Annotated in this window: 51 protein-coding genes, 1 tRNA gene and 1 pseudogene; 20 read left to right on the plus strand and 33 right to left on the minus strand. The window is 69.8% G+C overall.

The genetic code is table 11. The features are described from left to right. The 7 genes from dcd to sucC all read right to left on the minus strand — a co-directional run. On the minus strand, nucleotides 1–542 hold a 542-nt coding region (dcd, locus tag ACIRDX_RS05440; RefSeq protein ID WP_396624391.1), incomplete at its 3' end, for a dCTP deaminase. 84 nt (nucleotides 543–626) lie between these two features. Continuing rightward, entirely contained in the window at nucleotides 627–821 is a 195-nt protein-coding gene (locus ACIRDX_RS05445; RefSeq protein WP_396624392.1) for a DUF2905 domain-containing protein, read from the minus strand. Between the two features lie 15 nt (nucleotides 822–836). Beyond that, nucleotides 837–1,247 (minus strand): nucleoside-diphosphate kinase, encoded by a 411-nt coding sequence (gene ndk, locus ACIRDX_RS05450; protein WP_396624393.1) that lies wholly within the window; start codon nucleotides 1,245–1,247, stop codon nucleotides 837–839. A 144-nt stretch (nucleotides 1,248–1,391) separates the two neighbouring features. Next, nucleotides 1,392–2,438, minus strand: coding sequence for a 2-oxoacid:ferredoxin oxidoreductase subunit beta (locus ACIRDX_RS05455; RefSeq protein WP_396624394.1), 1,047 nt, complete (start codon nucleotides 2,436–2,438; stop codon nucleotides 1,392–1,394). A 2-nt stretch (nucleotides 2,439–2,440) separates the two neighbouring features. Beyond that, nucleotides 2,441–4,333, minus strand: coding sequence for a 2-oxoacid:acceptor oxidoreductase subunit alpha (locus ACIRDX_RS05460; RefSeq protein ID WP_396624395.1), 1,893 nt, complete (start codon nucleotides 4,331–4,333; stop codon nucleotides 2,441–2,443). 162 nt (nucleotides 4,334–4,495) lie between these two features. After that, nucleotides 4,496–5,362, minus strand: a complete 867-nt coding sequence (sucD, locus tag ACIRDX_RS05465; RefSeq protein WP_396624396.1) for a succinate--CoA ligase subunit alpha — start codon at nucleotides 5,360–5,362, stop codon at nucleotides 4,496–4,498. 18 nt (nucleotides 5,363–5,380) lie between these two features. Further along, on the minus strand, nucleotides 5,381–6,541 hold the full coding sequence (sucC, locus tag ACIRDX_RS05470; RefSeq protein ID WP_396624397.1) for an ADP-forming succinate--CoA ligase subunit beta: 1,161 nt from the start codon (nucleotides 6,539–6,541) through the stop codon (nucleotides 5,381–5,383). A gap of 304 nt (nucleotides 6,542–6,845) precedes the next feature. Here sucC and ACIRDX_RS05475 point away from each other — a divergent pair, with 304 nt between their 5' ends. The 3 genes from ACIRDX_RS05475 (at nucleotide 6,846) to ACIRDX_RS05485 (ending at nucleotide 10,284) form a co-directional block, all read left to right on the plus strand. After that, nucleotides 6,846–7,514 carry a succinate dehydrogenase cytochrome b subunit gene (locus tag ACIRDX_RS05475; RefSeq protein WP_396624398.1) on the plus strand — a complete coding sequence of 223 codons (669 nt, stop codon included), beginning with the start codon at nucleotides 6,846–6,848 and terminating at the stop codon, nucleotides 7,512–7,514. An 11-nt stretch (nucleotides 7,515–7,525) separates the two neighbouring features. Next, nucleotides 7,526–9,439: a fumarate reductase/succinate dehydrogenase flavoprotein subunit gene (locus ACIRDX_RS05480; RefSeq protein WP_396624439.1), complete on the plus strand. Its 1,914-nt coding sequence runs from the start codon at nucleotides 7,526–7,528 to the stop codon at nucleotides 9,437–9,439. 95 nt (nucleotides 9,440–9,534) lie between these two features. Further along, nucleotides 9,535–10,284: a succinate dehydrogenase/fumarate reductase iron-sulfur subunit gene (locus tag ACIRDX_RS05485; protein WP_396624440.1), complete on the plus strand. Its 750-nt coding sequence runs from the start codon at nucleotides 9,535–9,537 to the stop codon at nucleotides 10,282–10,284. 100 nt (nucleotides 10,285–10,384) lie between these two features. Here the strand turns inward: ACIRDX_RS05485 and mdh are convergent, their stop codons facing one another. The 3 genes from mdh to ACIRDX_RS05500 all read right to left on the minus strand — a co-directional run bounded on the left by mdh (nucleotide 10,385) and on the right by ACIRDX_RS05500 (nucleotide 13,499). Then, complete coding sequence (gene mdh, locus ACIRDX_RS05490) at nucleotides 10,385–11,311, minus strand: malate dehydrogenase (RefSeq protein WP_396624399.1); 927 nt, start codon at nucleotides 11,309–11,311, stop codon at nucleotides 10,385–10,387. A gap of 209 nt (nucleotides 11,312–11,520) precedes the next feature. Continuing rightward, nucleotides 11,521–12,768 (minus strand): NADP-dependent isocitrate dehydrogenase, encoded by a 1,248-nt coding sequence (gene icd / locus ACIRDX_RS05495; RefSeq protein WP_396624400.1) that lies wholly within the window; start codon nucleotides 12,766–12,768, stop codon nucleotides 11,521–11,523. A 191-nt stretch (nucleotides 12,769–12,959) separates the two neighbouring features. Next, nucleotides 12,960–13,499, minus strand: a complete 540-nt coding sequence (locus ACIRDX_RS05500) for a hypothetical protein (protein WP_396624401.1) — start codon at nucleotides 13,497–13,499, stop codon at nucleotides 12,960–12,962. A gap of 138 nt (nucleotides 13,500–13,637) precedes the next feature. On the opposite strand from ACIRDX_RS05500, the gene kdsB reads away from it, so the two are divergent. Genes kdsB through coaE form a run of 6 tightly spaced genes read left to right on the plus strand, consistent with a single transcriptional unit; the run spans nucleotide 13,638 to nucleotide 19,300 of the window. Continuing rightward, a complete protein-coding gene (gene kdsB / locus ACIRDX_RS05505) occupies nucleotides 13,638–14,366 on the plus strand; it encodes a 3-deoxy-manno-octulosonate cytidylyltransferase (RefSeq protein ID WP_396624441.1) in 729 nt (242 codons plus the stop codon). Nucleotides 14,367–14,374: 8 nt separating this feature from the next. Next, nucleotides 14,375–16,033, plus strand: a complete 1,659-nt coding sequence (locus tag ACIRDX_RS05510) for a CTP synthase (protein WP_396624402.1) — start codon at nucleotides 14,375–14,377, stop codon at nucleotides 16,031–16,033. Nucleotides 16,034–16,073: 40 nt separating this feature from the next. Then, entirely contained in the window at nucleotides 16,074–16,889 is an 816-nt protein-coding gene (gene kdsA / locus ACIRDX_RS05515; RefSeq protein WP_396624403.1) for a 3-deoxy-8-phosphooctulonate synthase, read from the plus strand. 5 nt (nucleotides 16,890–16,894) lie between these two features. Beyond that, nucleotides 16,895–17,461, plus strand: a complete 567-nt coding sequence (locus ACIRDX_RS05520; RefSeq protein ID WP_396624404.1) for a KdsC family phosphatase — start codon at nucleotides 16,895–16,897, stop codon at nucleotides 17,459–17,461. After that, the gene (locus ACIRDX_RS05525; protein WP_396624405.1) at nucleotides 17,458–18,684 is read left to right on the plus strand and encodes a tetratricopeptide repeat protein; all 1,227 of its coding nucleotides are present in this window, start codon (nucleotides 17,458–17,460) and stop codon (nucleotides 18,682–18,684) included. Before ACIRDX_RS05520 ends, ACIRDX_RS05525 begins: the two co-directional genes overlap by 4 nt. Continuing rightward, a complete protein-coding gene (gene coaE, locus ACIRDX_RS05530; protein WP_396624406.1) occupies nucleotides 18,677–19,300 on the plus strand; it encodes a dephospho-CoA kinase in 624 nt (207 codons plus the stop codon). Before ACIRDX_RS05525 ends, coaE begins: the two co-directional genes overlap by 8 nt. 84 nt (nucleotides 19,301–19,384) lie before the next feature. Here coaE and ACIRDX_RS05535 read toward each other — a convergent pair whose 3' ends face one another. The 14 genes from ACIRDX_RS05535 to pilM all read right to left on the minus strand — a co-directional run bounded on the left by ACIRDX_RS05535 (nucleotide 19,385) and on the right by pilM (nucleotide 33,618). Beyond that, the gene (locus ACIRDX_RS05535; RefSeq protein ID WP_396624407.1) at nucleotides 19,385–20,311 is read right to left on the minus strand and encodes a bifunctional 5,10-methylenetetrahydrofolate dehydrogenase/5,10-methenyltetrahydrofolate cyclohydrolase; all 927 of its coding nucleotides are present in this window, start codon (nucleotides 20,309–20,311) and stop codon (nucleotides 19,385–19,387) included. Nucleotides 20,312–20,365: 54 nt separating this feature from the next. Then, a complete protein-coding gene (locus ACIRDX_RS05540) occupies nucleotides 20,366–21,844 on the minus strand; it encodes an amino acid permease (RefSeq protein WP_396624408.1) in 1,479 nt (492 codons plus the stop codon). Nucleotides 21,845–21,982: 138 nt separating this feature from the next. Next, the gene (gene thiE / locus ACIRDX_RS05545) at nucleotides 21,983–22,654 is read right to left on the minus strand and encodes a thiamine phosphate synthase (RefSeq protein WP_396624409.1); all 672 of its coding nucleotides are present in this window, start codon (nucleotides 22,652–22,654) and stop codon (nucleotides 21,983–21,985) included. Nucleotides 22,655–22,663: 9 nt separating this feature from the next. Then, nucleotides 22,664–24,025 (minus strand): acetyl-CoA carboxylase biotin carboxylase subunit, encoded by a 1,362-nt coding sequence (gene accC, locus ACIRDX_RS05550; RefSeq protein ID WP_396624410.1) that lies wholly within the window; start codon nucleotides 24,023–24,025, stop codon nucleotides 22,664–22,666. Nucleotides 24,026–24,039: 14 nt separating this feature from the next. Continuing rightward, nucleotides 24,040–24,522 carry an acetyl-CoA carboxylase biotin carboxyl carrier protein gene (gene accB, locus ACIRDX_RS05555; RefSeq protein ID WP_396624411.1) on the minus strand — a complete coding sequence of 161 codons (483 nt, stop codon included), beginning with the start codon at nucleotides 24,520–24,522 and terminating at the stop codon, nucleotides 24,040–24,042. A 2-nt stretch (nucleotides 24,523–24,524) separates the two neighbouring features. Then, entirely contained in the window at nucleotides 24,525–25,685 is a 1,161-nt protein-coding gene (locus ACIRDX_RS05560) for a M24 family metallopeptidase (RefSeq protein WP_396624412.1), read from the minus strand. 27 nt (nucleotides 25,686–25,712) lie between these two features. Then, nucleotides 25,713–27,251 carry a tetratricopeptide repeat protein gene (locus ACIRDX_RS05565; protein WP_396624413.1) on the minus strand — a complete coding sequence of 513 codons (1,539 nt, stop codon included), beginning with the start codon at nucleotides 27,249–27,251 and terminating at the stop codon, nucleotides 25,713–25,715. 29 nt (nucleotides 27,252–27,280) lie between these two features. After that, nucleotides 27,281–28,063: a PKD domain-containing protein gene (locus ACIRDX_RS05570; protein WP_396624414.1), complete on the minus strand. Its 783-nt coding sequence runs from the start codon at nucleotides 28,061–28,063 to the stop codon at nucleotides 27,281–27,283. Between the two features lie 13 nt (nucleotides 28,064–28,076). Next, nucleotides 28,077–28,700, minus strand: coding sequence for a hypothetical protein (locus ACIRDX_RS05575; protein ID WP_396624415.1), 624 nt, complete (start codon nucleotides 28,698–28,700; stop codon nucleotides 28,077–28,079). Beyond that, complete coding sequence (gene pilQ / locus ACIRDX_RS05580; RefSeq protein WP_396624416.1) at nucleotides 28,697–30,766, minus strand: type IV pilus secretin PilQ; 2,070 nt, start codon at nucleotides 30,764–30,766, stop codon at nucleotides 28,697–28,699. The genes ACIRDX_RS05575 and pilQ overlap by 4 nt, the downstream gene beginning before the upstream one ends. Beyond that, complete coding sequence (locus tag ACIRDX_RS05585; protein WP_396624417.1) at nucleotides 30,763–31,272, minus strand: hypothetical protein; 510 nt, start codon at nucleotides 31,270–31,272, stop codon at nucleotides 30,763–30,765. Before ACIRDX_RS05585 ends, pilQ begins: the two co-directional genes overlap by 4 nt. Nucleotides 31,273–31,281: 9 nt before the next feature. Continuing rightward, nucleotides 31,282–31,917 (minus strand): type 4a pilus biogenesis protein PilO, encoded by a 636-nt coding sequence (locus ACIRDX_RS05590; protein WP_396624418.1) that lies wholly within the window; start codon nucleotides 31,915–31,917, stop codon nucleotides 31,282–31,284. A gap of 10 nt (nucleotides 31,918–31,927) precedes the next feature. Then, nucleotides 31,928–32,560: a PilN domain-containing protein gene (locus tag ACIRDX_RS05595; protein WP_396624419.1), complete on the minus strand. Its 633-nt coding sequence runs from the start codon at nucleotides 32,558–32,560 to the stop codon at nucleotides 31,928–31,930. Then, nucleotides 32,557–33,618, minus strand: coding sequence for a type IV pilus biogenesis protein PilM (gene pilM, locus ACIRDX_RS05600; protein ID WP_396624420.1), 1,062 nt, complete (start codon nucleotides 33,616–33,618; stop codon nucleotides 32,557–32,559). The genes ACIRDX_RS05595 and pilM overlap by 4 nt, the downstream gene beginning before the upstream one ends. Before the next feature lie 473 nt (nucleotides 33,619–34,091). Here pilM and rplM point away from each other — a divergent pair, with 473 nt between their 5' ends. The 7 genes from rplM to ACIRDX_RS05635 all read left to right on the plus strand — a co-directional run bounded on the left by rplM (nucleotide 34,092) and on the right by ACIRDX_RS05635 (nucleotide 39,381). Beyond that, the gene (gene rplM, locus ACIRDX_RS05605; RefSeq protein ID WP_396624421.1) at nucleotides 34,092–34,523 is read left to right on the plus strand and encodes a 50S ribosomal protein L13; all 432 of its coding nucleotides are present in this window, start codon (nucleotides 34,092–34,094) and stop codon (nucleotides 34,521–34,523) included. 5 nt (nucleotides 34,524–34,528) lie between these two features. After that, nucleotides 34,529–34,921 carry a 30S ribosomal protein S9 gene (rpsI, locus tag ACIRDX_RS05610; protein ID WP_396624422.1) on the plus strand — a complete coding sequence of 131 codons (393 nt, stop codon included), beginning with the start codon at nucleotides 34,529–34,531 and terminating at the stop codon, nucleotides 34,919–34,921. Between the two features lie 116 nt (nucleotides 34,922–35,037). Further along, nucleotides 35,038–35,865, plus strand: a complete 828-nt coding sequence (gene rpsB, locus ACIRDX_RS05615; protein WP_396624423.1) for a 30S ribosomal protein S2 — start codon at nucleotides 35,038–35,040, stop codon at nucleotides 35,863–35,865. Between the two features lie 123 nt (nucleotides 35,866–35,988). Further along, complete coding sequence (gene tsf, locus ACIRDX_RS05620) at nucleotides 35,989–36,849, plus strand: translation elongation factor Ts (RefSeq protein WP_396624424.1); 861 nt, start codon at nucleotides 35,989–35,991, stop codon at nucleotides 36,847–36,849. A 207-nt stretch (nucleotides 36,850–37,056) separates the two neighbouring features. Next, a complete protein-coding gene (pyrH, locus tag ACIRDX_RS05625) occupies nucleotides 37,057–37,776 on the plus strand; it encodes a UMP kinase (RefSeq protein ID WP_396624425.1) in 720 nt (239 codons plus the stop codon). Between the two features lie 22 nt (nucleotides 37,777–37,798). Continuing rightward, nucleotides 37,799–38,368, plus strand: a complete 570-nt coding sequence (frr, locus tag ACIRDX_RS05630; protein WP_396624426.1) for a ribosome recycling factor — start codon at nucleotides 37,799–37,801, stop codon at nucleotides 38,366–38,368. Beyond that, nucleotides 38,365–39,381 carry an asparaginase gene (locus ACIRDX_RS05635; RefSeq protein ID WP_396624427.1) on the plus strand — a complete coding sequence of 339 codons (1,017 nt, stop codon included), beginning with the start codon at nucleotides 38,365–38,367 and terminating at the stop codon, nucleotides 39,379–39,381. Before frr ends, ACIRDX_RS05635 begins: the two co-directional genes overlap by 4 nt. A gap of 155 nt (nucleotides 39,382–39,536) precedes the next feature. Here the strand turns inward: ACIRDX_RS05635 and ACIRDX_RS05640 are convergent, their stop codons facing one another. From ACIRDX_RS05640 to ACIRDX_RS05650, 3 genes are all read right to left on the minus strand, one after another. Beyond that, a complete protein-coding gene (locus ACIRDX_RS05640; protein WP_396624428.1) occupies nucleotides 39,537–40,622 on the minus strand; it encodes a 6-phosphofructokinase in 1,086 nt (361 codons plus the stop codon). Between the two features lie 226 nt (nucleotides 40,623–40,848). Then, entirely contained in the window at nucleotides 40,849–41,187 is a 339-nt protein-coding gene (locus ACIRDX_RS05645) for an ACT domain-containing protein (protein WP_396624429.1), read from the minus strand. A 130-nt stretch (nucleotides 41,188–41,317) separates the two neighbouring features. Continuing rightward, nucleotides 41,318–41,393 (minus strand) — tRNA-Ala (locus tag ACIRDX_RS05650). A gap of 271 nt (nucleotides 41,394–41,664) precedes the next feature. Here ACIRDX_RS05650 and ACIRDX_RS05655 point away from each other — a divergent pair. The 4 genes from ACIRDX_RS05655 (at nucleotide 41,665) to ACIRDX_RS05670 (ending at nucleotide 46,137) form a co-directional block, all read left to right on the plus strand. Next, complete coding sequence (locus ACIRDX_RS05655; RefSeq protein WP_396624430.1) at nucleotides 41,665–41,889, plus strand: zinc ribbon domain-containing protein; 225 nt, start codon at nucleotides 41,665–41,667, stop codon at nucleotides 41,887–41,889. 69 nt (nucleotides 41,890–41,958) lie between these two features. Further along, nucleotides 41,959–43,611 carry a PHP domain-containing protein gene (locus ACIRDX_RS05660; protein ID WP_396624431.1) on the plus strand — a complete coding sequence of 551 codons (1,653 nt, stop codon included), beginning with the start codon at nucleotides 41,959–41,961 and terminating at the stop codon, nucleotides 43,609–43,611. Between the two features lie 14 nt (nucleotides 43,612–43,625). Then, on the plus strand, nucleotides 43,626–44,285 hold the full coding sequence (lolA, locus tag ACIRDX_RS05665; protein ID WP_396624432.1) for an outer membrane lipoprotein chaperone LolA: 660 nt from the start codon (nucleotides 43,626–43,628) through the stop codon (nucleotides 44,283–44,285). Continuing rightward, nucleotides 44,266–46,137, plus strand: a complete 1,872-nt coding sequence (locus ACIRDX_RS05670) for a secretin N-terminal domain-containing protein (RefSeq protein ID WP_396624433.1) — start codon at nucleotides 44,266–44,268, stop codon at nucleotides 46,135–46,137. Before lolA ends, ACIRDX_RS05670 begins: the two co-directional genes overlap by 20 nt. Before the next feature lie 44 nt (nucleotides 46,138–46,181). Here ACIRDX_RS05670 and murA read toward each other — a convergent pair whose 3' ends face one another. From murA to ACIRDX_RS05700, 6 genes and pseudogenes are all read right to left on the minus strand, one after another. Continuing rightward, nucleotides 46,182–47,441: a UDP-N-acetylglucosamine 1-carboxyvinyltransferase gene (gene murA, locus ACIRDX_RS05675; protein ID WP_396624434.1), complete on the minus strand. Its 1,260-nt coding sequence runs from the start codon at nucleotides 47,439–47,441 to the stop codon at nucleotides 46,182–46,184. Between the two features lies 1 nt (nucleotide 47,442). After that, a complete protein-coding gene (murB, locus tag ACIRDX_RS05680) occupies nucleotides 47,443–48,417 on the minus strand; it encodes a UDP-N-acetylmuramate dehydrogenase (protein WP_396624435.1) in 975 nt (324 codons plus the stop codon). Beyond that, nucleotides 48,414–49,310: a biotin-dependent carboxyltransferase family protein gene (locus tag ACIRDX_RS05685; RefSeq protein WP_396624436.1), complete on the minus strand. Its 897-nt coding sequence runs from the start codon at nucleotides 49,308–49,310 to the stop codon at nucleotides 48,414–48,416. Before ACIRDX_RS05685 ends, murB begins: the two co-directional genes overlap by 4 nt. After that, entirely contained in the window at nucleotides 49,303–49,959 is a 657-nt protein-coding gene (pxpB, locus tag ACIRDX_RS05690) for a 5-oxoprolinase subunit PxpB (protein ID WP_396624437.1), read from the minus strand. Before pxpB ends, ACIRDX_RS05685 begins: the two co-directional genes overlap by 8 nt. Then, nucleotides 49,956–51,356, minus strand: coding sequence for a UDP-N-acetylmuramate:L-alanyl-gamma-D-glutamyl-meso-diaminopimelate ligase (gene mpl / locus ACIRDX_RS05695; protein WP_396624438.1), 1,401 nt, complete (start codon nucleotides 51,354–51,356; stop codon nucleotides 49,956–49,958). Before mpl ends, pxpB begins: the two co-directional genes overlap by 4 nt. 12 nt (nucleotides 51,357–51,368) lie before the next feature. Further along, a pseudogene (locus ACIRDX_RS05700) lies at nucleotides 51,369–51,699 on the minus strand (LD-carboxypeptidase); the annotation flags it as partial.

A 51,699-nucleotide genomic window follows, 5' to 3' on the forward strand; every position in this document is an offset into this window, starting at 1 on the left:
AGCGTGACGCCCGTCTGCTTCAGGTACTTGCCCTTCTTGTCGGCGTACGACACCTCGCACGGCTCGTCGCCCTGGAAGAACAGCACCTGGGCGATGCCCTCGTTGGCGTAGATGCGGGCCGGCAGCGGCGTGGTGTTGCTGATCTCGAGCGTCACGTAGCCCTCCCATTCCGGTTCGAAGGGCGTGACGTTGACGATGATGCCGCAGCGGGCATACGTGGACTTGCCGAGGCACACCGTGAGCACGTCGCGCGGGATGCGGAAGTACTCGATGGTCCGCGCCAGGGCGAACGAGTTGGGCGGGACGATGCAGACGTCCGTCTTCATGTCCACGAAGCTGCGTGGATCGAAGTTCTTCGGATCGATCACCGTGTTGTTGATGTTGGTGAAGATCTTGAACTCGTCCGCCACGCGGATGTCGTAGCCGTACGAGGAGAGGCCGTACGAAACGACTCCCTCGCGCACCTGCCTGTCCTCGAACGGCTCGATCATGCCGTGTTCGAGGGCCATGCGACGGATCCAGCGATCGGACTTGATGGACATGGGCGACACACCGTGGTCGTAGCGGCCGGACGTGTCCGGCCGAACCGCACCGACCGCCCGACGAGTCGGGCGGCTACGAACTTGTCATCTCCGGAACAACGACAGCAGCAGCGTGAGCACCACGCTGACGACGATGGACGTGACGACCGGAAAGTAGAACGTGCCCCGGCCCCGCTGCACCACGATGTCGCCAGGGAGCCGCCCGAGCGGCAACCCCAGCATCATCAGGGCCCCGATGCCCGCGACGATCAGGCCGACAACCACCAGCGTCCGTCCCATCGGGGGCTCCGGGTTCTAGAGCTCGAGGCCGCGGAAGAAGTAGCCCAGTTCGAAGGCCGCCGTCTCCGGGGCATCCGAGCCGTGCGTCGCGTTGTTGTCGATGGACGCGCCGAACTCCTTGCGGAGCGTGCCGTCCTCGGCGTTGGCCGGGTTGGTCGCCCCCATCAGGGTGCGCCACTTCTTGATGGCATCCGGCGCCTCGAGGCACAGGAGCACGCAGGGGCCCGACGACATGAAGTCGGTGAGCCCGCCGAAGAAGGGCTTCTCCTTGTGCACGGCATAGAAGCCCTCGGCTTCGCGCTTGGAGAGGTGCTGCAGCCGCATCGCGGCGATGCGGAAGCCCTCCTGCTCGATGCGGGCAAGGATGCGGCCGATGACGGCGTTCTTCACGGCGTCGGGTTTGATGATGGCGAAGGTGCGTTCCATAGGTCTCGTGTCGGGTACCGGGTACCGGGTACGGGGTACCGGGTACGGGGGCGAACATCGCCCGTGGCCCGTGGCCGCCGACCTTCAGGTCGATGGTCGGGCCGCGACGTTCAGCGTCAATCGTTACGCGTTAATCGTTAAGCGTTAACGATGCTTCTCCATGACCTCGTCGAGCACCGACTTCGGCGGCCGCGTGCGCGACTCGGGCAGCGTGGCCAGCGGCTCGTCCACCGTGTTGAGCAGCGTCAGGAAGTCGGTGGAATCGGGCTCGATGTAGATGATGCCGGTGGCGAACTCGCCGCGGCGCATGGTCTCGTGCAGCGTCCGCCGCGCCTCGAGCTTGTCGGTCGGGTTGTGCGACGACTCCAGCTTGCGCAGGATGAGCGTCGACCCGTCGTGCATCTTGACGGGGGTGGCACTGCCCTCCTCGTACTCGACCGAGATGTCCTCGAAGAACGGCACGAAGCTGATCTCGTTGACGACCTCGTCGTGGTCCTTGGCGTAGGCGTAGCTCTTGGTCGATCCCTCGTGGTCGTTGAAGGTGACGCACGGCGAGATGACGTCGATGAGGCAGGTGCCCTTGTGGGCGATGGCCGCCTTGAGGATCGAGAGGAGCTGCTTCTTGTCGCCCGAGAACGACCGCGCCACGAACGTCGCGCCGAGCTCGATGCCCAGGGCGCAGAGATCGATGGGCGGCAGGTCGTTGACGACGCCGTTCTTCAGCGTGCTGCCGAGGTCGGCGGTCGGCGAGAACTGTCCCTTCGTGAGGCCATAGCAGCCGTTGTCCTCGACGATGTAGATGAGCGGCAGGTTGCGGCGCATCAGGTGCACGAACTGGCCGACGCCGATCGCGCCCGTGTCGCCGTCGCCGCTCACGCCGATGCCGAGCATCGTCTTGTTGGCCATCAGCGCGCCGGTGGCCACCGACGGCATGCGGCCGTGCACGGAGTTGAAACCGTGCGCGGTGCCCATGAAGTACGCGGGGCTCTTGCTCGAGCAGCCGATGCCCGAGAGCTTGAGCACGCGCGTCGGGTCGACGCCCATCTCGTAGAAGGCGTCGATGATGCGCTCGCTGATGGCGTTGTGGCCGCACCCGGCGCACAGCGTCGTCTTCGCGCCACGGTAGACCGTGGACTCGAGGTTGATCCGGTTGACCTTCTTGGGCGGCGTCGGAACGGCAGGCGTGGACACGGCTAGACGGCCTCCTCGGCCCCGACGATGGCGTCCTCGGGCGACGTCTCGGGCGGCAGGGCCATGCGCGCCTCGTGGGCGCGGATTTCCTCGGTCACCGAACGGGCGTCGATGGGCAGCCCGTTGTAGTGGCGGACACTGGTCAGCTTGCTGATCTGCGAGCCGGAGAGTTCCTGGCGCAGCAGCCCGAACATCTGGCCGTCGCGGTTCTGCTCGACCACGTAGACCCGATCGTGGGCGTCGATGAACTCGCCGACATGGTGCGTGAGCGGGTACGCACGGATGCGGAGGTACGAGGTGTCGATACCGGTCTCGTCGCGCAGCTGGTCGCGGCTCTCGACGATGGCCCAGTGCGAGGTGCCGTACGCGATGATGCCGACACGGGCGCGGGGGTGCTGGTCGACCTCGGGCTGCGGGACGTGGGTGCGGGCCGTCTCGAACTTGCGCAGCAGGCGGTCGATGTTGTTCGTGTAGTCGTCTGGCTTCTCGCTGTACTGCGCCTTCGCGTTGTGGCCGGAGCCGCGGGTGAAGAACGACGGGCCGAACTGGCCGGGCAGCGTGCGATACGGGATCCCGTCGCCGTCGACGTCCTTGTAGCGGCCCCACTCGCCGATCGCCGCGAGCGTTTCTGGGGTGAGCACCTTGCCGCGGTCGAGCGGCGCCTCGGGATACGGGAACGGCTCGGCCATCCACGTGTTCATGCCGAGGTCGAGGTCGGTCAGGACGAAGATGGGGGTCTGGAACCGCTCGGTGAGGTCGAAGGCGTCGATCGCCATCGTGTAGGCCTCGGTGACCGAGGCCGGCAGGAGCAGGATGTGGCGCGTGTCGCCGTGCGAGAGGCCGGCGGCAAACGCCACGTCGCCTTGCGCCGTGCGCGTCGGCAGGCCCGTCGAGGGACCGACGCGTTGCACGTCGAAGATCACCGCCGGCAACTCCGCGTAGTACGCCAGGCCCGTGAACTCGGCCATCAGCGAGATGCCCGGGCCAGACGTCGACGTCATCGAACGGGCGCCGGCCCACGACGCGCCGACGACCATGCCGAGCGCGGCGATCTCGTCCTCGGCCTGCACGACCGCGAACGTGGCCTTCCCCGTCTCCGGGTCCATGCGGTACTTGCGCAGGTAGTCGATCAGCGTCTCGCAGAGCGAGGAGGAGGGCGTGATCGGGTACCAGGCCACCACGGTGACGCCGGCCATCAGGCAGCCGAGCGCCGAGGCCGCGTTGCCCTCGATCAGGATCCGGTCCTGCGTCTCTGCCATGCGCTCCACCTTGAGCGGCACGGGCCGATCGGCGAAGTTGGCCTCCGCGTAGGCAAAGCCGGCCTGCAGCGCGGCCAGGTTCAGCGCCAGCGCCTTGGCCTTCTTCTTCAGCTGTCGCGTCAGCGCCTTGTCCATCTCGGCCAGCTCGATGTCGAGCAGGCGCGACAGGATGCCGTCGTAGATCATGTTGCGCACGAGGCGGCGCAGCCTGGCATCCGGACAGACCTCGGCGACGATCTTGTCGAACGGCACCGGGTAGAACACGAGGTCGCTGCGTACCTGATCGAGCTTCAGCGGCTCGTCATAGATCACCGCGCATCCTGGCTCGAGGGCGAGCACATCTTCGCGGGCCGTCTCGGCATTCATCGCGACGAGGAGGTCGATCTCCTTCTTGCGGGCGATGTAGCCGTGCCGGTTGGCCCGGATGGTGTACCAGGTGGGCAGGCCGGCGATGTTGGACGGGAAGAGGTTCTTGCCCGACACCGGGACGCCCATCTGGAAGATGGAGCGGAGCAGGACGAGGTTGGCGGTCTGGCTGCCCGAGCCATTGACCGTGGCCACCTGGATGCTGAAGTCGTTGACGCGGGTGGGCGACGAGACGGCTGCTGGCGCGGCCAGCAGGTCGGAGGAAGCCATGCGTTCTGCCTCGAAGTGGGACGCCGACGCGGCCACGCGACCGGCGTGGCAGGTGCCCGTTCGGGCCATCATAACAAATGCCGCGATGCCGAATGCCGGGATGCCGAAACGGGATGCCCGACGCCGGCATTCCCGGCGCCCAGCATCCCGCATGTCCAAGGCCTAGAGACGGCTGGCGATCGCGGCGCCGATGTCGGCGGGGCTCTTCACCACGGTGACGCCGGCCGCGCCGAGCGCTTCCATCTTCTCGTCGGCCGTGCCCTTGCCGCCCGAGATGATGGCGCCCGCGTGGCCCATGCGGCGTCCCGGAGGCGCCGTCTGGCCGGCGATGAAGCCGACCACGGGCTTCTTGAAGTGGGCCTGGATCCAGGCGGCCGCTTCCTGCTCGGCCGACCCGCCGATCTCGCCGATCATCACCACGGCTTCGGTCTGGTCATCCTTGGCAAACAGCTCGAGGGCATCGATGAAGGTCGTGCCGATGAGCGGGTCACCGCCGATGCCGATGCAGGTGGTCTGCCCGAGGCCGAGCTTGGTCAACTGGTGGATGGCCTCGTAGGTCAGCGTGCCGCTCTTGGACACGATCCCGACGCGGCCCTCCGTGCAGATGTGACCCGGGATGATGCCGGCCTTGGCCTGCCCGGCGGTGATGAGGCCCGGGCAGTTGGGGCCGATGAGCCGGCTCTTCCTGCCCTTCATGTAGTGGAGCGCCTTCATCGTGTCGAGCACCGGGATGCCCTCGGTGATGCAGACGATGAGGTCGAGGCCCGCGTCGGCGCCCTCCATGATGGCGTCGGCCGCAAACGGCGGCGGCACGAAGATCACCGAGGCGTTGGCGCCGGTCGTGGCGACGGCGTCCGCCACGGTGTTGAAGACGGGGAAGCCCTCGTGCGTGGTGCCGCCCTTGCCGGGTGTGACGCCACCGACGACGGCGGTGCCATAGGCTGCAGCAGCCTTGGCGTGGAAGGTGCCCTCACGGCCCGTGAGGCCCTGGACGATGAGACGGGTCGACTTGTCGATCAGAACGGCCATGGTCGTGTCCGGGTTCCTCTAGCGCGCCAGGGCGACGACCGTGTCGGCCGCCTCGCCCATCGTGTCCGCGGTGGTGAAGTTGAGTCCGCTCTCGCGCAGCATGGCCTTGCCCTGCTCCACGTTGGTGCCTTCCATGCGGATGACGATCGGGACCGGCACGCCGAGGTCCTTGACGGCGGCGATGACGCCCTCGGCCAGGACGTCGCAGCGCAGGATGCCGCCGAAGATGTTGATCAGCACGGCCTTCACGTTCTTGTCCGACATCAGGATGCGGAAGGCGTTCTTGATCTGCTCGGCGTTGGCACCCCCGCCGACGTCGAGGAAGTTGGCCGGCTGCCCGCCCGCCAGCTTGATGATGTCCATCGTCGCCATGGCCAGGCCGGCGCCGTTGACCATGCAGCCGATGGTGCCGTCGAGGCGGATGTAGTTCAGCGAGAACTTGCTGGCCTCGATCTCGAGGGGATCCTCCTCGGCGAGGTCGCGCAGGTCGCGGAACTCCTGGTGGCGGTACATCGCGTTGTCGTCGAAGGTGACCTTCGCGTCGAGCGCGATGACGTCGCCGCCCTCGGTGACGATGAGCGGGTTGACCTCGATCAGCGAGGCGTCGGTGGCGACGAAGGCCTCGTAGATCTGCTGCATCACCTTGACGGCCTTGTTGACGTGCTCGGGGGCCAGGCCGATGCCGAAGGCCAGCTGGCGCGCCTGGAAGGCGGTGAGCCCGGTGATGGGGCTGATGGCCACCTTCTTGATGGCGTCGGGGTTCTTCTCGGCGACCTCCTCGATGTCCATGCCGCCTTCGGCGCTGGCCATCATCACCGGACAGCCGGCGGCGCGGTCGACGAGCAGCCCGAGGTAGAGCTCCTTGGCGATCTTGACGCCTTCCTCGACGAGGAGGCGCTCCACCTTGCGGCCCTCGGGACCGGTCTGGTGGGTCACGAGGGTCATGCCGAGGATCTGCCTGGCCATCTCCTCGGCCGCCGCGGCGTCCTTGACGACCTTCACGCCCCCACCCTTGCCGCGCCCACCCGCATGGATCTGCGCCTTGACGACGGTCACGCCTCCACCGAGGCGCCGGGCGATGGCGCCCGCTTCCTCGACCGAGAACGCGACTTCCCCGCGGGGCACCGGCACACCGTGCCGGGCCAGGATGGCCTTTGCCTGATACTCGTGAATCTTCACCGGAGTTCCTCGGACGTGGTGGACGCGGACGGCCCCTGGAGCGCGACCGGCGGGACCGATCTGGACCGCAAGGGCGTCCCTATCATTGATGGTGGGTTGCGGGCCGGTCAAGCCCGCCCGTGCCGAGGGCCGTTGCTCCCCATGACGACTAGCGATACCATTCCGTGGGTTCGGGCGGCCACGCAACACTCGGGGATGCCCATCCAGCAGCGTCGCACCGTTCGCCCGATGTCATCCGACAGTCCAGTGCCTTCCTCCACGCACCCGGACGCCTGCGCAGGCGTGGCGGGCTGCGGAGCGTGACATGTCCAGTCGCCCCACATTCTTCTCGTCCACGGTCGGCTCCAAGATTCTCATCGGCCTCACGGGCCTGCTGCTGTTCGGGTTCCTGATCGGGCACCTGGCCGGCAACCTGTCGCTCTTCGTCGGCGCCGAGGCCTTCAACGCCTACGCGCACAAGCTCGAAAGCCTGGGGCCGCTGCTCTACGCGGTGGAGGCGGGCCTGGCGGGCATCTTCCTGCTCCACATCGCCAAGACGCTGCTGAACTACCGCCGGAACGCGGCGGCGCGGCCGTCGGCCTACGCGGAGAAGAAGTGGGCGGGCCACACGAGCCGGAAGACGTGGTCGTCGACGACGATGGCGTTGACCGGCCTGTTCATCCTGTTCTTCGTGGTCACGCACATCCGGACCTTCAAGTTCGGCGCGTGGTACGTCGACCCGGCGACCGGCCACCGCGACCTGTACCGCCTGGTCGACGAGATCTACGCCACCCCCCTGTACGTGGGGTTCTACGTGGTGGCGATGGTCCTCATCGGCATGCACCTGAATCACGGCATCTCGAGCGCGGCGCAGTCGCTCGGGCTGTCGAACCAGCGCTACGGGAAGAACCTGGTGCTCGGCGGCCGCGTCCTCGCGGTGATCATCGCCGGCGGGTTCGCCGTGCTGCCGCTGTTCATGTTCTTCGCAAACTAGGTGGCTCCGTGATGACGCTCGACAGCAAGGTTCCTGGTGGTCCCATCGAAGGCAAGTGGGACCGGCACAAGTTCGAATCGAAGCTGGTGAACCCGGCCAATCGCCGGAAGCTCACCGTCATCTGCGTGGGCACCGGCCTGGCCGGGGCGTCCGCGTCGGCCGCCCTCGGTGAGCTCGGCTACAACGTCCTCACCTTCTGCATCCACGACAGCCCGCGGCGCGCGCACTCGATCGCCGCGCAGGGCGGCATCAACGCCGCCAAGAACTACCGCAACGACGGCGACAGCATCTACCGGCTGTTCTACGACACGGTCAAGGGCGGCGACTACCGCGCCCGCGAGGCCAACGTCTTCCGCCTCGCGCAGGTGAGCGTCGACATCATCGACCAGTGCGTGGCGCAGGGCGTGCCGTTCGCGCGCGAGTACGGCGGGCTGCTCGACAACCGGTCGTTCGGTGGCGCGCAGGTGTCGCGCACCTTCTACGCCCGCGGCCAGACGGGCCAGCAGCTGCTCATCGGCGCCTACCAGTCGATGATGCGGCAGGTCGATGCCGGCACCGTGACGCTGATGCCGCAGCGCGAGATGCTCGACGTGGTCCTGGTCGATGGCCAGGCCCGCGGCGTGATCATGCGCAACCTCGTCACCGGCGAACTCGAGAAGTACGCCGGCGATGCCGTCCTGCTCTGCACCGGCGGCTACGGCACGGTCTACTACCTGTCCACCAACGCGGTGAACAGCAACGTGACGGCCGCCTGGCGTGCACACAAGCGCGGCGCGCTGTTTGCCAACCCCTGCTTCACGCAGATCCACCCGACCTGCATCCCGGTGTCGGGCGACCACCAGAGCAAGCTCACGCTCATGAGCGAGAGCCTGCGCAACGATGGCCGGGTGTGGGTGCCCAAGGCCAAGGGCGACAAGCGTCCGCCGCAGCAGATCCCCGAGGCCGAGCGCGACTACTACCTGGAACGCCGCTACCCGAGCTTCGGCAACCTCGTGCCCCGCGACGTCGCCTCGCGCGCCTCCAAGCTGGTGTGCGACGAAGGCCGCGGCGCCGGCGAGAGCGGGTTGTCGGTCTACCTCGACTTCGCCGACTCGATCAACCGCCTCGGCAAGGACGTGATCGCGCAGCGCTACGGCAACCTGTTCGACATGTACCAGAAGATCACCGACGACAACCCGTACGAGGTGCCGATGCGGATCTACCCCGCCGTGCACTACACGATGGGTGGCCTGTGGGTGGACTACAACCTCATGTCGACCATCCCCGGGCTGCACGTGCTCGGCGAGGCGAACTTCTCCGACCACGGCGCCAACCGCCTCGGCGCCAGCGCGCTGATGCAGGGCCTGGCCGACGGCTACTTCGTCATCCCCTACACCCTGAGCCACTACCTCGCCGGGACGGCGCTGCCCAAGGTCACCACCGACCATGCGGCTTTCGCCGACGCGGCCCACAACGCGCAGTCGCAGATCTCGCGCCTGCTGTCGATCAAGGGCAGCAAGACGCCGCGTGAGCTGCATCGACAGCTCGGGCACGTGGTGTGGGACTACGTGGGCATGTCGCGGACGGCCGACGGCCTCAAGAAGGCGCTCACCGAGATCCCGAAGCTCCGCGACGAGTTCTGGCAGAACGTCTCGGTGCCGGGCGAGCCCAACAACATGAACAAGAACCTCGAGTACGCCGGCCGCGTCGCCGACTACCTCGAGTTCGCCGAGTTGCTGGCCCTCGACGCGCTGACCCGCGAAGAGTCGTGCGGCGGTCACTTCCGCGAGGAGTACCAGACGCCCGACAACGAGGCGCAGCGCAACGACGAGCACTTCGCCCATGCCGCGGCCTGGGAGTTCACCGGCGTCGGCAAGGCACCGGTGCGCCACCAGGAAGCGCTGACGTTCGAGTACGTCAAGCCGTCGCAGCGTTCGTACAAGTAGCCGGGTACCGGGTACCGGGTATCGGGTACGCGAGTCACTAGAGGCCTGCAGGCAGACACCTGCAGCCCGATCAGGTTGAGAGAACCATGGGTGCACTGAATCTGACACTGCGCGTCTGGCGCCAGGCCAACCCCGGGACGCCCGGGCGGCTCGTCGAGTACAAGGCGGACAACATCTCGCCGGACATGTCGTTCCTCGAGATGCTGGACGTGGTGAACGAGGGCATCATCAAGCGCGGCGAGGAGCCGATTGCCTTCGACTCCGACTGCCGCGAGGGCATCTGCGGCACGTGCGGGTGCATGGTCAACGGCGTGGCGCACGGGCCCGACCCGGGCACCACCGTGTGCCAGCTGCACATGCGGCGCTTCCGCAACGGCGACACGATCACGATCGAGCCCTGGCGGGCGGCCGCCTTCCCCGTCGTCAAGGACCTCGTCGTCGACCGCAGCGCCCTCGACCGCGTGGTGCGCGCCGGTGGCTACGTGTCGATGAACGTCGGCGCGGCGCCCGATGCCAACGCCATTCCGGTGCCCAAGACGCTGGCCGACCAGGCCTTCGACGCCGCGGCCTGCATCCAGTGCGGGGCCTGCGTCGCCGCCTGCAAGAACGCATCGGCGGCGCTGTTCACCTCGGCCAAGCTCGCGCACCTCAACCTGCTGCCGCAGGGCCAGGCCGAGAAGACGCGCCGCACCTTGCGCATGGTCGAGCAGATGGACGTCGAGGGCTTCGGGGCGTGCTCCAACGAGGGCGAGTGCGAAGCGGTGTGCCCGAAGGAAATCAAGATCACCAACATCGCGAAGATGAATCGCGACTACTTCAAGGCGTCGCTCGTCGGCGCGAGGTAGAAGAAGCTCAGGGCTGGAAAGACAAAGGGGCGGCGCCGGGTGACCGGCACCGCCCCTTCCCTGTTCCAGGTCGCCCGCAGGCCGCAGCCTGCCGCCTCCCCTACACGCCGATGACGGTCGTGAGTTCCTTCACGGCGGCGGCCGACTTGGCCAGCGCGGCCTTCTCGTCGTCGTGCAGCGTGATCTCGATGACCTGCTCGACGCCCTTGGCGCCCAGCTTCACCGGCACGCCCAGGAACTGATCCTGCACGCCGTACTCGCCCGTCAGGAACACCGAGCAGGGCTCGATCAGCTTCTTGTCCTTCAGGATGGCCTCGACCATGCGCGCCGACGACTGCCCCGGCGCGTACCAGGCACTCGTGCCGACCAGCTTGGTGATCTCCGCGCCGCCATTGGCCGTGCGGTCGCAGATGGCCTTGATGCGCTCCTCGGACAGCAGCTCGGTGATGGGGATCCCGGCCACCGTCGAGTAGCGCGGCAGCGGCACCATCGTGTCGCCGTGGCCGCCGAGCACGAAGGCGTGGACGTTCTCCACCGACACGCTGAGCTCGGTGGCGATGAAGGCGCGCATGCGGGCCGAGTCGAGCACGCCGGCCATGCCGATCACGCGCTCGCGCGGCAGGCCGCTCAGGCGATACACGGCCTGCGCCATGGCGTCGAGCGGGTTGGCCACGACGATGATGATCGCGTCGGGCGAGTGCTTCATCACGTTGGCCGTGACGTCCTGCATGATCTTGTAGTTGACCGACAGCAGGTCGTCGCGGCTCATGCCGGGCTTGCGCGGCACGCCCGACGTGATGACGACCACGTCCGAGCCGGCCGAGAGGGCGTAGTCGCTGCCGCCGACGACGCGTGTGTCGCTGCCCTCGACCGGGCAGGTCTGCAGGATGTCGAGGGCGATGCCTTGCGCCTTGGTGTCGGCGATGTCGATGATCACGACATCCGCCAGTTCGCGGTTGGCGATCGAGCGCGCCACCGTGGCGCCCACGTTGCCGGCCCCGCCGACGACGGTCACTTTGCGGTTCATTCTGGTTGACTCCTGATGGACAGCCGCCGGCCCCTGGCCGTCGGCAACGATCACGGTCCCGGCGCCGCGAGTGGGACGTCGGGAGTCGGGAGTGGGAACCGCTCATGACTCGGCGATTCCCGATTCCCGCGTCCCGATTCCCGCGCCGCGGCGCCCAGGCCGCTCCTACACACCGCACTGCCGACTTGCCGACTGCCGGCAGCGAGACGCTACATGTGGCTGATGACGGCGTCGCCGAAGGCCGAGCACGAGAGCTCGGTCGATCCGGCGATGAGGCGCGCCAGGTCGTACGTGACGGTCTTGGCGGCGATCGCGTTCTCGAGCCCCTTGACGATCAGGTCGGCCGCCTCGCCCCAGCCGAGGAAGCGGAACATCATCTCGCCCGACAGGATCACCGAGCCCGGGTTCACCTTGTCGAGGCCGGCGTACTTGGGCGCCGTGCCGTGCGTGGCCTCGAACACCGCGTGGCCGGTGACGTAGTTGATGTTGCCGCCCGGCGCGATGCCGATGCCGCCCACCTGCGCGGCCAGCGCATCGGAGATGTAGTCGCCGTTGAGGTTGAGCGTGGCGATCACGTCGTACTCGGACGGACGGGTGAGGATCTGCTGCAGGAACGCGTCGGCGATGGCGTCCTTGATCACGATGCCGTTGGGCAGCGTGCACCACGGCCCGCCATCGAGTTCGACGGCGCCGAACTCGCGCTTGGCGAGTTCGTAACCCCAGTCACGGAAGGCGCCTTCCGTGAACTTCATGATGTTGCCCTTGTGCACCAGCGTCACGCTCTTGCGCTTGTTGGCGATCGCGTACTCGATCGCCGCACGCACGAGGCGCTCGGTCCCTTCACGCGACACCGGCTTGATGCCGAGGCCCACGGTGTCGGGGAAACGGATCTTGCCGTACGGCTTCGGGAACGCCTGCTTGAGGAGGCCCTTGAGCGTCTCGACCTCGGGCGTGCCCTCGGCAAACTCGATGCCGGCATAGATGTCCTCCGTGTTCTCACGGAAGATCACCATGTCGACCAGGTCGGGCCGCTTCACCGGCGTCTCCATGCCCTGGAAGTAGCGCACCGGGCGGAGGCAGGTGTAGAGGTCGAGTTCCTGGCGCAGCGCGACGTTGAGGGATCGGATGCCGCCGCCAACCGGGGTCGTGAGCGGGCCCTTGATGCCGACCAGGTACTCGCGGAACGCCGTGAGCGTGTCGGCGGGCAACCACTCGTTGACCGCGTTGAAGGCCTTCTCTCCAGCGAGCACTTCGAACCAGACGACCTGGCGCGTACCGCCGTAGGCCTTCTGGACGGCCGCGTCGAACACGCGCACGCTCGCCCGCCAGATGTCGGGACCGATGCCGTCGCCTTCGATGAACGGGAGGATGGGCCGATCCGGCACGACGAGGGCATCGCCTTGCCGGGTGACCGGCGCGCCGTCGGTGGGCGCCGTGAGGTGCGTGAACTGCGGCATGGAAGGAAGTTCCGAGAGGTTTAGGTCACGCCCCTGTGGCTCGTCACACGATATTCACAGAAGCTGTGGAAAACCCTGTTCAAAAGCACTCCGCAACAGGGCGTAACTCGTGACGACACCGCGCCTGCGAGCGTCTTGCACCAACTTGGTGCGTCGCGCCGGCGCGTCGCCAAACGCATGGATTATACGCCTCACGGGCGCAGGGCAAGATGCACCACCCGGTCCTCCGGGAGGAGCCGGATGTCCACGCCGGACGCCGTGATGCGCTCGAGGCGATAGACCTGTTCCAGCAGGTCGCCCGGGCGTGCGTGGTGCACCCCGCGCGGACCGGCGATCACGGCCGTGCGCATCAGGCCAGCTCCCTCGCGCGCCTCGGCCACGCCGATGAGATCGAGTCGAGGCCAGGTGGCCGTTGGCGCAGAGGCTGCGGGCCCCGCCACGGGCGCCGCCGCCGGCGCCACGGATCGGGCAGGCCGACTCCCTGACGGGGCCTCAGGACGCACCGCCCCGCCAGCCATGAAGGGGTTGCGCCCTTCCTGGGGTGGCGCGGGGCCGCCCGCGGGGGGCGCCGCCAGCTGCGGCAGGTGGACGGCCGGCACCACGATCGGCCGCCGCGCCGCCGGGACACGGGACGACGACGTGGGCCAGGGCGCGAGCACGGGTGTGCCGACAAAGATCCAGGCGGCCGCCGCGACCACCAGCAGCACCACGAGGAGCATCGACCGGGGCATGCCGACCATGCTATCAGCGGCGCGCTCGAGTTCGTCGGCGGCGTGCCCGACGCGCGGGCCGCGGCCGCGCGAGTCCGCGTGCTAGAATTCCGCGTGCTGCACAGTGCCGGAACCACTCCCAAGGCACCTGCGACGGCCGTGGCCGTCATCCCGGCACGATTCTCTTCGACGCGACTCCCCGGCAAGCCCCTGGCCGACATTCATGGTCGGCCGATGATCGAGCACGTCTATCGCCGCGCCTGCGAGGCGCGCACGCTGTCGCGCGTGATCGTCGCCACCGACGACCTGCGTGTGTTCGAGGCCGTGCGCGCGTTCGGCGGCGAGGTCGTGATGACCTCGCCTGACCATCGCACCGGCAGCGAGCGCGTGGCCGAGGTCGCCGCCGGGTTGTCCGAGACGCTGATCGTCAACGTGCAGGGCGACGAGCCCACGCTGGCGCCGGCGATGATCGACGATGCCGTGCAGGCCTGCGTCGACGATCCGGGCCTCGTGATGAGCACGGTGCGGTACCGGATTACCGACCCGGCCGAGATCGCCAGCCCGGCCGTGGTGAAGGTGGTCACGGACCTGCGCGGCCGCGCGCTCTATTTCACGCGCGCCGCCGTGCCGTTCCTGCGTGATCCGGGTACGCCGGTCACCTGGTTCAAGCACGTCGGCCTGTACGTGTACCGCCGCGACTTCCTGCTGGCGTTCGCGGCGCTGCCGCCGACGCCCCTGGAACTGAGCGAATCGCTCGAACAACTCCGTGCCCTCGAGCACGGCTACGCAATCATGACCGTCGAGTCCCGCCACGAGGCGCTCGGCGTGGACACTCCGGACGACCTCGAACGGGTGCGTCGCCTGCTCGCGACGCCCGCTTCCTCCTGATGCCGACCATGCAGACTTCGCAGCCGCACAAGCCCGTCAAGTACATCTTCGTCACCGGCGGCGTGGTGTCTTCGCTGGGCAAGGGCCTCGCGGCCGCCTCCATCGGCGCCCTGCTCGAAGCCCACGGCTACAAGGTGACGATGCAGAAGTTCGACCCGTACATCAACGTCGACCCGGGGACGATGTCGCCGTACCAGCACGGCGAGGTGTACGTGACCGACGACGGGACGGAGGGCGACCTCGACCTCGGCCACTACGAGCGCTTCACGAACACCATCGCCTCGAAGAACTCGAACTGGACCACCGGGAAGATCTACCTGTCGGTGATCCAGCGGGAGCGCCGTGGTGATTACCTCGGGGCCACCGTGCAGGTGATTCCTCACATCACCAACGCCATCAAGGAGAGCATCCTGGCGGTGTCGGATGGCGTCGACGTGGTGCTGGTCGAGATCGGCGGCACGGTCGGCGACATCGAGAGCCTGCCCTTCCTCGAGGCGATCCGGCAGTTCCGGCAGGATGTGGGCCGCGAGAATACGCTCTACATCCACCTCACGCTCGTGCCGCATGTGAGCACGGCCGGCGAGCTGAAGACCAAGCCGACGCAGCACAGCGTGCGCGACCTCCGCTCGATCGGCATCCAGCCCGACATCCTGCTGTGCCGCACCGACCGCACGCTGCCGCGCGACATCAAGCGCAAGATCGCACTCTTCTGCGACGTCAACGAGGATGCCGTGATCACCGCGCGCGACGTCTCGAGCGTGTACGAGGTGCCGCTGGCGCTGGCCGAGGAGGGCATCGACCACATCGTGCTGAAGCAGCTCTCGCTGCCCGACACGCCGCGCCCGTCCGGCCAGTGGGAGGAACTGCTCGACCGCATCCAGCACCCGCAGGACGAAGTCACCATCCACGTCGTGGGCAAGTACGTCGGCCTCGAGGACTCGTACAAGAGCCTCACGGAAGCCCTGTTCCATGGCGGCTTCAAGCACCGGCTCAAGGTCAACATCAAGTGGATCGAGGCCGAGGCGCTCGAGGGTGAGGGTGGCGCGCACGAGCTCGACGGCGCCGACGGCATCCTGGTGCCCGGCGGGTTCGGCAATCGCGGCACGCGCGGCATGATGAAGGCCGTCGAGGTGGCGCGCGAGCGGCACATCCCGTTCTTCGGCATCTGCTACGGCTTCCAGTGGGCGACCGTCGAGTACGCGCGCAACGTGTGCGGCATCACCAACGCCGACAGCACGGAGGTCGCGCCCGACACCTCCGACAAGGTCATCTACAAGCTGCGCGACCTGCTCGGGGTCGACGACCTCGGCGGCACCATGCGCCTCGGCTCGTACGCCTGCCAGCTCAAGCCCGGATCGCTGTCGCAGAAGCTCTACGGCGCCGACGTGATCCACGAGCGGCACCGCCATCGCTACGAGTTCAACTGCCTCTACGAGCCGGCCATCACCGAGAAGGGGCTGGAGATCGTCGGGCGCTCGCTCGACGGGAAGTTCGTCGAGATGGTGGAGTTGCCGACGCATCCCTGGTTCATCGCCGTGCAGTTCCACCCGGAGTTCAAGTCCAAGCCGCTCAAGCCGCACCCGCTCTTTGCCGGCTTCGTCGAGGCCACGCACCAGCACACGCTCGCCCGTCGGCGGGCCGCCGTGCCGGCCGAGACGCTCGCCTGAGTCGCCGGTCGGTCGGCTCGACGGCCCGTATAATGACGGGGTGCAACCGGTACACGTCGGGCCGGTGACGCTCGGGACCGGCCAGCTGGTGCTGATTGCCGGTCCATGCGTCATCGAGAGTGACGCGCATGCGCTCGACCTCGCCCACGCCCTCGCGTCCATCGCCCGGGCGGCCCGGGTCCCGTTGATCTTCAAGGCCTCGTTCGACAAGGCCAATCGCACCTCCCTGTCCTCGTTCCGAGGCCCCGGGCTCGAGTCGGGCCTGCAGACGCTTGCCCGCGTCAAGGCCGAGGTCGGCGTGCCGGTCCTGACCGACATCCACGAGGCCGCCCAGGCGGCGCCGGTCGCAGCGGTGGTCGACGTCCTGCAGATTCCCGCGTTCCTGTGCCGGCAGACGGACCTGCTGGTGGCGGCCGCCCGGACGGGCGCGGTGGTCAACATCAAGAAGGGCCAGTTCCTCGCCCCCGCCGACATGCGGTACCCGCTGCAGAAGGTGCGCGACTCGGGCAACCCGCGCGTGCTGCTCACCGAGCGGGGGACGTCCTTCGGCTACCACAACCTCGTCGTGGACATGCGCGCGTTCCCGCAGTTGCACGAACTCGGCGCCCCGGTGATCTACGACGTCACGCACAGCCTGCAGTTGCCCGGCGCCGGTGACGGCCGGACGGCCGGGCAGGCGGCCTTCATCGAGCCGATGGCCCGAGCGGGCGTCGCGGCCGGCGTCGACGGCATCTTCATGGAGGTGCACGAGGACCCGGCGCGGGCCCGCTCCGACGCCGAGAACGCGCTGCGTCTCGACCTCCTGCCGGCGCTGCTCGAGCGGCTGTCGCGCGTGCACACGGCAGCGCACGCCTGAGATCGATGCCGTCGATGCCCGAGTCGCGCCAGTCCACGCATCCCTCGCCCGACCTCGCCGCGCGCGCGCGCGGCATCCGCGTGCTGCTGTTCGACGTGGACGGCGTGCTGACCGACGGCGGGGTGTACGTGCACGGCGACGGCAGCGAGAGCAAGCGCTTCGACATCAAGGACGGCGCGGGTATCGTGATCGCCCGTCGGGCCGGGCTGGTGGTGGGCCTGATCTCGGCGCGGCAGTCGGCCTCGACGGCACACCGCGCCCGTCAGCTCGGCCTGGACCTGGTCCAGCAGGGCGTGACCGACAAGGCCGCCGCCCTGGCGGACCTGATGGCCACCCACGGCTGGCCCGCCGAATCCATCGCATACATGGGGGACGATGTGGTAGACCTGCCGGTGATGCGGCGGGTGGGCCTGGCGGCCTGCCCTGCCGATGCGGTGCCCGAAGTGCGGGCGTCCGCCCACCTCGTGAGCTCGTGTCCCGGCGGTCGGGGCGCGGCGCGCGCCCTCATCGAGGACATACTGCGTGCCCAGGGGCGCTGGGACGCGCTCATCGACGCCGACCGACGCCCGTGATAGCCGACTACCTGCCCCTCCTCTCCGCGCTCGTCGCGTTCCTCCTGGGCCTGGCCGCGGGCAAGGCCTGGGAGCGCTACAAGCTGCACGAAGGCCGCTGGATCGACCGCCGCAAGGCACGCCAGTCGCCCCACTACATCCAGGGCCTGAACTTCCTGGTGGCCAACCAGCTCGATCACGCCATCGAGGAGTTGAGCCAGGCCGCGCGGGTCGACGAGGACGCCGTCGAGATTCACATGATCCTCGGCAACCTCTATCGCGAGAAGGGGCTGGTGGGCCGCGCCATCCAGATTCACCAGCAGATCCTGCAGCGCCCGCGCATCAGCAAGCTCGAACACACGTATGCCCTGCTGTGCCTCGGCCTCGACTTCACGCGCGGCGGGTTCGTGGACCGCGCCCACGAGGCCTTCGGCGAGGTGCTGCGCCTCGATCCGAGCAACGAGCACGCCCTCCTGCAGTTGCAGAAGCTGTACGAGGACCAGAACCAGTGGGCCGAGGCCTATCGCGTGCGCCGGCTGCTGGCCCGCGAGGACGAACCGGCACAGCAGACGCGGCGACACCTGCAGATTCAGGCGTTCCTCGAGAACGAGCTCGGCATGCAGGCGCTCGCCAGTCACGACCTCGCGGCGGCACGCACGCACTTCGAGAAGGCCATCGAGCTCGACGCCGAAGTCGTGCCGGCCTACCTCAATCTCGGCGACGTGCGGCGCGACGGGGGCGACATGCCGGGGGCCGTGGAGGTCTGGGAGCGCCTCATCGCCTCGATGCCGACGCGCGCCCACCTGGTCGCCGATCGGCTGGGCGACGCGTACACGGCCGCCGGACGGGCCGAGGCGTTCGAGCACCTGTTCCGTCGTATCGCCACCGACCATCCGCAGGACTGGCGCGCCCGGGTTGCGCTGGCCAGGCACATGCTGCGCGCCGGCCGCCCCGACGACGCGTTGCAGATGGCGCTCGCGGCGCTGTCGATCAACCCGCACGCCCTGCTCGCCCACCAGGCGGCGTGGGACATCCTGCTCGCCCTGCGCCTGGATCCGCCCGCCGTCGAGCGGTACATCGCGCACAGCCGCGACGCCGTCTTCTACAAGGACCCGCACATCTGCCTGCGCTGCCGGTACCGCAGCAAGGAACTGATCTGGCGATGCCCGCATTGCCACGAGTGGAACTCGTTCGTGGAGGACCGCCTGGCGCCCGCGAGGCCGACCGAGGACACCGATGCCTGATGGCGTGCTGCACGTCGGACTGACGGGCGGCATCGCCACCGGCAAGTCCTACGTGACGCGACGCCTCGCCGAGGCGGGCCTGCCCACCATCGACGCCGATCGCCTCGCTCGCGAGGCCGTGGCACCCGGCAGCGCGGGGCTGCGAGCCGTGGTGACCCGTTTCGGTCCGGGCATCCTGACCGACGGGGGCGCGCTCGATCGCGCCAGGCTCGGCGCCCTCGTCTTCGCCGACGCGGCGGCACGTGCCGACCTGGAGGGCATCATCCACCCGGAGGTGCGCCAGCGCATCGCCGCGTGGCACACGCAGTTGGCCCGCGAGGGCTACCGTGGCCCGGCGATTGCCGACATTCCCCTGCTGTTCGAGACCGGGCGCGCCGGAGACTTCGACGTGGTGGTGGTCGTGGCGTGCGATCCGGCGCGGCAACGCGCGCGGCTCATGGAGCGCGACGGGCTGTCGGCCGAGGCGGCCGATCAGCGGATCGCGGCGCAGTGGCCGATCGGCGACAAGGTCCGCGCGGCGCACCACGTGGTGATGACCGATGGCACCTTCGCCGACACCGATGCGCAGGTGGATGCCCTGATCGGACGGCTGCGCGCGCACACCGTCCAGGGGTAGGGCCGGGCTTCCGACCCAGTCGTCGGCACGGAGCCGCTGTCGGGGCGGCGGCGCGGTGGGACACCGCGCCCTACCTCGGTCAATCTAGCGCACGCGACGTTCGGCAGCGGTGAGCGTGTTGCGCATCAGCATGGCGATGGTCAGCGGCCCCACCCCCCCGGGCACCGGGGTGAGAGCCCCCGCCACCTCGGCGACTGCGGGATGGACATCACCCATCAGCACGCTGCCGCGCTTGCGCCATCCCTCGTGCCGCTTCGAGTCGGCCCCGAAGAAGCCGATGACGTCGGCCTCGCTGGTCACCGCGTTCATGCCGACGTCGATCACCGTCGCGCCCGGCTTGACGAACTCCGGCGTCACGAACCCCGCGCGCCCGATGGCGGCCACGAGGATGTCGGCCTCGCGGCACACGGCCGGCAGGTCCGGCGTCTTCGAGTGCGCGATGGTGACCGTGGCGTGCCGGTGCAGCAGGAGCAACGCCATCGGCTTGCCGACGATGTCGCTGCGGCCGATGACCACGGCGCGCCGGCCGGCGATCGTCACGCCCTGTCGCTCGAGCAACTCGATGATGCCCGCGGGCGTGCAGGCCACCAGGCCCTCGCGATTCTGCACGAGGCGCCCGACGTTCTCGGCCGTGAAGCCGTCGACGTCCTTGGCCGGATCGATCATCTCGAACACGCGGCGGGCGGCGTCGGGCCCCATCGCCGATGGCAGCGGCGACTGGACCAGGATGCCGTCGATGGCGGGGTCGGCGTTGAGATCGCGCACGAGCGCCAGCACGGCGTCGAGCGACGTGTCGGCCGGCCGCTGGTGGAGGTCGACGCGGAAGCCGACCTCGGCGCCGTGCGTGCGCTTGCTGCCCACGTACACGTGCGACGCCGGGTCGTCCCCCACCAGCACCAGCGCGAGGCCGGGCGCTCGCCCGGCCCGCGCCGTGAAGGCCGCGACCTCCGGTTGCAGGTCCTCGCGCATGCGGCGCGCGAGCGCCGCCCCATCAAGCGTTACGGCACTCACGGTGCTCGGTCTCCTCGCGACGCCTCGCTCTCGACGAGCAGGCGTCCTGCCTTGTCACGCCCGGGCGTTCAGGTGGCTGTGCTGCTTGCCGTAGCCGAAGTAGATCAGCATGCCGATGGCCAGCCAGCCGGCCAGCCGCAGCCAGTTGGTCCACCCGAGGCCGTACACCATCGCGCCGCAGGTGACGATGCCCGCGATCGCGACGAACTGCACGGCGGGCACGCGGAAGCCGCGCGGGATGTCGGGCCGACGGACGCGCATGATCCACACCCCCGCGCACACGAGCATGAACGCGAACAGGGTGCCGATGCTCGTCATCTCGCCGACGATGTCGCCGGGGACGAAGGCGGCGAACACGGCGGTGAAGACGAAGAAGAACCAGTTGGACTTGTAGGGCGTCTGGTGGCGCGGGTGGAGATCCGAGAAGAACTTCGGCACCAGCCCGTCCTTGCTCATCGAGTAGAACACGCGCGACTGCCCGAGCAGCATCACGAGGATCACCGACGAGAAGCCGGCGAGAATCGCCACGGTCACGAACTTGGCGAGCCAGTCATACCCGGTCATGTACTTGCTGATGGCAAACGCCACCGAGGCCTCGCGGCCCGTGCTCCGGAAGTCGTCCACCGTGGCGATGCCGCTCAGGACATGCGCGAACAGCACGTAGAGCACGGTGCAGACCACCAGCGACCCGAGGATGCCGATCGGCATGTCACGCTTCGGATCCTTGGCTTCCTGCGCGGCGGTCGACACCGCGTCGAAGCCGATGTAGGCGAAGAACACGACGCCGGCGGCGCCGAGGATGCCCATCACCCCGCCGTAGGCATGCGAGATGCCCTCGGGCGTCGTGTACACCGTGGCCGCCGGGATGTACGGCGTGTGGTTGGCCGGGTTGATGAAGCCCCAGCCGAGCGCGATCACGAGCATCACGATCGCGACCTTCGTGATCACGATGATGTTGTTCACCCACGCCGACTCCTGCGTCCCGCGCACGAGCAGCGCCGTGAGCAGCGACAGCACGAGCACGGCCGGCAGGTTGATGATGCCGGCGACGCCGGTGGCGGCATCGACCTGGAAGGGCGAATGACACCACTGGTACGGTATGTGTAACCCGAAGAACTCGAGCACCTTGTTCAGGTACTCGCTCCACGCGATCGCCACCGTGGCGGCACCCACGGCGTACTCGAGGATCAGGTCCCAGCCGATGATCCACGCGACGAGTTCGCCCATCGTCGCGTACGAGTAGGTGTAGGCGCTCCCCGCGATGGGGATCATCGACGCGAACTCCGCGTAGCAGAGCCCGGCGAAGGCGCAGCCGAGCGCCGCGACGAGGAACGCGATCGTCACCGACGGGCCCGCCCGGTCGGCAATCGCCGCCGCGGTCCGCACGAACAGCCCGGCGCCGATGATCGCGCCGATGCCGAGCGCGATCAGCGCACCCGAGCCGAGTGTCCGCTTGAGCGTGCCTTCCCCGGTGGCAGCGCCCTCGGCGAGCAGGCGATCGATGGACTTCGTACGAAAAAGAGAACTGGCCAAGCGGTGTCCCCCGGACAGTGAGTGGTCTGCCGCCCAGCGCGACGTGCACTGAGGGGTGGCAAATGGGCAGGGCGCATTATACCCGGCCGGGTCGCGCGTGCCGTCGCGCCCGCCGGGCGACGACCGCATACCGGCCGATCAGGCCTCGCCCAGCGCGTGCAGGTAGTCGCGGGCGCGGGCGCCGGGATCGCCCCCCTGCAGCAGGTCGCTGATCACCACCACGGCAGACGCGCCCGCCTCGATCACGCGCGGCGCGTGGTCGAGCGTGATGCCCCCGATGGCCACCAGCGGCAGGCCCGCGCGGTCCGGGTGCCGCTCGATGCGCGCCCGGGCGTCGGCCACCAGTGCGGTGCCCACCGGGTCGTAGCCGGTGGCCTTGGTGGCGGTGCCATACACGGGGCCCACCGCGACATAGTCGATGGGGGTCTGGAGCGCCGCCTCGACTTGCGCTGGCGTGTGCGTGGAGAGGCCGATCACGGCATCCGGCCCCAGCAGCGCGCGCGCGTCGGCGACCGGGAGGTCGTCCTGCCCGAGATGCACGTGGCGCGTCCCGGCCACCAGCGCCAGGTCGACGCGATCGTTGGTGATGACCCAGGCGTCGCCCGCCGAGGCCGCGAGGCGATCCAGCCAGGCCAGCACCTCGCGCGCCGGCGCGTCCTTGGCCCGCACCTGGATCACGCGCACCCCCGCCTGCAGGTACGCGTCGGCCAGGTCGGGCACGGTCCATCCCGCCGCGGCCGCGGCCCCGGCGTCGACGATGGCGTAGAGGCGCGACGGCCAGGGCCGTCGTCGCGAGGGGGCTGCCGGCACGGCGGCCGCCTAGGCCTTCGGCGGCGTGGGCGGCGCGAGGAAGCGCTCCATGAACGCCGTCGAGATGCGCGCCTGCTGGAAGTCCTCGTCGGCGAGGATGCGCAGGTGCATCGGCACCGAGGTGTGGATGCCCTCGATCACCGTCATCTCGAGCGCGCGCCGCATGCGCGCGATCGCCTCCTCGCGGTCGCGGCCGAACGACATGAGCTTGGCCACGAGCGAGTCGTAGTTGGGCGGGACCGTCGCCTCGGCGTGGATGAAGGTGTCGACGCGGATGCCCGGGCCACCGGGCAGGCAGAAGGCGTCGATGCGACCGGGGCTCGGCGCGAAGGTCGTCGGGTGCTCCGCGTTGATGCGGCACTCGATGGCGTGCCCGCTCATCTGCACGTCGTCCTGCGTGAACGAGAGGCGCTCGCCGGAGGCGACGCGGATCTGCTCCTTCACGATGTCGATCCCGGTGACCAGTTCGGTGACGCCGTGCTCCACCTGCAGGCGCGTGTTCGCCTCGATGAAGTAGAGCTGGCCCGTGCTGGTGTCCATCAGGAACTCGAAGGTGCCCGCGCTGGCGTAGCCGACGGCCTTCGCGGCGTCGACGACCATCTTGCCGAGCGCAGCACGCTGCTCGTCCGAGATGACGGCCGACGGGGCTTCCTCGATCAGCTTCTGGTGGCGTCGCTGCACCGAGCATTCGCGCTCGCCGAGGTGCACGACGTTGCCGTGCTCGTCGCCGAGGATCTGCACCTCGATGTGGCGCGGCGCCTCGAGGTACTTCTCGAGGTAGACGTCGCCGATGCCGAAGGCCGCCTGGGCCTCGCGCTGCGCCGTGCGGAGCGCCTGGCTGAGCTCCTCGGGCGACCGCACGATGCGCATGCCGCGGCCGCCGCCGCCGTTGCTCGCCTTGATGATGACCGGGTAGCCGAGGTCGAGGGCGACCTTCTGGGCGTCCTCCTCGCTCTCGACGGCGCCGTCACTGCCGGGCAGCGTGCTGACGCCGGCCTTCTTCATGGCCCGACGGGCCCGCGACTTCTCGCCCATCAGCCGGATGACCGATGGCCCCGGCCCGATGAACTTGATGTGGCAGGCCTCGCACACCTCGGCCAGGTAGGCGCTCTCGGACAGGAAGCCGTAGCCCGGGTGGATGGCATCGGCGCCCGTGATCTCGGCGGCGCTGATGATCGCGGGGACGTGCAGGTAGCTCTCGCTGCTGCGCGCCGGGCCGATGCAGACGGCCTCGTCGGCGAACCGGACGTGCAGGCTGTGCTCGTCGGCCTCCGAGAAGACGGCGACCGTCTTGATGCCCATCTCCCGGCACGCACAGATCACGCGCAGCGCGATCTCGCCGCGGTTGGCAATCAGGATTTTCTTGAACACGCAGGAATCCCGGGCTAGCGCGCGCGCACCGCGAACAGGCGCTCCCCGTACTGCACGGGCTGGCCGTTCTCCACGAAGACCTGCACGACTTCGCCGTCGTACTCCGAGACGATTTCGTTCATCAGCTTCATGGCCTCGATCAGGCAGAGGACCTGGTTCTTGCGGACGGTGTCGCCGACGTTGACGAACGGCGACGCGGTGGGCTCGGGCGCCCGGTAGAACGTGCCGACGATGGGCGACTTGACGACCGCGAGCTCGACGCCCTCGGCTTCGGTCACCTCGCTGGCGGCGGGCTCGGCGGGAGCCGGGGCGGCGCCACCGACGGCCGGGGCCATCACGGGCATCGGGAGCGAGTGGGCCGGGCTCATGAGCATGGTCGGGGCGTCATGGCCCTTCTTGCGCACGCGCAGCTTGACGCCTTCCTGCTCCAGTTCGAACTCGGAGAGCTCGTGCTCCCGGACCAGGTCGAGGATCTGCTTGATTTCGTCGAGTGTCATCGTCAGTGTGCGGTCGGCCAGCCGAAGGGCACGTCCGTGATCCGTTCGTGTCCGTCCGCCGTCACGACCACATCGTCCTCGATGCGGATACCGGCGCGGCCCGTCACGTAAGCCCCCGGTTCGATGGTGCAGGCCACGCCAGCCTCGAGGGGGGGCTGGGCGGCGTCTTCCGGGCGTGGGCGCGCCAGGCGCGGTGCCTCATGCACTTCGAGGCCCAGCCCGTGTCCCGTCCCGTGTCCGAATGCTTCCCCGAGGCCCGCGGCCTCGAGCACCTGTCGGGCGGCCCGGTCGACGTCGGTCGGCAGGACGCCCGGGCGAACCGCGGCGCATCCGGCCTGCTGCGCCGCGCGGACCGCGTGGTACTGACGGTCCACCTCGGACGAAGGGTGCCCCAGACACACGGTCCGGGTCAAATCAACGCAGTATCCGCCGTAAACACCCCCGAAGTCCAGCACCACCACCTCGCCGGCCTCCAGCCGGCGCGCCGTGGGCCGGGCGTGCGGAAAGGCGCTGCGGGGGCCGCTGGCCACGATGGTGTCGAAGGCGGCGCGCGAGAACCCCTCGGCCCGCACCCGCGCGTCGATCTCGGCTGCCACTTCCAGTTCCGTGCGGCCGGGCCGTGCCACGCCATCGGCCAGGATGCCGCGCGCGGCCGCGGACAGGCGGGTGCCCCCCTCGCGCAGCAACGCCAGTTCCTGGGCGTCCTTGACCCGTCGAAGGTCCTCGATCAGGTCGAGCGGGTCGTCGAGCAACTCCCCGGTCCAGTGCGCGCCGATCAACGCGCGCTGCAACTGCCGCGCGTCGTGCACCGAGAGCGCCCGGCTCTCGAGCAGGAGGCGGCGCGCGCCTTCGCCGGTGGCATGCCGGGCGATCCGGACCGGGGCCGATACCTCGGCGGTCGGGACCGCGGCCAGCACGTCGGCGCCCACCTCGGCCACGCGAGCCGACGCGGCGGCCTCGTACCGGGGGTCGACGAGCAGATGCAGGCAGCCGTCAGCCGTCAGCAGGCCGGTGCCGGCGGTCGCCTCGAGGCCGGAGAGGTAGCGGAGGTTCGGCAGGTGCGACACGACCAGCGCATCGACGCCCGCAGTTCGAAGGGCAGCCGCGGCGCGAGCCAGGCGGCCGCGAAAGTCGAATACGGGTAGGGAGTCCGGGGCGCGCACGGCGCCCCAGTGTAGTCCCGGACGCGCCTAGGACGGCAGGTGACTGAACAGGGTGGCGCGTCTGGCCCGGACCGCCGCCAGCAGTTGCTCGAGCGAGGCCAATGCCGGGGCCGGGTCGACCTGGGCCGCATCCTCGATGGCCGCCTCGACCGCGAGGTCGGCCATGGCCATGCGCACGGCCGTGATCTCGCTGGTGGGCGGCTCGAGCGACCCGACGGCGTCGGTGCGCAGGGCCTCCACCGCCACATCGGCCATCGCCATGCGCACGCCGGAGAGGTCGGTGGGCGTGGACTCGATCGCGGTCGGCATCGGCTCGCGTGACGAGTCAGGCGCACCCGCACGGGCGAACACTTCGTCGAGCGCAGACGCGAGCGAGCCCTGCCACGCGCCTTCGGGCACCGCCTCGGCCGGGTCGCCGAAAGGCACCGGATCGACGCCGGTCGCTTCGCGGGTGGTGAAGGACGCCGGCACGACCCGCTCCTCGTCCTGCCCGAGCACGTCCTGGAACGGGGTCGTCGACACCTCGTCGGGACCGGCGAGGGCCCAGGCCGCCGACGGCCCGTCCTGGACCGCCCACGCGCCCGTGGCATCGTCCTGATCCCAGGCAGACGACGGCCGGGCTGCTGCCTCGCCGGCAGGCGGCGGCACGTCGGCCCAGCCAGCGAAGGGCACCGGGTCGCTGGCGCCGGTGCCGGCGTCGCCGAAGTCGCTCCAGAAGTGGGCCGGGGCGTCGCCTGCCGTCGGTTCTGCCGGTTCGGGCCCCGCGGCGTCGAAGCTGACGAGCGGGGCATCGATCGTCGGGGCATCCCAGATGCCGGGCGACGGCACCGCCGGCGACTCGTGCAGGGCCGCCGGCGTGGTGCCCTCCCCCGCTGGCGGGTCGAGGGCCCAGGAGAACACGGGCGCGGCGTCGGTGATCGGCTCGCTCGCCGATGGGGCCGGCACCGGCCAGATGCCCGCGGGCTCTTCCCCCTGCAAGTGCGGGGGGGTGAAACACATGGTCGGCGCGTCGCCATGGGCGAACGCCACGGCGGTGTCGGCCTCTGGCGGCACGCCAGCGGCGGGCTCCTCCGGAGCCGGCGGCAGGGGCGGCGGCGCCGGCAGCGTCCAGTCGGGACCGAGGCCGAACTCCTGCGGCCCGTCGGCGCCGGTGCCCCACGCGCGAGCCACGAGGTCCATGGGGATATCGGCCGTGTCCTCGCTGGCCGGGGCCTGCAACGCCAGGTCGGGAGGTGGCCCGATGAGGCGCGGCGGCGCGAGGGCGAGGGCGGCGCGCGCGGCGTCGAGGGCCCGCACCGCGGCGAAGTTGTCGGGGGCTTGCGCCACCGCCTGCTCGAGGGCCTCGATGGCGCCGGTCAGGTCCCCGGTGTCGAGGAGCGCGCGCCCGAGGGTCACGCGCGCCGAGACGTACGCCGGATACTGCGCGAGGCCGTCGCGGCACACCGCGATGGCCTCGTCGAGGCGACCCGCGCGGCGATGCTCCTCCGCGAGGGCGGCAAAGGCGGCCGGCGTCGCATGCGACTGCATGCGGCGCCGGAGCTGGTCGAGCGGGTTCCCCGTCGGCATGACGTGGCGTTCCTGGCTGGCTCGGCGGCCTATGGCCGCGCGAGCACGTCGATCTGCTTGGTCACCGACACCTTGTTGCCCAGCGCGTTGGTGACGGTGAGCTTCACGAAGTAGTCCCCCCGCTGCGGGAACTGGTACCGGATGACCCGGCCCTGGAGGATGATCCCGCGGTCGTCCATGTTCCACTCGTACTGCAGCGTCGGGGCATCGAAACAGTCGGCCGGCTGCGTCGCGTTCAGCGGGCAGTCCTTGGAGAGCCCGGCATCCAGCGTGACCTCGTCCATAGCGTACGGCTCGGACGGCCGCCACGAGAAGTTCGCGATCGGCTGTCCCGGGAACACGATGGTGCCGAGCGGCACGAGGCGGATGCTCACGGCGCGTTCGATCGCGTTGGCGTAGTCGCCGCTGAGGGGCGAGAACGCCACCTGCACGACGTTGCCGCGATCGGCGTTGCCGCTGAGCCCGCCGGGAGGCGCGGTATAGACCACCGTGGCGCGTCCGTCCGCGCCGGTGCTCAGCTGCTTGGACGACAGGCTGCCGAGGTCGACGATGGCGCCGTTGACGCGGATGTCGGCGCGGAGCGGCACGCCCGGCCTGGGCTCGCTGTTGGGCCCGCGCGCGGTGACGGTGATCTGGGAGGTCGACAGGCCATCCGTGTTGAGCACGTCGGGCGAGGCCAGGACCTGGAGGGACAGCCCCAGTTCGGACGGGCCCGTCGCGGTCGGGATGTCGGGCTTGGACGTGCAGGCCGTCGGGGCCCACAGGGCGGCCACGGCCAGGAGCAGGAGCGAGGAACGTCGTGCGGTCATCATGGCTGCACCTGGCCTACTCGGGATCCGCCCAGTCGGCGAAGTTGACGCTGAGTGAACCGCTCACGGTCGCATCGCGGCCGGTCTGGTCCTTGCCGAAGAAGGTGACGTCGGCAATCGTCGAGATGATCAGTGCGCCGCCGCGAATGCCCACCAGGGTCACCAGGGGCTTCTCGAGCTTGGCCTGCGCACGGACCAGCGTGAAGGTGAGGCTCGACGGCGTCTCCCCGATGGTGCCGCTGACGGCGCCCTCGAAGGCATACGGCACGTCCTCGCCCGGCGTGTTGCGGCCGTCGGTGCGGCGGAACTCCACCCGGTAGCGGTTCAGCGTGATCATGTTGTTGGCCGTGGGCCCGGTGGCCACGTCCTTCATCGCCAGCGACAGCGTGACGCGGCCGTTGTCCTCGTAGATGCTCCCCTTGGTGAGCACGTCGGACCGGAGCACGTTGCTGAAGGCGTTGGTCTCGGCGCCCGAGGCGGCCTCGAGGCGCTGGAGCACGAGGTAGGACGACCCCTGCCCCGTGCGAACGGTGCTGCTGCAGCCGCCGACCAGTGCGGTGGCGGCGGTGAGCAGGGCCAGGGCCGCGGCGCGCGTCGTGCGCGCCCGCCCGTGCTGCGTCAGGTCTCGCGTAAGTCTCATTTGACGGGTCCTCCGTCCCGCAGGATGCGCGGCGTGATGAAGATGAGCAGCTCGCCCTCGTCGTCGGTCGTCGAGTCGCGCCGGAAGAGACGACCGATGAGCGGCACCTTGTGCAGGCCGGGCGTCCGGTCCTCGGTGAACTGCGTCACGGCCTCGTTGATGCCGCCGATGACCGTCGTGCCCTGGTCGGCGACCAGCACGCGCGTGGTGACGCGCTGCGTGTTGATGGAGCGGTTGCCGTTGGCCTCGACCTGGCCCGGCGAGCCGTTGTCGACGTCGACGTCGAGGATGACGGTGTTGGCCTCGGTGATGCGCGGCGTGACGGCCAGGGTGAGCGCCGCGGTCTTGAACTGCACCTGCGGCACCGGCTGGATCACGTTGACGCCATCACCCGCCACCGGTGTCTGCAGCGTGGTGTAGGGAATCTCCTGGCCGCGGGTGATGGTGGCCTTGACGTTGTTCTGGGTCACCACACGGGGCCGCAGCATGATGCTGACGCGGCCTTCGGTCTCGAGGGCCGACAGCGCGACGTCGAGGTTGAACGCGCCGTTGATGCTCCCGAGCTTGAGGAACGCGTTGTCGGCGGCGGTGTTGACCGCGCCGGCCACGCCCCCGGTCACCACCGAGTTGGGGAACGCCAGCGGCAGCGTGTTGCCCAGCTCCGGCGTCGCCTTGCCGCCGAAGCCCCACAGCAGTCCGAGCTCGCGCGCGGCGCTCTTGGTGGTCCGCACGATGCGCGCCTCGATCTCGACCTGCGCCTGCGGCCGATCGAGCTCGCCGAGCAGCTGCTGCGCCTTGGCGATGCCGTCCGGGATGTCGAACAGGATGAGGGTGTTGGTGTTCTCGTCGACCTGCACCTCGCCGAACGTGGTCAGCCCGGTCTTGGCCACCAGCTCGGCGATGTCGGCGGCGTTGGCGTACGAGAGCCGCACCGTGCGGTACTCCTTCTTGGAGACCGCCAGTTCGCGCAACCGCTCCTCGGCCTGCTTGCGGCGGTCGGCGGCCTCGCTCGAGAAGGTGGTGGTCGGCGCGATGCGGACGATCGTCCCGTCGACGCTGTAGGCGAGCTGGTTGGCCCGCAGGATCATCTCGAGCGCCTGATCCCATGGCACGTCTCGCAGCGTCACGTCCACCACGCCCTTGACCCCGGGGTCGATCACCAGGTTCAGCCCCGTGACCTCGGCGAACGTCCGCAGCACGGCGCGCAGGTCGACGCCCTGGAAGTCGAGTGAGATCGGGTGGCCGGTGTACTTGCCGCCGCTCATCGCCTGCGTGGTGACGACCGCAGGGGGCTCGCTGGCCACGGGGGCCGGCGGGACCGGCACGGGCGTCGTGGTGCGACGCACGGCCGCACGCGGCGGCGCGGGCGCGGGCGTCGGGGCCGGCTCGGGCGCCGGCGCATTGACGACCGGCGTCGGGGCCGGCGCAGGCGCAGGGGCGGACGCGGGGGCGGACGCGCGCGCCGTCGCCGGGGCGGCGGCGCCGAACGTCCGGCTGAGCGCCTCGTCATCGCGCCGCGCGCGCTGCGAGGGGTTGCCGATGGTCACCAGCAGGCTGCGCTGGTCGGCCGTCGGGCGGACCTTGTACAGGAAGGTCCCGGAGAGGTCGACGACCACCCGGGTGACCAGCGGCGAGGCGCTGTGGCGCGCCACGCGCACCCGGCGCACCAGGCCGACATTCACCGGAGTGGTCGCGGCCACCTTCGGCTCGACGCCGGCGAAGTCGAGCACCAGCCGGGCCGGCGCCGCGTCGGGCACCTGCACGGCCGACGACACGAGCTTGCCGTCGCCGTCGAGCGTGACGACCACGTCGCCGTCCTCGCGCGAGGCGCGCACGGCCGTCAGCGTGCGAGCCGCGTCCGGGGCGGCGGGCTGGCCGGCCGGCCTCGCGGCCGGCGACGAAGACACGCCCCATGGCGTGTCGATGAGCAGGCGCTGTCCATCCTGGACCAGCTGCAAGACCTCGCGAGGCGTCACGGGAGCGTTCGACGCGTGCGGCCCGGTCGGGACGCCAACGACGAGGACCGCCGTGAGGGCTGCGAGGATCGGCGTGCGCGGGCGCATCATCGGGACTCCTCTGTGGTTCTCAGGGACTTGCGGATCTCCCGCTGCTTCACGGGAGACAGCGGATCCTCGACCCGCTGCAGGAAGACGACGGCGTCGGCGCCCACGACCTTGACGGTGCCGTCGTAGAGCGTGTCGCCGGGGTGGAGGGTGTAGGTCTTGTTGTCGGGCGCCTGGACGATCGCGAGCAGCTTGCCGTTGGTGCGCAGCACGCCGCGCACGCTCAGTTCGCCGATGAGCAGCCCCCGCACGCCCGACGGGCGCCCGGCCACCGGCAGCTTCGACTCGCCGCGCGACAGCAGGCTCACGAACGGGTCACGGCGGCCCGCCGGGTCATAGCCGGCCCGGTCCTCCGGGGCGCCGGACGCGGCGGCAGGCGTGGTGCCTCGCGGGGCGGTGACGGGCGTGGCGGGCGTGGTCGTGGCCTTGCTGGCCGCGGCCTGGGCAAAGCCCGGCACGGCCATCACGACCGACAACAGCACCACGCGGCAGGTCAGGTTCAGCAGCATGACGACACCTCAGCGCGCCGCGGCGGGGGGACGGGCGCCGCCGGTCGCCGGACGCCCGGGACGAGCGCTGGGCACCGGGGCAGGCGCTTCCATGAGGACGAAGGTGGTGACGGTGCACTGCGCGTCGACCGTGGCCGGCGACGGGTCGCCGCTCTCGCGCGCCGCGATGTTGATGCCGGAGATGTTGATGATCCGCGGCATCCGGCTGACCTTGTCGAAGAAGGCGCCCAGGTCGTGGTACGTGCCCTCGAGCGACAGCGAGATCGGCCACTCGGCGTGCTGGGCGCGCTGCGCCACCGGGTTCGGCTTGAAGCCCCGGATGGTCAGGTTCGACTGCGTCGCGAGCGTCTGGATGCGACGCAGGAGATCGCCGACGTCCTTCTGCTCCGGCAGCACGTTGCGCAGGGCCGAGAGGCGTGCGTTCAGCTCGGCGATGCGCGAGCGGAACTCCGGCAGGCGTCGTTCCTCGACGCGGGCCCGGGCGATGCCGGTCTCGATCTTCCGGCGCTCGGCGTGCGTGCGCGCCACCTTGGCCTCGAGGTCCACGGCGAACATGTAGTGGTGCGTCGCGACGAGGCCGGCGCCGAGCACCACGTACAGGGCCAGCTGGCCCCACCACGGCACCTTGTTGAGTCCCAGATCCATGACAGGCTCCTCAGCGACGGGCCGGCGGGCGGGCCGCGGCGCCAGGACGAGCGGGGGTCGCGTCGGGCGGAGGCTCGATGGCCCCCATCGGGAACGTGGCGCGCACGGTGAACTTCATGACGTCCACCTGATCGCCGTTCTCGACCTCGCTGTTGATGATTTCGACCGGCCGATTGAAGGCGCCGGAGTTCTCGAGGTTGCCGATGAGATCCGACAGCGCCGTCAGCGTCGTCGTGCGTCCCTCGAGCGTGACGTCGGCCCCGGCCTGTCGCAGGGTCGTCAGCCAGAGGCGATCGGGCAGCTGGCGGCTGACCTGGTCGAGCAGGGTGACGGGCGACCGCTGGCCCTTGCGGAGCTGCTCGATGAGGGCGACGCGCTGCTGCAGGAGCGCGGTCTGCGCCTCGAAGCGCGCGAGTTCCTCCGTGACGGCCTTGAGCCGCTTCTCCTCGGCGCGGGCCACGGCGAGCTGCCGATCGGCGTTGGCCTGCTGCGACTGGAGGTCGAGATGGCGGTACGCGGCCCCGGCGACGCACAGCGCGACGAGGCCCGCGCCCAGCAGGTGGACCTTGTTGGCGCTGAGCCCCGAGAACGCGGGGGCCTTGACGGCCTGCTGATCGCTCGCGAGGAGGTTGACGCGAATCATCGGTCCCCCTTCCGGCGCAGCGCCAGGCCGACGGCCACCGTGGCAGAGGCCGCGGCCTCCGACAGCACGGGCACACCGAACTTGGCCGCGTCGAAGCTGACGGTCTTGAACGGATCCAGGAACTCCACGGGATAGCCGAGTCGCTCCTGCAGGGCGTCGACCAGGCCCGAGACCTGCGCCCCGCCGCCGGTGACCATCAGCAGGTCGATGTGGTCCGCGCCGGTCGTGCCGCGGAAGAAGTCGAGGGTCTTCTGCACCTCGAGCAGGACGGCCTCGGTGACCATCTGGAGGCTCGGCCCCGTCTGCGTCGGGTCGAGCCCGTCGGCCGGATACCCGCGCTTGAGCAGGTCGGCGCTCTCCTGCGCGATCTGGAAGTCCTTCTGGAGGGCCTCGGTGTAGGCGTTGCCGCCGATCGGCACGTCGCGCGTGAACAGCGACTGGTCCCCGCGGACGATGTTGATGTTGATCGCGCTGGCCCCGATGTTGAGCAGGGCCACGATGGCGTCGCGCGTGCCGTAGTTGGCCTCGTAGGCGTTCTGCAGGGCGAACGCATCGACGTCGACGATGGCCGGGACCTTGCCGGCCTGGGCGATGACGCCCGTGTAGTCGGCGATGGTTTCCTTCTTGGCTGCGACCAGCAGCACATCCATCGTGGCGCCGGCGGCGCCCTTGGGCGGACGGCTCAGCACCTGGTAATCGAGGTTGACGTCCTGGATGTCGAACGGGATGTACTGCTCGGCCTCCCAGGTGATGGAGGTGGCCAGTTCGGCATCGGTCATCGCCGGCAGGGTGATCTTCTTCACGATCACGGCGTTGCCGGACAAGGAGGCGGCGACTTCCTTGTTCTTGATGCCGAGGCGGTCGAACAACCGGCGAATGGCGTCGGCGACGGCAGTGCCGTCGATGATCGCGCCATCGACGATGGTGTCGGCCGGCAGGGGCTCGACGCCGAACGCGACGACCTTCCAGCCCTTGCCCGAGGCTTTCAGCTCGACCGCCTTGACGGCACTCGACCCGATGTCCAGCCCGACGACGGGTTTCTGTTTGCGGAACAGCACGCCGACCTCACCTCTGAATCCGAGGAAACTCCCCGCCACCGGCGTCGTGCCTGACGGCAGGTCCGTAACCGACACAGGTCGAGGCAAGGGGGATGCCAACCAGAAATGCAATCGGCTTTCACGGAAAATGCTCCACGGTGGCCGAATCCGCACGCGGAGGTCGTCGGTGGGCTGGCAGTTTTGTGACAGGGGGTGCCGGAGAAGCGACGACATGGCTACCCAACGTCAGGTGGTGACCGGCCGACCGACCGGGGCGCGCCGTAGAGTCCTTCGCGCGCGCGAGGGGGCTGGCGGGCGCGCGGGTGAGGGTGAAGGCGTGCCTGGTCAGGCCGGGTCAGGCCAGGTAAGCTCGGCGGGGAGGGTAGGCCAGGGTGGGCCAGACGGGCGGGTCGATGCGAAATGGTTGACATGTTTCGCAGGAGGCGCGTATCATCTCCTTTTGCTGTGTGTCAGCAAGGAGCCAAAGGGTCATCATGAGCACGTTCATTCCGAGCGCCAAGTCCATCGAGCGACGCTGGCACGTCATCGATGCGGCCGGCGAGTCGCTCGGGCGGGTGGCCAGCCTGGCCGCCAAGGTCCTGCAGGGCAAGCACAAGCCGACCTATACGCCGTACATCGACTGCGGTGATCACGTCGTCGTGGTCAACGCGGGCCAGGCCGTGCTGACCGGGCAGAAGGAAGAGCAGAAGCTGTACCGGTACCACTCCGGTTACGAGGGTGGGCTGCGCGAAGAGCGCGCCAAGGACCTTCGGAAGCGTCGCCCGGCGCGCCTGATGGAGGAAGCCATCCGCGGGATGCTCCCCAAGACGAAGATGGGCGACCAGATGTACCGGAAGCTGAACGTCTACGAGCGCGCCGATCATCCGCACGCGGCGCAGAAGCCCCAGTCCCTCGAGGTCGAGTAAACACCGTGGCAGTCATCCAGTACTACAGCACCGGCCGTCGCAAGACCTCGGCCGCCCGCGTCTTCCTGCGCCCTGGCACCGGACAGATCACCATCAACCACAAGCCCATCGCCGAAGCCGTGAACACGGAGGCGCTGCGCCTGCAGGTGCGTGCGCCGCTGGTGCTCACGGAGACGCTCGACAAGTTCGACGTCGTGGCGACGACCTCGGGCGGGGGCATCTCCGGGATGGCTGGCGCCCTGCGCCTCGGCATCTCGCGTGCGCTCTGCCTGTACAGCGGTGAGCTGCGTGGCCGCCTGAAGAAGGCTGGCCTGCTCACCCGCGACCAGCGTGCCAAGGAACGGAAGAAGTACGGCCTTGCTGGCGCGCGCAAGCGCTTCCAGTTCAGCAAGCGCTAGTGCAGGACCCGGGAGTGGCGTTGGCCGCTCCCGGCGCAGGAAACGAGTCCGGGCCATCCGCCTGGAACGTAACGACATGGGACGCAAGAGGCGTCCGAGAAGGTGTTGGAGGAAGCTTGACCCCGATCGCTGTCAAAGACCTGCTCGAGGCTGGTGTGCACTTCGGCCACCAGACCAAGCGCTGGAACCCGAAGATGAAGCCGTACATCTTCGGCGAGCGCAATGGCATCTACATCATCGACCTCGGCAAGACCGCGCGCCTGTTCCGCGACGCCGAGCAGTTCGTGATGCAGCTGGCCAGCGAGGGCCGGACCCTGCTGTTCGTCGGCACCAAGCGGCAGGCACAGGAAGCGATTGCCGAGGAAGCCGCGCGCTGCGGGATGTTCCACGTCAACCAGCGCTGGCTCGGTGGCCTGCTCACCAACTTCACCACGATCCAGCGCTCGCTGGCGCGCCTGCGCGACCTCGAGGCGATGGAAACCGACGGCCGGTACGACATGCTGTCGAAGAAGGAAATTGCGCGGCTCGAGAAGGAGAAGCGCAAGCTCCAGAAGAACCTGGACGGCATCCGTCACATGGAGCGCCTGCCCGATGCGGTGTTCATCGTCGACACCAAGCACGAGCAGATCGCCGTGGACGAGGCCCGCAAGCTGAAGATTCCGGTCATCGGCATCGTCGACACCAACTGCGATCCGGATCAGGTCAACTTCGCCGTCCCCGGCAATGACGACGCGCTGCGGGCCATCCGCCTGTTCGCGTCGCGCATCGCCGATGCGGTGATCGAGGGTCGTGGCGTGCGCGAGTCCGCACAGGCCGAGGCCCAGGTCGTCGTCGGACCCGATGGCGAGGCGGTCGGCAAGGGCGGCGAGCCCCTGCGCGCCCAGCAGCGCGCGCGTCCGGCCTCCGCGCCCAAGCCCGAACCTGCCGCGCCGGCCTCGGTGTAATCGAGGCCGCCCGTGGCGGCACGCAAGTCCGAACGCCGGCCGACACCCTCGGCCGGCGTTTCGTGTGTCTAGCGGGGTGCCCCAAGGCGCCTCTCCCACGTCTTTCTTCACGGAATCACACCCATGGCAATCACCGCTGAGATGGTCAAGAACCTGCGCGAGCGTACCGGCGCGGGCATGATGGAGTGCAAGACGGCACTCACCGAGAGCAACGGCGACGTCGACGCCGCGATCGAGTACCTGCGCAAGCGCGGGCTCGCCCAGGCCGCCAAGCGCGCTGGGCGCGTCGCGTCCGAAGGTGTCGTGGGGATTCGCATCAGCGACGACCGCACCCTCGGCGTCCTGGCCGAGGTGAACTGCGAGACCGACTTCGTGGCCCGCAACGACGGCTTCAAGGCTCTCGTCGACGAGATCACCACCACCGTGTTCACGAGCGATCAGCCCCACGCGGCGCTGGTGGCCGCTGACGGCGCCATCGGCCAGCGCATCACGGCCGAGATCGCCAAGGTCGGCGAGAACATGGCCGTGCCGCGCACCGCCAAGCTCACCGCCGACTACGTGGGCAGCTACTCGCACATGGGCGGCAAGATCGGCGTGCTCGTGCAGATCGACGGCGCGAAGGGCGACGCCGCCTCGCACGACGCCTTCAAGGCGTTCGTGAACGAACTGGCGATGCACGTCGCCGCGGCGGCGCCCGCCTACACCACGCGCGCCGAGGTGCCGGCGGCCGATGTCGAGAAGGAGAAGGAGATCTACCGGGCGCAGATGGCGGCCTCCGGCAAGCCGGCCAACGTGATCGAGAAGATCATCGAGGGCAAGCTCGGCGCCTTCTACGAGCAGGTGTGCCTGGTGGACCAGCCGACGATTCGCGACCCGAAGGTCAAGGTGTCGCAGGCGCTCGACGCGGTCGCCAAGACGATCGGCGCACCGCTCGCCATCAAGGGCTTCGCCCGCTTCAAGGTCGGCGAAGCCAGCCAGGCGTAGTCAAGGCTCAAGGCTCTAGGCTTCAGGCTCAAAGAGCAGGGCTCAGAAGGCTTCCTCACAGGTCACGACACCTGCTGACGTGGAGAATGCTCCTTGAGCCTTGAGCCTGAAGCCTTGAGCCATCCGTGAACACGCCGAAGGGCGGCAGCGGAGGTGCACTCCCCTGCCGCTCTTCGTGTATCTGACGCGGGTATAATCTCCCCCGGCATGTCGTCAGCTCCTGCATACTCCCGCGTCCTCCTCAAGCTGTCCGGCGAAGCACTCATGGGCGACCAGGGATACGGGGTGGACCCCGCCGTGGTCACGCGCATCGCGGAAGACGTCGCGGAGATCCGCTCGATTGGCGTGCAGGTGGCCATCGTCATCGGTGGCGGCAACATCTTCCGCGGGATGGCAGGCAGCGCCCGCGGTATGGACCGGGCCACGGCCGACTACATGGGCATGCTGGCCACCGTCATGAACGGTCTTGCGCTGCAGGACGGCCTCGAGCATCACGGCGTGCCCACGCGCGTCCTGACCGCCATCGAGATGCGCGCCGTGGCCGAGCCCTTCATCCGCCGGCGCGCCATCCGCCACCTCGAGAAGGGACGCGTGGTGGTGTTTGCGGCGGGCACGGGCAACCCCTACTTCACCACCGACACGGCCGCCGCGCTGCGCGCGATGGAAGTCAAGGCCGACGTCATCATGAAGGCGACCAAGGTCGACGGCATCTACACCGCCGACCCGAAGAAGGACCCCACCGCCACGCGGTTCGACCGCATCACCTACCTGCAGGTGCTCGAACAGGGATTGCAGGTGATGGATGCGACGGCGATTTCCCTGTGCATGGACAACAAGATGCCCATCGTGGTGCTCGACCTGAACGCGCGTGGCAGCATGCGTCGCGCGATCATGGGGGAGCCGGTGGGCACGATGGTCACGGCCTGAACACGGAGCAGGACACACCACGATGGACGTCTCGGATCTGAAGTCGCTGTTCGACGAGTCGCGCAAGCGCATGGGCGGGGTGGTCGACCACCTCAAGCGCGAGATGACGGGCGTGCGCACCGGCCGCGCCTCGACCACGCTCCTCGACAACGTGCATGTCGAGGCCTACGGCACCTCGATGCCCCTCAACCAGGTGGCACAGCTCTCGGTGCCCGAGTCGACGATGATCGTCGCGCAGCCGTTCGATCAGAGCCTGATGGGCGCGATCGAGAAGGCCATCCGCGCCGCCAACCTCGGGCTCAACCCCGCCAACGACGGCAAGGTCGTGCGCATCCCGCTGCCCGCCCTCACCGAGGAGCGCCGCAAGGAGCTCACGAAGGTGATCCACAAGCTGGCCGAGGAAGCGCGTAACGGCGTGCGCCAGGTGCGGCGCGACGCCAACGACCGGCTCAAGAAGCTGCTCAAGGACTCGGCCATCTCCGAGGACGACGAGCGGCGCGGCCTCGACGAGGTGCAGAAGCTGACCGACCAGCACGTGCACCAGATCGACGACCTGCAGAAGAAGAAGGACCAGGAACTCCTCACGGTGTGACCCGCCCCACCGTCGCGATCCTCTTCACCGGCGGCACGATCTCGATGCGCATCGATGCGCGGTCGGGATCGGCCGTGCCGGCCATGCGCGGCGGCGACATCCTCGCGCACGTCCCGCAGCTGGCCGATGTCGCCGACATCGAGCTCGAGGACGTCTCGCAGCTCCCCGGTCCCCACGTCACGCCCGAGCACATGTGGCGCCTCGCGCGCCGCATCGCGGCGTGGCTCGAGCGGCCCGATATCGATGGCGTGGTCGTGACCCACGGCACCGACACGCTCGAGGAAACGGCCTACTTCCTGGAGATCGCGCTGCGCACCGCCAAGCCCGTGGTGCTGGTGGGCGCCATCCGCACGATGTCGGAACCGAGCTGGGACGGCCCGGCCAACCTGGTGCACGCCGTGCAGGTCGCCGGGGCGCCCGGCTCGCGCGGCCGCGGTGTGATGGTGGCCATGAACGAGCAGATCCTCTCGGCCCGCGAGGTCGAGAAGGTCCACACGGAGGCCGCGGCGTCCTTCCAGTCGCGCGAGTTCGGTCCGGTGGGCGTGGTCGATGCCGGCGTGGTGCGCTACCTGCGCGACACCCCGCGCGAGAGCGACTGGAGCGACCCCGAGGCCGATGGCCTGCTTCGCGTCCGGCGCCTGGAGCCGGATGTCGACCTGATCAAGGTGGCGGCGGGCGCCGACGGCCGCTTCGTGCGCTGCTCGGTGGCCAGCGGGGCCAAGGGGCTGGTGATCGAGGCCCTTGGGCGGGGCAACGTGCCGCCCGCCATGCTGGACGACCTCGCGGCCGCCGTGGCTGCGGGCCTGCCCGTGGTGCTCACGTCGCGCTGCGGAGCGGGCAGCGTGCGAGAGAGGTACGGCTACGAGGGGGGCGGCCGCGGGTTGCGCGATCTGGGCCTCATCTTCGCCGGACGCCTGAGCGGCGTGAAAGCACGCATCAAGCTGATGCTGGCCCTCGGCCACACACACGATCACGACGCGCTGCGGGCGATCTTCGACGATCCGATGTCATAGGCTCAGGGCTCAGGACTCAAGGCTCAAGTCACAGGTGCAAGGCCCAAGGCTCGAGAGAGCAATCTGCAAGGGCGGGTTCAAATGCAACGGGCGCCCCTGTGAGGAGGCGCCCGTGGTGTTTCTGAGCCCTGAGCCCTGAGCCGTGAGCCCTGAGCCTATTCGTCGCCGAAGCTGATGCCGAGCGACTTGGCGGTGCGGACGACGTCGCCGTCGGCCGGCACGAGGCGCATCTTGCCGCCGACGTCGGCCAGCGGGATCGAGCCGATTTCGGGCGGGTGGAAGGCGACCATGCGGTCGCTCTCGCCCTTCATCAGGAGTTCGACGGCCATCGCACCAAAGCGCGTCGCGAGCATGCGGTCGAAGCTGGTCGGCGAGCCGCCGCGCTGCAGGTGACCGAGCACCACCGTGCGCGTCTCCTTGCCGGTGAGCTTCTCGAGCTCCGCCGCGATGCGGTGCCCCACGCCACCGAGACGCTCGACGTAGCCGCCGTCGGCCGCCTTGACCAGCGACACCTTGCCGCCCTTCGGCACGGCCCCCTCGGCCACGACAACGATGCTGAACTTGGCGCCGTACGAGTCACGCTCCTTGATGCGCCGCGCGACGATGTCGATGTCGTACGGAATCTCCGGGATCATGATCACGTCCGCGCCGCCGGCCACGCCCGAGTAGAGCGCGATCCAGCCCGCGTAGCGTCCCATCACCTCCACCACCATCACGCGCTGGTGCGCCTGCGCCGTCGTGTGGAGTCGGTCGATGGCGTCGGTGGCAAACGTCACCGCGGTGTCGAACCCGAAGCAGTTCGTCGTGCCGACGATGTCGTTGTCGATGGTCTTGGGAACGCCGATGATCGGCATGCCCTTCTTGTTGAATTCGTGCGCGATGGAGAGCGTGCCGTCGCCGCCGATGACGACCACGCCGTCGATCTGCAGCTTGTGGAACATCTCCATGCACCGCTCGGCGTAGTCCCGGGGGCCGTCCGATGTCTCGATCGGCTTGAGGAACGGGTTGCCGCGATTGACGGTGCCGAGGATCGTGCCGCCGAGGCGCAGGATGCCCGTCACGTTGCGCGGGGTGAGCACGGTGTGACGGTTGGTCTCGAGCAGCCCGTCGAAGCTGTTCTCGAGCCCCAGGCACTCGATGCCGTGGTTGTAGGACGACTTGACCACGGCACGGATGACCGCGTTCAGGCCGGGGGCATCCCCGCCACCGGTGAGTACACCTATCCGACGGACCTTGCTCATACGAAGACGTCTATCCTCTGGAGTGATCGGGAATTCCGGCGCTCGCGCACGCGGAGGCCTGCTGAAGTATAAACGCAAACCAGGGGCGGCCCCGACCTGCGACCTGCCCGTCATGACACAACCAGCCATCCGGCCCCATCGACGGGCCTGCCGGCGACGCGGCATCGATGCTGTCGAGGTGCCCCCGGGCTCAGCACACCCCGGCCGTTGCGGGGTGGCAGACCGGTCAGCCCACCACGACGCCGACGCGCCGCCAGGTGTCGGCGGCAGCCTCGGCGTGGTCGCTGCGAACCAGCACGTAGTCGGTGTCGAAGGTCGACAGGACGAAGATGGGAACGCCGGCGTCGGCAAGCGGCGCTGACAGGCGGGCCAGGATGCCCGTCAGCGAGAAGTCGAGCGGCCCCTGGACCATGAAGGCCACGAAGGGGCCCTCGTGCCGCACGCCGCCAGGGACATGGGCGCACTCGACGACGACCGAGAGCTCGTCGGGCGTCCTGGTGACCGAGGTCACGCTGCCCTGCCCCATCCACGGCGCCAGCAGCGCGTCGGGGGCAAGCCGGCACACGGCGAATTCGCCGTGGAGGCGAACGAGGACGAGGGGGGGCACGCTGGGCGGGTCAGGGACGGGACACATGGCCTGAAACGACGAACGCCGCAGCGGCCAGAGGGCGCATGCGGCGATTCGGACGGGATGTTGGTGGACGGCAGGAGGCTCGAACTCCCGACCTCCGCGTTGCGAACGCGGCGCTCTCCCAGCTGAGCTAGCCGCCCACTCCCTGTCGACCGGCCCCGTGCGGGACCGCGTGGCCTCAGGCGGCGACGCCGCGCCTCGACCGAACGCAGAGTGTAGCACAACTTCTCAGGCCGCAGGCAGAAGTCCGTGGCTCTCGCCCCGGCGTGTTCGACGCGGCCCGCGCAGCAACGTTCGGTGCGTTGGTGAGCCTTGGGCCTTGAGCCTTGAGCCCTGAGCCCTGAGCCCCGAGCCCCAAGCCCCGGCCGAGGGCATTAGGCGCGCGGCACCTGCATTTCTATAATGGAGACCGTGCCCATCTTCGAGTATCGCTGCGACCACTGCGGCCACCGCTTCGAAGCCATTGTCCTGAACGGCAAGCCGCCGGAGCTGTGCCCGGCCTGCGACCATCCGGACCTGCGCAAGCAGATTTCCACGTTTGCGGCACATGCTGGCGGCGCGCCAGTGGCGGCGGCCCCGGGCGCCTGTGGCAGTTGCGGCGACCCGCGCGGCCCCGGCAGCTGTCGGATGCACTGAGCCCGGGAGCGTCCCCTGTTCCACCTTCGCCGCCGCTCGCCCGTCGCCGTCGCCGACACGCTCGACCACATGGCCGGGCTGTCGCGCGCGCTCGGCCGCGCCCACGACGCCGCGCACTGGGCGCGCGTCTCGACGGCGATCCGCCGCATCGCGGACCACCAATCGCGCACGCCGTGGAGCCTGATCCGGCGCTCGCTTGACACACAAGGCCTGCTCACGGTCCGCGACACCGACCTGCTCGAGCGCCTGCGCCGCGTCGACCACGACGAGATCGCGCAACTGCACCGCCGTCTTCCGGCCGCCGCGCGCGCCCTGATCCGGCAGGGCCAGCATCCCCTGCGCCACCGCGTGGCCGACGAAGACCTGCTGCTGGATGCCGACCTGGCGCGGCACCTGCCCGACGATGTGCTCGACCTGCTGATGCCGCCCGATGCCGACGAGGGCCACGTGCCGCTCGGGCGTGCCTGGATGCAGGCCAAGCAGGCGCGCAAGGAACTCGCCGCCGCGGCCGGGGCGCCCGATGCCTGGCACCTGCTGGGCGGCCTCAGGCGCACCGACCCGCTGAGCCCGGATGTCGCGGTGCTTGCGGTCACGGGGGATCCCGAGGGCTGGACACGCCGGGTGGTGGGTGCCGTGCCGCGCGACGTGCTGGTCGTCGCCGGCGTCCGCGGCGTCGCCATCGCCGCCGACCCCGAGCCCATCGTCGTGCACGCGACCACGCCCGATGCCGCCCCGACCAGCCTGCTCTGGTACACCGGCCCGCGCCTGCACGTGCGTGAACTCGCTGCGCGGGCGAACGCGCGCGGCTTCACGCTCTCGCGCGACGCGCTGCTCGAGGGCGACGCGGCGGTCCCGGTGACCGATGAGGCGGCGATTTACGCGCGCCTTGGCCTGCCGTTCATCCCGGTGGAGCTTCGCGGACGCGAGGGTATCGTGGCGACCGCCGACGCCGGCGAGTTGCCGCAGCTGGTCGAGGTGGAAGACATCCGCGGCGACCTGCACATGCACACGGTGTACAGCGATGGCCGTGACAGCGTGGCGGGCATGGTGCACGCCGCGCGGGCGCTCGGCTACCGCTACATGGCGATCACCGATCACTCGCCGACATCGCGCGCCTCGCGCGTGCTGAGCCTGGAACGGCTGGCCGAGCAGGCCGGGGAGATCGCCGCGGTCCGCGCGCTCGTGCCCGACATCACGATCCTGCAGGGCATCGAGTGCGACATCCAGGAGGACGGCAGCCTCGACGTGCCCGACTCGGTGCTCGAGCGCCTCGACATCGTGCTGGCCTCGATGCACGAGAGCTTCGGGCACTCGCCGTCCCGCATCCTGCAGCGCTACGAGCGCGTGCTGGCGCACCCGCTGGTGAACGTGATCACGCACCCGGCCAACCGCTCCCCGGGACGTCAACCCGGCTACGCCCTGGCCTTCCCGCGCCTGTTCGAGGAGGCGGCACGCACGGGCACGGCCGTCGAGATCGACGGCGCTCCCGGTCACCTGGACCTCGACGCGCCGCTGGCCGAGCTGGCGGCGTCGGTCGGTGCGCCGATCCTCGTCGACAGCGACTGCCACATGGCGGAGCGCCTCGGACGACAGATGCGGTTCGGCATCGGCCTGGCCCGACGCGCCGGACTGACGCGTGCGCAGGTGTTGAACACTGGCGACATCGACGTGATCCGGCAGTTCGTGGCGGCCAAGCGCGCCGGCCGGCCCCGACTCGCATGATGAGGATGCCCCCGATGCCCACCCGACGCTCCGTCCTGCTGGCGTGCCTCTGCCTCGTCGCGTCGCTGGTGGCGGCCCCGACGCGGGCGCAGGGCACCGCGGACGGCCTCGCACGTGCCGTGCAGGCGCACTACCAGCAGGTCAAGGACTTCACCGCCAGCTTCGAGCAGGCCTATGTGGGCGGTGCGCTCAAGCGGCGCACCGTCGAGAAGGGCACCGTGGCCATCCGCAAGCCGGGCCGGATGCGCTGGGACTACGAGACCCCGGAGAAGAAGCTGTTCGTCGCCGACGGCACGCGGATGTACTTCTACGTGCCGGCCGACAAGCAGGTGCGGGTCAGCCCGATGCCCGACGACGGGCGGGTGCCGACGCCGATCCTGTTCCTGGCTGGCCGCGGCGACCTCCTGCGGGACTTCACGGTCGAGGACGTCCAGGCGCCCGCGGCCGGTACGCGGGCCCTGCGGCTGCGGCCGGTCCGCAAGGAACCCGAGTACGAGACCCTCACGCTGGTGGTCGATGCGACGACCCTCGTCATGCGCCAGCTGGTCGTCGTGGATGGCCAGGGCGGGACGTCCACGTTCACCTTCACGAATCTGCGCGAGAATGTCGGCGTGGCCGAGAGCCGGTTCAGCTTCTCCATGCCGAAGGGCGTCGATGTCATCACGCAGGACTGACGGGCAGCCGCGCCGCACGGGCCGGGGGCGCCTGGTGGCGCTGGCCCTCCTTGCCTTGACGGCCGCGTGCGCCAGCACGCCCAAGCCCTACAAGCTCGGGCAGCAGGCCGAACTGCGCGAGGATTTCGATCAGGCGATCGTTGCCTACACGCAGGCCGCCGTTGCCGATCCCGACGACAAGGAAGTGGCCATCGCGCTCAAGCGGGCCAAGCTGCGGGGCTCGGCCGAGCACTACGCACGAGGACGCCGGCTGTCGGGCGCCGGCAAGTACGAGGAAGCGCTCGTCGAGTTCCAGCTCGCGCTCGAGCTCAATCCCGCCAACGCCGACGCGGAAGGCGCGGTCCGCGAGACCCGCACGGCGCTGCGGACGAAGATGGCCGTGCGCAAGGAAGGCACGACGCAACTCGAGTCGCTGATCAGCCGCGCGCGCGCCCTGCCGCCGCAGGGCCGCGACCTGCCCGAGGTGACGCTCCCCGAGTCGCTGGTCTTCCGCGAGGCAGGGAGCCGCGACGTGCTGACCTCGCTGGCGCGCTTTGCCGGCATCAGCGTGGTGTTCGACCCGCAGTTCCGGAGCGTGCCGCTCTCGATCGACCTGCGCGGCACCGACCTGCCCACCGCCCTCGATGCGATCGGGCGGGCGACGGGCTCGTTCTGGCGCACCACGGCCCCGCGCACGGTCACCGTGGTGCCCGACACCGCCGCCAAGCGGCGCGAGTACGAGGAGGAGGTCATCCGCACCTTCTACCTCAGCAACGCCGACCTGAAGGAAACGCTCGATCTCCTGCGCATCGTCGTCGACGCGCGCCGCCTGTCGCCCATCACGGCGACCAACGCCATCTCGATCAAGGACACGCCCGAGCGGATCGAGGCGGCCTCGCGGCTGATCGCCGCGATCGACAAGGCCCGTGCCGAGGTCGTCATCGACGTCGAGCTGCTCGAAGTCGATCGCACGCGCTTCAAGCAGTACGGCATCCAGATCCTCTCGCCGGGCTCGGATGTCGGCATCGCCGGGCAGGTCGACATCAACCAGGAGGGCGGCCTCACGCTGGAGCAGCTGACCAACCTGGGCAAGGGCGACGTGTTCTTCACCAACCTGCCGGGGCTCTACTACCGTCTGCTCAAGCAGGACAGCGACACGCGGACGCTCGCCAACCCGCAGCTGCGCACGTCGGACGGCCTGCCAGCCCAGGCCAAGTTCGGCGAGGAGGTGCCCGTGCCGCAGGTCACGTTCGCGCCGATCGCGCAGGGCGGCGTGAACCAGCAGCCCATCACCTCGTTCACGTACCGCAACGTGGGCGTCAACATCGACATCACGCCCCGCACCCATCACAACGACGACGTGACGCTCGGCGTGAAGATCGAGGTCAGCGCCCTGTCGGGCACGGGCTACTCCGGCCTGCCCACCTTCGCCACGCGCTCGATCACCACGACGATCCGCCTGCGCGACGGCGAGACGAACCTGCTGGCCGGCCTCATCCGCGACAACGAGCGCACGGTGCTGAAGGGCCTGCCCGGCCTGAGCGACGTCCCGGTGCTCGGCCGCATCTTCTCCAGCAACGAGCGCGAGACGCAGCAGACCGACGTGATCGTGATGCTCACGCCGCGCATCATCCGCGTGCTCGACCTCGACGAAGACGACCTCCGCCCCTTCCTCGCGGGGCGAAGCGGCGGTCCGTCCACCGGTGCCTTCGACGTCACGCCAACGGTCACGCCGCTGCCCCTGCGGCAGCCACAGTCGCAGCCGGACGCCGACGGCCCGGGCACCCAGTTCCCGCAGCTGCCGTCGATCCCGGAGCAGCGTCCGCTGCCCGCACCGCGTCCGACGCCCATCCCGCCGACGCCACCGAAGTGACGCTCGACGGCAGTCGGCAGCCGGCAATCGGCAGTCGTTAAGCGTCAAGCGTTAGAACGCTCGACCTGCGCGCCGAGGGCGGCGAGCCGCTCGACGACGTGCGCGTAGCCCCGCTCGACGGTTTCGAGGGGACCAACCACGCTCTCCCCTTCGGCCGCGAGGCCGGCGGCGATCAGCGCCATCCCGGATCGCAGGTCGCGCGTGTCGAGTTGCCGTCCCCGCAATGGCGTCGGGCCGGTGACCACCATGCGGTGCGAATCGCAGAGGAAGATGTCGGCGCGCATGCCGCTCAGCTGCTCGAGCGCGAACAGCCGTAGCTCGTACATCCAGTCGTGAATCAGCGTGCGCCCCTCGGCCTGCGTGGCCAGCACCGTGAACAGGCTCACCATGTCGCTCGGGAACGCGGGCCAGAGCCCGGTCACCAGGCGCCCCATGCCGACGCACTGCCCCGGCAGCACCTGCACACGACCGCCGTCCACCGTGCACGGGACCTGCATCCGCCTGAGCACCGACACGATGGGCTCCATGTCGTCGGCCTCTGCGCCCCGCACATCGAGGCTCCCGCCGGTGACCGCCCCGACGACCGCCCAGGTTCCGGCCTCGATGTAGTCGCCGCGCAGGGTGTGGACGGCGCCATGCAGCCGAGACACCCCGTGGATGCGCAGTCGTGACGTGCCGGCGCCCTCGATCTGCGCCCCCATCGCGTTGAGCAACTGGCACAACTCGATCACGTGCGGCTCCGTCGCGGCATGACGGATGTCGCTCGTGCCGGTGGCCGTCACGGCCGCCAGCAACGCGAGTTCGGTGGCGGTCACCGACGCCTCGTCCATGTAGAACGAGGCGCCAGCCAGGCCGTCGGGCGCCTCGAAGGCATGTGATGCCCCGTCCGTCCGACGGGCGCCCAGCGCGGCGAGCGCCTGCTCGTGGGTGGCGATCGTGCGACGCGAGGGGAAGTCTCCACCGGGGGGCGCCAACTGCACGATGCCGCACCGCGCCAGCAGGGGGCCCAGCAGGAGCACCGACGCGCGGACGCGCCCGACCAGGCGCGGATCCGGGGCGGTGCCCGGCCGCTCCGGGCCCCGCAGCACGAGTGTGCCGGTGCCACGCCCCTCGACAGTGCTGCCCAATCCCTCCAGCAGGTCGAGCAGCACCTCGACATCGCCGATGCGCGGCACGTTGTGCAGGGTGACGGGCTCGGTCGTCAGCAGGGACGCGACGATGAGCGGCAGCGCCGCGTTCTTGTTGCCCTCGACCGTGACGATGCCCTCGAGCCGTCGTCCTCCCTCTATGCGCAGCACGGACATGTCAGCGATGCCTTTCCGATGTGTCGACCCACTCGCCGAGATAGACGATTTCTTCCTCGAGCCTGACGCCGGTGCCGGCTTCCACGGCGGCGCGGCACCGATCCACGAGGCCGCGGATGTCGTCGGCCGTCGCCCCTGGCGTGGCGACGATGAAGTTGGCGTGGAGCGGCGACACCTGCGCGCCGCCGGCCTGCGCCCCCTTCAGGCCTGCCCGGTCGATCAGCGCGCCTGCCGATCGCGGCACGCCGTCCGGCACCGGGGCGTCCGGGGCCGGGTTCTGGAAGATGCAGCCCGCGCTGGCCTGGTGCAGGGGCTGCGTCCGCTTCCTGAAGGCGAGCGAGTCGCGCGCCACGCGCCGCAGGTGGTCCGGCGCGCCGCCCGGAACCACGTCGAACACGACCGACAGCGCGATCTCTCCCGAGTGCTGCAGGCGGCTGCGGTCGTAGCCGAACGCCATGTCGGTGGCCGGCACGTCGACCACCGTCCCCGAGGGTTGCAGCAGGCGAACCTCGCGCACGTGCTCGCTGATCAGCCGCCCCTGGAAGTGCGCGTTGCCGCAGATGGCGCCGCCCACCGTCCCGGGTGTGCCCGCCCAGGCCTCGAGGCCTGCCAACCCGCGCCCGACCAGCCAGCGCACCAGTCCGTTGATCGTCACGCCAGCATCGGCGCGGACGCTGTGGTCGTCCTCGGCCCCTACCTCACCGCCGTGCACGCGCAGCACCAGCCCTCGCGCGCCGCGGTCGGCCGCCAGCACGTTGGATCCGCCGCCAAGCACGGTGAGCGGAGCCCCGTGGCGTCGTGCGATCGCCGCCGCGGCCACCACGTCGGCCGCCGTGCTCACCGACACCAGCACGTCGGCTGGTCCCCCGACGCGCATCGTCGTGAACCGGGCGAGCGGGACCTCCACGTCCACGCTCGCCTCCGGTAGGGCGACACGCAGGGCGGCCACCAGCTCATCGCGTTGCACTCGCGTCATGTCCGCCTCCCTGATTCCATGGCCAGCAGCGCCCGCATCGCCTCGGCGCGCGTGGTCGGCGCGAAACGCACCTCGTCGCCGGGGGCACGTTGTGCGGCGTGATGGAGGTCGGCCGTGATGACCACGGCGACGACGGGGTAGCCGCCGGTCGTCTGGCGCTCGGCCAGCAGCAGCATCGGCGCGCCGGATGGCATCACCTGCACGGCGCCGGTCACGGTGCCCCACGACGGGCGCTGCGGCATCACGATCGCGACAGGCGGACCGTCGAGCGGACAGGCCATGCGCGTGGCCGAGGCACTCACCCGGTAGGTGCCCGCACACAACGCGTCGAAGGCCTCAGGCGCTTGCGCCACATCGGGTCCAGGCAGCACACGCAACGTGGCAGACGGCATGGGCGAGGGCAACGGGCCCGGCAGGGCCTCGGCCGCGACACGAGTTGCGACGGGCAGGTACGCGCCGTCGGGCAGCGCACCGCGTCGCGGCAACAGCGGCCACGCGCTGCGGCTGCCCAGCACCTCCGGTACGTCGAACCCGCCCCGCACGGACAGGTACGCGCGAGCCCCATGTCGGCGCTCGCCGAAGGTCAGGACACTGCCGTGCGGCAGGTCCAGACGCGTGTCCATCGCCACCGCATGCCCGTCCACGTCGATCGCGAATGCCGCGCCCGTCACCGCCACGCGCAGGTCACCCTCTGCACGATACGCCCCGCCCACGAGCGTGATCTCGAGCGCTGCCTCAGCAGGGGCGTTGCCGACAATCGCGTTGGCCCGATGCAGGGCAGGCAGATCGAGCGCGCCGCCCACGGGCACGCCGAGGTGCTGCAGTCCCCAACGCCCCTCATCCTGCATCGTCGTGTGCAGGCCCGCACGAACGACGCAGAGTGCCTCAGCCATCGACGTCCACGAACTGCACGCGCATGCCGGGAGCGAGCAAGGCCGGTTGCGCGCGCGACACATCGAACATGGCGACATCGGTCCGCCCGATGAGGTGCCATCCGCCCGGGCTTGCCGATGGGTAGACACCGGCGTACTCGCCAGCGATGGCCACCGACCCTGCGGGCACGCGTGGGCGCGGCGTGGTGCGGCGTGGCAGGCGGAGCGCCGGGTCGAGCGGGCCGAGGTACGGAAAGCCCGGCTGGAAGCCGACGAAGTGCACGACGCACGGGCTCGCGGTGAACCGCGCCACCACGTCGTCGGCCGTGAGGCCGCATGCGAACGCGACGTCCTGCAGGTCAGGCCCGTCTGCTCCACCGAAGTGCACCGGGATGGTCACCACCGGAGCCGCGTCAACGGGCGCGGCCATCGGCGCCTCGGCGCTCGTGAGTGCGCGCTCGACCGCCGCGATGTCGCAGCGCCGCGGATCCACGTGCACGACGAGGTCGCGCATGCCCGGCACCACGTCGCGCACGCCATCGATGGCCGCCGCGCGCACGGCGGCTGCCAGCGCGTGCACGCGTGCGTTGGCGTCGACGGCGGCATCGTCGAGCGCACGCACGGCGAGCGCGCTGTCGCCCACGAACGCCAGGCGCCAGCCGGTGCTCACCCGGCAGCCCCGGCACGCAACGCCTCGAGCAGGCGCGCGTGGATGTCGTCGAAACCGCCATTGGACATCGCCACCACGAGGTCACCTTCGCGGGCCTCGCGCGCGACGGTGGCGATGATGGCGTCGGTGCCGTCGATGTGCCGGGCACGCTGGCCGCGCGCCTCGAGGTCGCTCACCAGCTGCGGTACCGAGAGCCGCTCGCCTTCCGGCAGGTTCGTGCGGTAGACGGATGCGAGGATCACTTCGTCGGCATCACCGAACGCCCCGGCGAAGGCCTCCTGGAAGACACGCCGGCAGCTCGACGCCGACCGCGGCTCGAAGATCGCCCACACCCGCGCGCTCGGATGCGCCCGGCGCACGCCGCGCAGCGTCTCGGCAATCGCCGTGGGATGGTGCGCGAAGTCGTCGTACACCGACACGCCGCGCGCGGTGCCCCGCAGTTCCATGCGCCGCTTCACGCCGGCGAACCTCGCGAGCCCCTCTGCCGCCACGGCGAACGGCACACCGCGCGAATCAGCGACGGCGAGGGCCGCGAGCGCGTTGCGCACGTTGTGCTCCCCCGTCATCGGCACGATGGCGTCGCCGAGCACCTCCCCACGGCGCACGACCTCGAACGTCGTGGCCTCCGCCGAAGGCCGCAACCAGCGGGCCTGCCAGTCGGCGTCCGGCGACAGGCCGAAGGTCGACACGGCGCCGAAGGCCGCCGCGCGCAGCGACGCCGCGACGGGATCGTCCACGCCGATCAGGACGTGGCCGTTGGCCGGCACCAGCCGCAGCAGGCGCGTGAACGCCGTGACGATCGCCGGCAGGTCCGCGTAGATGTCGGCGTGGTCGAACTCGACGTTGTTGACGATGACGGTGTGGGGGACGTACTTGAGGAACTTGGCGGTCTTGTCGAAGAAAGCGCTGTCGTACTCGTCGCCCTCGATGACGAAGTCGCGCCCCTGCCCCAGCCGGTAGCTCGCGTCGAAGTTGCCGGCGATGCCGCCAACGAGCAGCGACGGGTCGAGCCCCGCATGCGTCAGCACCCACGCCACGAGACTCGTGGTGGTCGTCTTGCCGTGCGTGCCGCTGACGACGATGGGGTCGCGCTGCCAGAGGAACTCGTCGCGGATGCGCTCGGGCAGCGAGCAGTACCGCTGGCGCCGCGCCAGCACGACTTCGAGCTCCGGGTTGCCGCGAGAAATCGCGTTGCCGACCACCACGAGATCCGCCGCGGGATCGACGTGCTCGGCGGCGTACCCCTCGTACACCTCGATCGCCTCGGCCCGCAGGAAGTCGCTCATCGGCGGGTACACCCCCGCGTCCGACCCGGTCACGCGATGCCCGCGCTGCTGCAGCATCGCCGCCAGCGTCGCCATCGCGGTGCCCGCCACGCCAATCAGGTGGATGTGCACGTCAGTTCCTCGTCACGACACCGCGGGCTCGTCGATCGTCAGCGACACGTCGTCGCCAGCCGTCAGCGTCGCCTGGACGCCGAACGGCAGGCTCAGCATCGCGCCGCTGGTGTGCCCGCTGCGCACCCCGGCGACGATGGGCCCCTCGAATCCCGTGAACGCCTCGCGCACCGCGTCGAGCGCCGTCACGGCCCCGCCAGGCTCGTCGCATCCCGGCAACTCGTTCACCACGATGCCAGCCACGTGCGCGAGCGCGCCAGACGCGCGAAGCTGCCAGATCAGGCGGTCGAGGCGGTACGGCCGCTCGTTCACGTCGTCGAGGAAGAGCACGGTGGGTTCGGCG

This window comes from Luteitalea sp. (assembly GCF_044337415.1).
In the GTDB taxonomy this organism is placed as follows: Bacteria; Acidobacteriota; Vicinamibacteria; order Vicinamibacterales; family Vicinamibacteraceae; genus Luteitalea.

Excerpts from the sequence above, each read along its gene's own strand:
- ACIRDX_RS05445 (WP_396624392.1), bottom strand. The coding sequence starts at position 821 with ATGGGACGGACGCTGGTGGTTGTCGGCCTGATCGTCGCGGGCATCGGG.
- ndk (WP_396624393.1), bottom strand. The coding sequence starts at position 1,247 with ATGGAACGCACCTTCGCCATCATCAAACCCGACGCCGTGAAGAACGCC.
- ACIRDX_RS05460 (WP_396624395.1), bottom strand. The coding sequence starts at position 4,333 with ATGGCTTCCTCCGACCTGCTGGCCGCGCCAGCAGCCGTCTCGTCGCCC.
- sucD (WP_396624396.1), bottom strand. The coding sequence starts at position 5,362 with ATGGCCGTTCTGATCGACAAGTCGACCCGTCTCATCGTCCAGGGCCTC.
- ACIRDX_RS05475 (WP_396624398.1), top strand. The coding sequence starts at position 6,846 with ATGTCCAGTCGCCCCACATTCTTCTCGTCCACGGTCGGCTCCAAGATT.
- ACIRDX_RS05480 (WP_396624439.1), top strand. The coding sequence starts at position 7,526 with ATGACGCTCGACAGCAAGGTTCCTGGTGGTCCCATCGAAGGCAAGTGG.
- mdh (WP_396624399.1), bottom strand. The coding sequence starts at position 11,311 with ATGAACCGCAAAGTGACCGTCGTCGGCGGGGCCGGCAACGTGGGCGCC.
- icd (WP_396624400.1), bottom strand. The coding sequence starts at position 12,768 with ATGCCGCAGTTCACGCACCTCACGGCGCCCACCGACGGCGCGCCGGTC.
- ACIRDX_RS05500 (WP_396624401.1), bottom strand. The coding sequence starts at position 13,499 with ATGCCCCGGTCGATGCTCCTCGTGGTGCTGCTGGTGGTCGCGGCGGCC.
- ACIRDX_RS05510 (WP_396624402.1), top strand. The coding sequence starts at position 14,375 with ATGCAGACTTCGCAGCCGCACAAGCCCGTCAAGTACATCTTCGTCACC.
- ACIRDX_RS05520 (WP_396624404.1), top strand. The coding sequence starts at position 16,895 with ATGCCGTCGATGCCCGAGTCGCGCCAGTCCACGCATCCCTCGCCCGAC.
- coaE (WP_396624406.1), top strand. The coding sequence starts at position 18,677 with ATGCCTGATGGCGTGCTGCACGTCGGACTGACGGGCGGCATCGCCACC.
- accB (WP_396624411.1), bottom strand. The coding sequence starts at position 24,522 with ATGACACTCGACGAAATCAAGCAGATCCTCGACCTGGTCCGGGAGCAC.
- ACIRDX_RS05565 (WP_396624413.1), bottom strand. The coding sequence starts at position 27,251 with ATGCCGACGGGGAACCCGCTCGACCAGCTCCGGCGCCGCATGCAGTCG.
- ACIRDX_RS05570 (WP_396624414.1), bottom strand. The coding sequence starts at position 28,063 with ATGATGACCGCACGACGTTCCTCGCTCCTGCTCCTGGCCGTGGCCGCC.
- ACIRDX_RS05575 (WP_396624415.1), bottom strand. The coding sequence starts at position 28,700 with ATGAGACTTACGCGAGACCTGACGCAGCACGGGCGGGCGCGCACGACG.
- pilQ (WP_396624416.1), bottom strand. The coding sequence starts at position 30,766 with ATGATGCGCCCGCGCACGCCGATCCTCGCAGCCCTCACGGCGGTCCTC.
- ACIRDX_RS05585 (WP_396624417.1), bottom strand. The coding sequence starts at position 31,272 with ATGCTGCTGAACCTGACCTGCCGCGTGGTGCTGTTGTCGGTCGTGATG.
- ACIRDX_RS05590 (WP_396624418.1), bottom strand. The coding sequence starts at position 31,917 with ATGGATCTGGGACTCAACAAGGTGCCGTGGTGGGGCCAGCTGGCCCTG.
- ACIRDX_RS05595 (WP_396624419.1), bottom strand. The coding sequence starts at position 32,560 with ATGATTCGCGTCAACCTCCTCGCGAGCGATCAGCAGGCCGTCAAGGCC.
- rplM (WP_396624421.1), top strand. The coding sequence starts at position 34,092 with ATGAGCACGTTCATTCCGAGCGCCAAGTCCATCGAGCGACGCTGGCAC.
- tsf (WP_396624424.1), top strand. The coding sequence starts at position 35,989 with ATGGCAATCACCGCTGAGATGGTCAAGAACCTGCGCGAGCGTACCGGC.
- pyrH (WP_396624425.1), top strand. The coding sequence starts at position 37,057 with ATGTCGTCAGCTCCTGCATACTCCCGCGTCCTCCTCAAGCTGTCCGGC.
- frr (WP_396624426.1), top strand. The coding sequence starts at position 37,799 with ATGGACGTCTCGGATCTGAAGTCGCTGTTCGACGAGTCGCGCAAGCGC.
- ACIRDX_RS05640 (WP_396624428.1), bottom strand. The coding sequence starts at position 40,622 with ATGAGCAAGGTCCGTCGGATAGGTGTACTCACCGGTGGCGGGGATGCC.
- ACIRDX_RS05660 (WP_396624431.1), top strand. The coding sequence starts at position 41,959 with ATGGCCGGGCTGTCGCGCGCGCTCGGCCGCGCCCACGACGCCGCGCAC.
- lolA (WP_396624432.1), top strand. The coding sequence starts at position 43,626 with ATGCCCACCCGACGCTCCGTCCTGCTGGCGTGCCTCTGCCTCGTCGCG.
- ACIRDX_RS05670 (WP_396624433.1), top strand. The coding sequence starts at position 44,266 with ATGTCATCACGCAGGACTGACGGGCAGCCGCGCCGCACGGGCCGGGGG.
- murA (WP_396624434.1), bottom strand. The coding sequence starts at position 47,441 with ATGTCCGTGCTGCGCATAGAGGGAGGACGACGGCTCGAGGGCATCGTC.
- murB (WP_396624435.1), bottom strand. The coding sequence starts at position 48,417 with ATGACGCGAGTGCAACGCGATGAGCTGGTGGCCGCCCTGCGTGTCGCC.
- ACIRDX_RS05685 (WP_396624436.1), bottom strand. The coding sequence starts at position 49,310 with ATGGCTGAGGCACTCTGCGTCGTTCGTGCGGGCCTGCACACGACGATG.